The organism is Brevibacterium sp. ACRRH (assembly GCF_022346365.1).
GTDB lineage: Bacteria > Actinomycetota > Actinomycetes > Actinomycetales > Brevibacteriaceae > Brevibacterium > Brevibacterium paucivorans.
In genome coordinates, this window is sequence record NZ_JAKRMN010000005.1 from 57,672 (window position 1) to 115,342 (window position 57,671).

52 protein-coding genes (2 of these 52 cut by a window edge) are annotated in these 57,671 nt (G+C 58.2%); 14 read left to right on the forward strand and 38 right to left on the reverse strand.

Features of this window, described 5'->3' with window-relative positions:
• From recA to MHX53_RS06375, 6 genes are all read right to left on the reverse strand, one after another.
• A protein-coding gene (recA, locus tag MHX53_RS06350; protein ID WP_239271626.1) for a recombinase RecA crosses the window boundary here: on the reverse strand, window positions 1-14 show its beginning. Its footprint begins 1,039 nt before the window's first position; the window shows 14 of its 1,053 coding nt (coding positions 1-14); the start codon lies at window positions 12-14; its stop codon lies beyond the left edge, outside the window.
• Window positions 15-192: 178 nt separating this feature from the next.
• On the reverse strand, window positions 193-423 hold the full coding sequence (locus MHX53_RS06355) for a DUF3046 domain-containing protein (protein WP_239271627.1): 231 nt from the start codon (window positions 421-423) through the stop codon (window positions 193-195).
• 71 nt (window positions 424-494) lie between these two features.
• The gene (locus MHX53_RS06360) at window positions 495-821 is read right to left on the reverse strand and encodes a helix-turn-helix domain-containing protein (RefSeq protein WP_102238789.1); all 327 of its coding nucleotides are present in this window, start codon (window positions 819-821) and stop codon (window positions 495-497) included.
• Window positions 822-921: 100 nt separating this feature from the next.
• On the reverse strand, window positions 922-1,437 hold the full coding sequence (locus MHX53_RS06365) for a CinA family protein (RefSeq protein WP_239271628.1): 516 nt from the start codon (window positions 1,435-1,437) through the stop codon (window positions 922-924).
• Entirely contained in the window at window positions 1,427-2,242 is an 816-nt protein-coding gene (gene pgsA / locus MHX53_RS06370; RefSeq protein ID WP_343212356.1) for a CDP-diacylglycerol--glycerol-3-phosphate 3-phosphatidyltransferase, read from the reverse strand. The genes MHX53_RS06365 and pgsA overlap by 11 nt, the downstream gene beginning before the upstream one ends.
• Window positions 2,243-2,266: 24 nt before the next feature.
• On the reverse strand, window positions 2,267-5,002 hold the full coding sequence (locus MHX53_RS06375) for a DNA translocase FtsK (RefSeq protein ID WP_239271769.1): 2,736 nt from the start codon (window positions 5,000-5,002) through the stop codon (window positions 2,267-2,269).
• A gap of 411 nt (window positions 5,003-5,413) precedes the next feature.
• On the opposite strand from MHX53_RS06375, the gene MHX53_RS06380 reads away from it, so the two are divergent.
• Together MHX53_RS06380 and MHX53_RS06385 are read left to right on the forward strand one after the other, a co-directional pair.
• On the forward strand, window positions 5,414-6,682 hold the full coding sequence (locus MHX53_RS06380) for a hypothetical protein (protein WP_239271629.1): 1,269 nt from the start codon (window positions 5,414-5,416) through the stop codon (window positions 6,680-6,682).
• Window positions 6,683-6,871: 189 nt separating this feature from the next.
• Window positions 6,872-8,359 (forward strand): DUF1846 domain-containing protein, encoded by a 1,488-nt coding sequence (locus tag MHX53_RS06385; protein WP_102238849.1) that lies wholly within the window; start codon window positions 6,872-6,874, stop codon window positions 8,357-8,359.
• Between the two features lie 57 nt (window positions 8,360-8,416).
• Here MHX53_RS06385 and MHX53_RS06390 read toward each other — a convergent pair whose 3' ends face one another.
• The 6 genes from MHX53_RS06390 to MHX53_RS06415 all read right to left on the reverse strand — a co-directional run bounded on the left by MHX53_RS06390 (window position 8,417) and on the right by MHX53_RS06415 (window position 16,490).
• The gene (locus MHX53_RS06390) at window positions 8,417-9,214 is read right to left on the reverse strand and encodes a DUF3152 domain-containing protein (RefSeq protein ID WP_239271630.1); all 798 of its coding nucleotides are present in this window, start codon (window positions 9,212-9,214) and stop codon (window positions 8,417-8,419) included.
• 48 nt (window positions 9,215-9,262) lie between these two features.
• A complete protein-coding gene (locus MHX53_RS06395; RefSeq protein WP_239271631.1) occupies window positions 9,263-12,382 on the reverse strand; it encodes a DEAD/DEAH box helicase in 3,120 nt (1,039 codons plus the stop codon).
• Window positions 12,375-12,782 carry a (deoxy)nucleoside triphosphate pyrophosphohydrolase gene (locus MHX53_RS06400; protein WP_239271632.1) on the reverse strand — a complete coding sequence of 136 codons (408 nt, stop codon included), beginning with the start codon at window positions 12,780-12,782 and terminating at the stop codon, window positions 12,375-12,377. The genes MHX53_RS06395 and MHX53_RS06400 overlap by 8 nt, the downstream gene beginning before the upstream one ends.
• Before the next feature lie 208 nt (window positions 12,783-12,990).
• Complete coding sequence (gene aceB / locus MHX53_RS06405) at window positions 12,991-14,586, reverse strand: malate synthase A (RefSeq protein WP_239271633.1); 1,596 nt, start codon at window positions 14,584-14,586, stop codon at window positions 12,991-12,993.
• 73 nt (window positions 14,587-14,659) lie between these two features.
• Window positions 14,660-15,079 (reverse strand): heme-binding protein, encoded by a 420-nt coding sequence (locus tag MHX53_RS06410; RefSeq protein ID WP_239271634.1) that lies wholly within the window; start codon window positions 15,077-15,079, stop codon window positions 14,660-14,662.
• 46 nt (window positions 15,080-15,125) lie between these two features.
• On the reverse strand, window positions 15,126-16,490 hold the full coding sequence (locus tag MHX53_RS06415; RefSeq protein WP_239271635.1) for an FAD-linked oxidase C-terminal domain-containing protein: 1,365 nt from the start codon (window positions 16,488-16,490) through the stop codon (window positions 15,126-15,128).
• A gap of 294 nt (window positions 16,491-16,784) precedes the next feature.
• Here MHX53_RS06415 and MHX53_RS06420 point away from each other — a divergent pair, with 294 nt between their 5' ends.
• The 3 genes from MHX53_RS06420 to MHX53_RS06430 all read left to right on the forward strand — a co-directional run bounded on the left by MHX53_RS06420 (window position 16,785) and on the right by MHX53_RS06430 (window position 20,055).
• A complete protein-coding gene (locus MHX53_RS06420) occupies window positions 16,785-18,695 on the forward strand; it encodes an L-lactate permease (RefSeq protein WP_239271636.1) in 1,911 nt (636 codons plus the stop codon).
• Window positions 18,696-18,704: 9 nt separating this feature from the next.
• Window positions 18,705-19,433: an IclR family transcriptional regulator gene (locus tag MHX53_RS06425; protein WP_102238779.1), complete on the forward strand. Its 729-nt coding sequence runs from the start codon at window positions 18,705-18,707 to the stop codon at window positions 19,431-19,433.
• Between the two features lie 115 nt (window positions 19,434-19,548).
• Window positions 19,549-20,055, forward strand: coding sequence for a DUF2938 domain-containing protein (locus MHX53_RS06430; protein ID WP_239271637.1), 507 nt, complete (start codon window positions 19,549-19,551; stop codon window positions 20,053-20,055).
• On the opposite strand, the gene MHX53_RS06435 is transcribed toward MHX53_RS06430, so the two are convergent.
• The 3 genes from MHX53_RS06435 to dapA are packed head-to-tail and all read right to left on the reverse strand — an operon-like array spanning window position 20,014 to window position 23,352.
• Window positions 20,014-20,640 (reverse strand): helix-turn-helix transcriptional regulator, encoded by a 627-nt coding sequence (locus MHX53_RS06435; protein ID WP_102238777.1) that lies wholly within the window; start codon window positions 20,638-20,640, stop codon window positions 20,014-20,016. The genes MHX53_RS06430 and MHX53_RS06435 overlap by 42 nt on opposite strands.
• A gap of 52 nt (window positions 20,641-20,692) precedes the next feature.
• On the reverse strand, window positions 20,693-22,378 hold the full coding sequence (locus tag MHX53_RS06440) for a ribonuclease J (protein WP_102238776.1): 1,686 nt from the start codon (window positions 22,376-22,378) through the stop codon (window positions 20,693-20,695).
• A gap of 56 nt (window positions 22,379-22,434) precedes the next feature.
• Entirely contained in the window at window positions 22,435-23,352 is a 918-nt protein-coding gene (dapA, locus tag MHX53_RS06445) for a 4-hydroxy-tetrahydrodipicolinate synthase (protein ID WP_102238775.1), read from the reverse strand.
• A gap of 92 nt (window positions 23,353-23,444) precedes the next feature.
• Between dapA and MHX53_RS06450 the strand changes: the two genes are divergently transcribed.
• Window positions 23,445-24,731 (forward strand): heparan-alpha-glucosaminide N-acetyltransferase domain-containing protein, encoded by a 1,287-nt coding sequence (locus tag MHX53_RS06450; protein WP_239271638.1) that lies wholly within the window; start codon window positions 23,445-23,447, stop codon window positions 24,729-24,731.
• A 36-nt stretch (window positions 24,732-24,767) separates the two neighbouring features.
• Here the strand turns inward: MHX53_RS06450 and MHX53_RS06455 are convergent, their stop codons facing one another.
• Both MHX53_RS06455 and dapB read right to left on the reverse strand, forming a co-directional pair.
• Window positions 24,768-25,220 (reverse strand): tetratricopeptide repeat protein, encoded by a 453-nt coding sequence (locus MHX53_RS06455; RefSeq protein ID WP_239271639.1) that lies wholly within the window; start codon window positions 25,218-25,220, stop codon window positions 24,768-24,770.
• Entirely contained in the window at window positions 25,220-25,963 is a 744-nt protein-coding gene (gene dapB / locus MHX53_RS06460; protein WP_239271640.1) for a 4-hydroxy-tetrahydrodipicolinate reductase, read from the reverse strand. Before dapB ends, MHX53_RS06455 begins: the two co-directional genes overlap by 1 nt.
• Window positions 25,964-26,005: 42 nt before the next feature.
• On the opposite strand from dapB, the gene MHX53_RS06465 reads away from it, so the two are divergent.
• Window positions 26,006-27,289, forward strand: coding sequence for an MFS transporter (locus MHX53_RS06465; protein WP_239271641.1), 1,284 nt, complete (start codon window positions 26,006-26,008; stop codon window positions 27,287-27,289).
• Between the two features lie 55 nt (window positions 27,290-27,344).
• Here MHX53_RS06465 and MHX53_RS06470 read toward each other — a convergent pair whose 3' ends face one another.
• The 13 genes from MHX53_RS06470 to MHX53_RS06530 form a co-directional block, all read right to left on the reverse strand.
• Entirely contained in the window at window positions 27,345-27,971 is a 627-nt protein-coding gene (locus MHX53_RS06470; RefSeq protein ID WP_102238770.1) for a superoxide dismutase, read from the reverse strand.
• Window positions 27,972-28,075: 104 nt separating this feature from the next.
• A complete protein-coding gene (locus tag MHX53_RS06475) occupies window positions 28,076-29,365 on the reverse strand; it encodes a pitrilysin family protein (protein WP_239271642.1) in 1,290 nt (429 codons plus the stop codon).
• Between the two features lie 16 nt (window positions 29,366-29,381).
• Window positions 29,382-31,634 carry a polyribonucleotide nucleotidyltransferase gene (locus MHX53_RS06480; protein ID WP_239271643.1) on the reverse strand — a complete coding sequence of 751 codons (2,253 nt, stop codon included), beginning with the start codon at window positions 31,632-31,634 and terminating at the stop codon, window positions 29,382-29,384.
• Between the two features lie 257 nt (window positions 31,635-31,891).
• Complete coding sequence (gene rpsO, locus MHX53_RS06485; protein WP_239271644.1) at window positions 31,892-32,161, reverse strand: 30S ribosomal protein S15; 270 nt, start codon at window positions 32,159-32,161, stop codon at window positions 31,892-31,894.
• A gap of 155 nt (window positions 32,162-32,316) precedes the next feature.
• Window positions 32,317-33,267, reverse strand: coding sequence for a bifunctional riboflavin kinase/FAD synthetase (locus MHX53_RS06490; RefSeq protein ID WP_239271645.1), 951 nt, complete (start codon window positions 33,265-33,267; stop codon window positions 32,317-32,319).
• A 61-nt stretch (window positions 33,268-33,328) separates the two neighbouring features.
• A complete protein-coding gene (locus MHX53_RS06495; protein ID WP_204515738.1) occupies window positions 33,329-33,781 on the reverse strand; it encodes a hypothetical protein in 453 nt (150 codons plus the stop codon).
• Window positions 33,771-34,394 (reverse strand): MarR family transcriptional regulator, encoded by a 624-nt coding sequence (locus tag MHX53_RS06500; RefSeq protein ID WP_239271646.1) that lies wholly within the window; start codon window positions 34,392-34,394, stop codon window positions 33,771-33,773. The genes MHX53_RS06495 and MHX53_RS06500 overlap by 11 nt, the downstream gene beginning before the upstream one ends.
• Before the next feature lie 65 nt (window positions 34,395-34,459).
• Window positions 34,460-35,422, reverse strand: coding sequence for a tRNA pseudouridine(55) synthase TruB (truB, locus tag MHX53_RS06505; protein WP_239271647.1), 963 nt, complete (start codon window positions 35,420-35,422; stop codon window positions 34,460-34,462).
• Between the two features lie 3 nt (window positions 35,423-35,425).
• Complete coding sequence (locus MHX53_RS06510) at window positions 35,426-36,256, reverse strand: hypothetical protein (protein WP_239271648.1); 831 nt, start codon at window positions 36,254-36,256, stop codon at window positions 35,426-35,428.
• Window positions 36,257-36,363: 107 nt separating this feature from the next.
• Window positions 36,364-36,801, reverse strand: a complete 438-nt coding sequence (gene rbfA / locus MHX53_RS06515) for a 30S ribosome-binding factor RbfA (RefSeq protein ID WP_102238762.1) — start codon at window positions 36,799-36,801, stop codon at window positions 36,364-36,366.
• A gap of 17 nt (window positions 36,802-36,818) precedes the next feature.
• A complete protein-coding gene (gene infB, locus MHX53_RS06520) occupies window positions 36,819-39,824 on the reverse strand; it encodes a translation initiation factor IF-2 (RefSeq protein WP_204515735.1) in 3,006 nt (1,001 codons plus the stop codon).
• 408 nt (window positions 39,825-40,232) lie between these two features.
• The gene (nusA, locus tag MHX53_RS06525; RefSeq protein WP_204515733.1) at window positions 40,233-41,195 is read right to left on the reverse strand and encodes a transcription termination factor NusA; all 963 of its coding nucleotides are present in this window, start codon (window positions 41,193-41,195) and stop codon (window positions 40,233-40,235) included.
• Window positions 41,196-41,289: 94 nt separating this feature from the next.
• Window positions 41,290-41,751, reverse strand: a complete 462-nt coding sequence (locus MHX53_RS06530) for a ribosome assembly cofactor RimP (RefSeq protein WP_204515732.1) — start codon at window positions 41,749-41,751, stop codon at window positions 41,290-41,292.
• 107 nt (window positions 41,752-41,858) lie between these two features.
• Between MHX53_RS06530 and MHX53_RS06535 the strand changes: the two genes are divergently transcribed.
• The 3 genes from MHX53_RS06535 to MHX53_RS06545 all read left to right on the forward strand — a co-directional run bounded on the left by MHX53_RS06535 (window position 41,859) and on the right by MHX53_RS06545 (window position 44,882).
• Window positions 41,859-42,791, forward strand: a complete 933-nt coding sequence (locus tag MHX53_RS06535; protein WP_204515731.1) for a hypothetical protein — start codon at window positions 41,859-41,861, stop codon at window positions 42,789-42,791.
• Between the two features lie 8 nt (window positions 42,792-42,799).
• Window positions 42,800-43,819 carry an aminoglycoside phosphotransferase family protein gene (locus MHX53_RS06540; RefSeq protein WP_204515730.1) on the forward strand — a complete coding sequence of 340 codons (1,020 nt, stop codon included), beginning with the start codon at window positions 42,800-42,802 and terminating at the stop codon, window positions 43,817-43,819.
• 811 nt (window positions 43,820-44,630) lie between these two features.
• Window positions 44,631-44,882, forward strand: coding sequence for a hypothetical protein (locus MHX53_RS06545; RefSeq protein WP_204515729.1), 252 nt, complete (start codon window positions 44,631-44,633; stop codon window positions 44,880-44,882).
• 668 nt (window positions 44,883-45,550) lie between these two features.
• On the opposite strand, the gene MHX53_RS06550 is transcribed toward MHX53_RS06545, so the two are convergent.
• The gene (locus tag MHX53_RS06550; RefSeq protein ID WP_204515728.1) at window positions 45,551-45,913 is read right to left on the reverse strand and encodes a VOC family protein; all 363 of its coding nucleotides are present in this window, start codon (window positions 45,911-45,913) and stop codon (window positions 45,551-45,553) included.
• Window positions 45,914-46,483: 570 nt separating this feature from the next.
• Between MHX53_RS06550 and MHX53_RS06555 the strand changes: the two genes are divergently transcribed.
• The 3 genes from MHX53_RS06555 to MHX53_RS06560 are packed head-to-tail and all read left to right on the forward strand — an operon-like array spanning window position 46,484 to window position 49,095.
• Window positions 46,484-47,683, forward strand: coding sequence for an IS110 family transposase (locus MHX53_RS06555; RefSeq protein WP_239271649.1), 1,200 nt, complete (start codon window positions 46,484-46,486; stop codon window positions 47,681-47,683).
• Window positions 47,684-47,729: 46 nt separating this feature from the next.
• Entirely contained in the window at window positions 47,730-47,915 is a 186-nt protein-coding gene (locus tag MHX53_RS11790) for a carboxymuconolactone decarboxylase family protein (protein ID WP_204515727.1), read from the forward strand.
• On the forward strand, window positions 47,902-49,095 hold the full coding sequence (locus tag MHX53_RS06560; protein WP_204515726.1) for a YbfB/YjiJ family MFS transporter: 1,194 nt from the start codon (window positions 47,902-47,904) through the stop codon (window positions 49,093-49,095). The genes MHX53_RS11790 and MHX53_RS06560 overlap by 14 nt, the downstream gene beginning before the upstream one ends.
• A 541-nt stretch (window positions 49,096-49,636) precedes the next feature.
• Here MHX53_RS06560 and MHX53_RS06565 read toward each other — a convergent pair.
• Both MHX53_RS06565 and MHX53_RS06570 read right to left on the reverse strand, forming a co-directional pair.
• Entirely contained in the window at window positions 49,637-50,467 is an 831-nt protein-coding gene (locus MHX53_RS06565) for a TSUP family transporter (protein ID WP_204515725.1), read from the reverse strand.
• A gap of 2 nt (window positions 50,468-50,469) precedes the next feature.
• Window positions 50,470-52,299 carry a proline--tRNA ligase gene (locus MHX53_RS06570; protein WP_204515724.1) on the reverse strand — a complete coding sequence of 610 codons (1,830 nt, stop codon included), beginning with the start codon at window positions 52,297-52,299 and terminating at the stop codon, window positions 50,470-50,472.
• Window positions 52,300-52,383: 84 nt separating this feature from the next.
• Here MHX53_RS06570 and MHX53_RS06575 point away from each other — a divergent pair, with 84 nt between their 5' ends.
• Window positions 52,384-52,776 carry an RNA-binding S4 domain-containing protein gene (locus MHX53_RS06575; protein WP_239271650.1) on the forward strand — a complete coding sequence of 131 codons (393 nt, stop codon included), beginning with the start codon at window positions 52,384-52,386 and terminating at the stop codon, window positions 52,774-52,776.
• Window positions 52,777-52,791: 15 nt separating this feature from the next.
• Here the strand turns inward: MHX53_RS06575 and MHX53_RS06580 are convergent, their stop codons facing one another.
• From MHX53_RS06580 to dxr, 5 genes are all read right to left on the reverse strand, one after another.
• Complete coding sequence (locus MHX53_RS06580) at window positions 52,792-53,784, reverse strand: cytochrome b/b6 domain-containing protein (protein WP_180965335.1); 993 nt, start codon at window positions 53,782-53,784, stop codon at window positions 52,792-52,794.
• Window positions 53,785-53,965: 181 nt separating this feature from the next.
• Complete coding sequence (locus tag MHX53_RS06585) at window positions 53,966-54,757, reverse strand: GNAT family N-acetyltransferase (protein ID WP_239271651.1); 792 nt, start codon at window positions 54,755-54,757, stop codon at window positions 53,966-53,968.
• Between the two features lie 38 nt (window positions 54,758-54,795).
• A complete protein-coding gene (gene ispG, locus MHX53_RS06590; protein ID WP_204515720.1) occupies window positions 54,796-55,941 on the reverse strand; it encodes a flavodoxin-dependent (E)-4-hydroxy-3-methylbut-2-enyl-diphosphate synthase in 1,146 nt (381 codons plus the stop codon).
• Between the two features lie 81 nt (window positions 55,942-56,022).
• Entirely contained in the window at window positions 56,023-57,510 is a 1,488-nt protein-coding gene (locus MHX53_RS06595; protein ID WP_239271652.1) for a site-2 protease family protein, read from the reverse strand.
• On the reverse strand, window positions 57,507-57,671 hold the final stretch of the coding sequence (gene dxr / locus MHX53_RS06600; protein ID WP_239271653.1) for a 1-deoxy-D-xylulose-5-phosphate reductoisomerase. 1,035 nt of this gene lie beyond the right edge of the window; the window shows 165 of its 1,200 coding nt (coding positions 1,036-1,200); its start codon lies off the right edge, out of view; its stop codon occupies window positions 57,507-57,509. The genes MHX53_RS06595 and dxr overlap by 4 nt, the downstream gene beginning before the upstream one ends.

Here is a 57,671-nt window from a genome sequence, read left to right on the forward strand (position 1 = left end):
GACTTTGTCGCCATGGTTCCTCCTCGTGATGGTCTAGTTGCACTCTATGAGGAGGCACTGACACAGAAATTCCTCACAAAGAAAAATGTGGAAAACTCTCCCGTTTGCCACACTTAATGTCACAGAACCATCGTACGCGAAAATTGAACACACATTCGAACATTGCGTGCAAAACCACCCGCGTGTCGCGAATCAAAAGGGATTCGACCGTGGCTTTTTATCTGTCCCCAGACGACGACTTTGTGGCACACCTGTTGCGTCACACACAGCGAGCCACACAGTTTTAGGGTCCTCTCCTCGCTCAAGTGCTTCATGAGCGGTGAGGGACCCTAATGAACTCAGCGCCAAATCAGTGTGGAGTGACGCCGCACGAACCGAGCCGAACTCGTCGTTCATCAGCTCCCAATAAACACTGTGGCGCACAGAAGACCTTTCCGTTACATGCGACTACCTGCGACCGGGGCACACAACACCCCGGCCCACTGTCATCACTACTATCGCTGTTGTGCGAAAGCTCGCTTCGCTACCCCACCGGGCACATCGATCTGTTCGAAGTTGTCTGGCACCGTGTCGGGAACGAGAACGCCTTCCGACAGGGCAATCTTGTCGGCAACTTCGCGAAGAAGAACCGATACGGGCATGTCCAGGGCTTCACAAATGGACGCGAGCAGTTCAGACGATGCTTCTTTTTGCCCGCGTTCAATTTCACTCAAGTACCCCAGCGACACACGTGCGTCCATCGAGACATCGCGAAGAGTTCGGTTCTGACGACGTCGCGCAACGCGCAGGGTGTCGCCGATCTCGGTACGGAGCAGGGTCAAAATAGCCTCCTCAGGCGACGTGGTACGTGTAGAGGTGTAACCGTACCGGTACGTGGTTTATTCCAACAACCCTACAGTGCGTTCGGTTTCGCGCTAAACCTCAGAGGTCGTCTTCCACAGGATTTAAAGAAACTCCGCAGGAAGTGATGCGCAACAACGCTTCACAACACGCGTCAACAGTCTTCTGTCGAATCGCCGCTCGGTCCCCTTCAAACGCATGCTCACACACGCTTTCGTCATCCCCAGTCACCACGGCGATGAACACGGTACCAACCGGTTTGCCATCTTGTGCGTCAGGTCCGGCGACACCCGTGCAGGCCACCGCAACATCCGCCTCGCACGCCCGCTGAGCGCCGCGCGCCATCTGGAGGGCCACCTCGGCGTCCACGGCCCCGACCGTTTCCAAAAGCCCAGCATCAACGCCAGCCAGCGCAGATTTCACATCGCTGGCGTACGTTACCAGACCGCCACGCAGAACCTTCGACGCGCCCGGCACGGTGGCCAGCGTCCCCGCGACCAGCCCGGCCGTCAAGGATTCGCACGTTGCAACCGTGAGCCCGCGCTGCGTGTACGTGTGAACAACGCGCGTGGCCAGGTACCCGGTGTCAGTGGCCATTCGGCGCCTTGCCCGAGGTGTTAGTTGAGTTTGCGTCCGGGTTTACGTCAGGCTTCGCGTCCGTGCTGGTCGCTCCCGAGGTGTTAGTTGAGTTTGCGTCCGACTTCACGTCCTTGCTTTGGCCCGCTTCCTTCTTGATCTTCTGGGCCTGCAAAACGTAGTCGACACCGGTGAGTACGGTGATAACAACGGTGAGCGTGAGCGCGAATCCGGCGATGATCGCGTAGACGAACATGAAACCGGCGGGGGTCACCACGGCCAGTGGCAAGGCGGCGATATACAGCGCCACGGTCACCGTCTGGAGCACGGTCTTGATCTTTCCGCCACGCGAAGCCGGCATGACCTCGTACTTGAGCATGAACATGCGCATGACGGTGATACCGATTTCGCGCACCAGAATCACCACGGGAACCCACCATGGCAGAGCCCCCACGATCGCCAACCCAATGAATGCGGCGGCCATGAGGGCTTTATCGGCGATGGGGTCGGCGAGCTTCCCAAAGTTGGACACAATGTTGTACTTGCGGGCGATGTCACCGTCGAGTTTGTCGGTAAACATTGCCACAAGGAACACGCCCAGTGCCCACCAGCGCAGGGTTGGATCCTGCCCGCCGTGCATGAGCAAGAGCACGGCGAACACCGGCACCATGATGATGCGCAACACCGTCAACGCGTTGGGCACGTGCTGCATGCGTGTGCGCGTAGCGGCAGCGCGGTTGCGTTCTTTACGCGTCACCGAGGTGGTTTCCGGCTGACCCGCCGAGGTGGTTTCCAGCTGACCCTGTTTGTGGTCTGGGGTACTCATATCTCTTAGCTTATCGACCGATCACTAGCGCCCGGTCAGGCCCCATGCGTCTTCGCTGGAAGCCTCCACGACTTCCAGCCCGGTTTCGGGGTCGATGTCGCCGGCTTTCAACTCGCCAGCTCCCCCGTCACCAGCGGAGTTTCCGTCGGAAGGGTTAACGACCTCGGCGGCCTGCGCGTAAGGCGCGTTGCCCTGAGAGTCATCGACACCGTCAGCGCCCTCAGCAGACGAATCCTCAGGTGGAGCATCGCCCCGGATGAACGCCAAGGTGCTTGCCAGGTCTTCGGGCTTGACCAGCACGTCGCGGGCCTTGGACCCTTCGGACGGCCCAACAATTCCGCGGGACTCCATGAGGTCCATGAGGCGACCGGCCTTGGCGAACCCAACGCGCAGCTTGCGTTGCAGCATCGAGGTCGAACCGAACTGCGTGGTGATGACCAGCTCGGCGGCCTGGAGCAGCACGTCCATGTCGTCGCCGATCTCTTCATCAATCTGCTTCTTAGGCGCGCTGGTCTGCACGTCTTCGCGGTAGTTAGGCGCGAGCTGGGTCTTGACGTGCTTGACCACTTCTTCAATTTCGGACTCGTTGACCCAGGAACCCTGCACACGCATTGGCTTGGACTTACCCATGGGCAGGAACAGTGCGTCACCTTGACCAATGAGCTTCTCGGCACCGGGCATGTCCAAGATCACTCGGGAGTCGGCAAGCGACGAGGTTGCGAAGGCCAGGCGCGAAGGCACGTTGGCCTTGATCAGACCGGTAACAACGTCCACGGATGGGCGCTGAGTCGCAAGCACCAAGTGGATTCCGGCGGCACGAGCCAGCTGCGTGATGCGCTGAATCGAGGCTTCGACGTCGCGAGGCGCAACCATCATGAGGTCAGCCAACTCGTCGACCACGACGAGCAAGTACGGGTACGGCTGCAAAACACGTTCGGAGCCGGGAGGTGGCGTGAGGCGACCCTCGCGCACGGCCTGGTTGAACTCGCGCACGTGCTTGAACCCAAAGTGAGCGAGGTCGTCGTAGCGGGCATCCATTTCACGCACCACCCATTCGAGGGCTTCAGCAGCCTTTTTGGGGTTGGTGATGATGGGCGTAATCAGGTGCGGAATGCCTTCGTAAATGGTCAGTTCCACACGCTTGGGGTCAACCAGGATCATGCGCACTTCATCAGGCGTTGCACGCATCATGATGGACGTAATCATGGAGTTGACGAACGACGACTTACCGGAACCGGTCGCACCGGCCACCAGCAGGTGTGGCATCTTCGCAAGGTCAGCAACAACGAAGCCACCTTCAACGTCTTTACCAACACCCACGACCATCGGCTTGTCTGTTCCACGTGCGGCCTGGGAGCGCAGAACGTCGCCCAGAGCCACGGTTTCGCGGTCGGCGTTGGGGATCTCAATACCAATGGCCTTCTTGCCTGGGATTGGCGACAGGATGCGCACGTCGGCGCTGGCAACCGCGTAGGCGATGTTCTTTTCGAGTGCGGTGACCTTTTCGACCTTGGTGCCGGGTTCCAACTCAACTTCATACCTGGTCACGGTCGGACCACGCGAGAAGCCAGTGACGGCAGCGTTGATCTTGAACTGCTCAAATACTTCGCGAAGCGCTTCGACCACGCGATCGTTGACTTCCGAGCGCTCCTTTGGCGGTGGCCCCGCTGTGAGCATGTCCGAGGCAGGCAGCGTGTAAGTGACATCGCCAGCGAGCTCCAGCTGTTCGACGCGCTGCGGCAACTCCCCTGTGGCCACGGGTGCCGGCGTGTTGACGGTGGGCACCGTGTTTGCTGGGTCGGGCTTGCGGTCGATCGCGCGGGTGGCTTCTTCTGCCTGAGCATCTGCGGTTTCACCGGGCAGTGAGGCGTCCAGACCCTGGTCGCGTTTGAGTTTCGCGGTTTCGCGTTCGGCCTTGGTGGGGCGTCGCTGGCCGGGTTTGTACTTTGGTTCGTCTACGTCTTGATCGACGTCGTAGATCTCGCTGTTGAGCACCCGGGTAGGCGCGTCTTCAGCGGCAGGTGGGGCGACCTCGGCGTCCTTACCTGAGGTGTCATCAATAGTTGCCTTGTCATAGGCACGGGTAACTTCTTCGCCTTCTTGCTTCTTTGAGCGACGCTTGCGCCCCATAGGTTTGAGGGCCGAGGTGCGCTGGTTGGTGGCGACAAGATCGACGTTGGCGTTGTCACCCTGGGCGTCGCCGCTGGCTCCTGAGGTGCTGCCGGTGAGACGGTGGTAGAGGCCCACGAGTCGTTCGGGAACTTTAGCAACTGGCGTCGCGGTGATTACCAGGACGCTGAAGAGCGCGATGAGCACCAGAATTGGTACGGCAACATACACGGTCGCTGCGGTGACCAGAGGGCTGGACACGATGTAGCCCAGCGCTCCCCCGCCGTTGGCCATGGCTTCGCGCGAGTTGACGAAGCTGGGGTTACCAGCGGCGATGTGCGCAAGTCCAGCAGCGGAGACCAGAAGCGCGATAGTTCCCACCAGGATGCGGTTGTTTTGGCGGGTTTCGTTTCCGCGCATGAAGAGTCGAACGGCGTAGAGAACGAACACAGCAGGAAGGACCAGGGCTACTCGCCCAAAGGTCCCTTCAAATACTCCGCGCACCGCGTTGCCAAAGACGCCTGGTATGTTCCACCACTCGAAGGCCGCGACAACGACTGCCAGGCCAATGAGAAAGAAGCCTGTGCCGTCGCGACGGGTAGGAGTTTCTACGTCTTCACTAAATGCTTTGCGTGCGCGGTCTCCGGCCATGCGTGACATGCCCATCCATGCTCCGGTTACGGGGTTGGTTTTCTGCTGTTCGCCCGCGGGTTCAGTAGCCTGCGTGGGGGCTCCACGCTTCCGGCGTCCTGTACCAGTAGCGGGGGAAGTCGTACTGGTCGCCATGGTATTTACCTTAAATCTTTGCGTGGCAAACTCCGGGATTTCGCGTTGTGTGGGCGCGTCTTTTGTGACGGTTGGCATGGTTGTGGGGATGGGTTCGCCGAGGTGGTAGCAGCTGTGTTTCTGAGTGCTTTTTAAATGTTTTCTGAGTTTTGTTCATATTGTTACTCACAGGTTTACTCACTTGTAAACCTGTGAGTAACATATTTCGCGTCACTGAAAAGTGAATCAGCATTCGCTTAACGAACGATCAACATCTCACTCACAAAGGACTCCGCAATGAACATTCGTCGCACTGCTTCAGCTGCGCTGGCCGGTACCGCGGTCTTTGCAGCACTGTTCGGCGCCAGCCCTGCATTCGCTGGCGGAACCCACGAAGAAACCTACCCAGAAACCCCTGCCCTGAACCCTGACCTGCCGATCGTGCACACCAAGCACGGTTCGGACCACATCAAGGCCAACGTCCTCAACCCCAACCCAGTCTGCAACTCAGCAGAGGACTACCGCACCGTTGTGTACAAGGTGAAGGACTCGTGGGCTCCAGTTGGAACCATCTCCACCACCAACAAGACCAAGTCCCCTATTCCACTGACGCAGTCGACGAGCCGTTCGCAGACCATCTCGCTGACGGTTAACGGAAGCAAGTCGGAATCCACCGAATTCAACATGGGTGGAACCGGAAACGCCAAAAAGGGAAGCGTCAACGCTGGAATCGCAATGTCGCTTGCTAAGACCATCGGTGGCGAAGCTTCCTACTCACTGTCGTGGGAAGTTGGACAGCAGATTGGTCCTTACGACGTTCCAGCTGGCCACACCGGTGAAGCAACCTACGGTTTCCGCACCATCACCATGACCGGTACCCAGCAGCACTGCAAGCCAAACGGAACCTGGTCCACCCCAACCGCATGGACCGCATTCGCACCTATTAAGAACGAAGTTCGCGTGCGCATGTACGACAAGGCTTCCGGCGCTGAAGGTGGCAAGGGAACTGGCAAGCCAGTTAACCGCGTCATTGAGACCAAAGAACCTTCGGTGCCTAAGGTTGACACCACCAAGCCTTCCAAGAAAGCAAAGCACGACCTCGAGCCACGCCTGACCGTTGCTGCAGGTAAGGTTCCTGGCTACGCCGGAAACGTTGCTCTGCGCGTGAAGAACGTCGGTTCGGACTCCTACTACCAGGAGTTCCCACAGACCTCGTTCCTGCTGAAGGTCAAGACTAACAAGGGACCAAAGGGTGTTGACCGCCTCATCACCTCAGGTCAGTTCAACGGTGCGTACACCCGCGACCTCGGATTCGACAAGAAGACTTCGACCCGCACCTTCCAGGTGACCCTGTCGAACGCTATTGAGCCAGGCGACGAAGCACTGGTTGCGAACCTGAAGTTCGGTGACGGAAAGACCAAGCTGGGCCGTATCGAGAACTACATCGAGGTTAGCCAGGTTGGCCGCCTCAAGGACGACAAGACCGGCTACAACGACTACAAGAAGGACTCCCGAAAGGGTGTAACTCTGACCGACGGTGGCAAGAAGAACGCTGGACTGTTCTAAGCAGCCTTCTCACTACCGTAGGCGTTAGCCTCACGTGCACGCGCGGAGAGACATTGTGTCTCTCCGCGCGTTTTTTCTTAGGGGGCGTTGGACGGCGCGGGAAACGCTTACGAAACCTTGGTAACGCGCACGAAACATTTCACCGGTTTAGACTTATCAGCGGTGAAAAACTACACAGAAGGGGTCGGGATGAAAGCCGGTTTTGATCGCGAACGGTACGTCGAATTGCAGTCGGAGCACATTCGGCAAAGGCGAGACCAGATCGGCGGGAAGCTCTACCTCGAGATGGGCGGGAAGCTCTTTGACGATAACCACGCTTCACGTGTCCTCCCCGGTTTCACCCCAGACAACAAGATAGAGATGCTGCAACGCATCGCCGATCACATCGAGATTGTGATCGCCATGAATGCCCAGGACCTGCACCGCCACAAGGTGAGAGCAGACCTGGGCATCTCTTATGAAGACGATGTTTTGCGCCTGGTGGACGTGTTCCGCGAGCGCGGGTTCTTGGTCAACTGGGTGGTTGTCACTCAGATGGATGAAGAGAACACGCTGGCTCAGGCGTTTATCGACCGGTTAAAGCGTTTGGGGCTGAAAGTTGCTAAGCACCGAACGATTCCGGGGTATCCCACGAACGTGAGCAGGATCGTCAGTGACGATGGTTTTGGTCAAAACGAGTATGTGGAAACGGAGCGCGACGTTGTTGTGCTCACCGCCCCTGGGCCGGGGTCAGGAAAGTTGGCTACGTGCCTGTCGCAGATTTATCACGACTTTAAGCGTGGCATCCAGTCTGGGTACGCCAAGTTTGAGACCTTCCCCATTTGGAATCTGCCATTGGAGCACCCGGTGAACCTGGCGTACGAGTCTGCCACCGTGGACTTGGATGACATTAACGTCATTGACCCGTATCACCTGCAGGCGTATGGCGAGCGTGTGACCAGTTATAACCGCGATGTAGAAGTGTTTCCTCTGCTGAAGTCGTTGCTTGAGACGCTGGCTGGATCTTCGCCGTACCAGTCCCCCACTGATATGGGTGTGAACATGGTGGGCTCGTGCATCACGGATGACGGGGTATGTCGCAAGGCTGCCAAGCAGGAAATCGTGCGCCGTTATTACAAGGCTTTGGTAGATGAGGCGCGCAATGACTGGGATAACACGCTTTCGGAACGCGCCGCCATTGTGATGAGTAAGGCTGGCGCCACGGTTGATGACCTACGTGTGATTGAGCCTGCAGTGCAATTGGAAGCCCAGACGGGCGGTCCTGCTTCGTGTATGGAGTTGGCGGATGGGACGTTGGTTACGGGTAAGACGTCTGACTTGTTGGGGTGTTCCGCGGCGATGTTGCTGAATGCGCTCAAGCACCTGGCGGGTATTGACCCGGATGTTCACTTGTTGTCACCGGAGTCGATTAAGCCGATTCAGACGGTGAAGACCAAGCATCTGGGTAGCCAGAATCCGCGTTTGCACACGGATGAGGTGCTGATCGCGTTGTCTGTTTCAGCTGAGACAAGCGAGGATTCACGGCGGGCGATTGAGCAGTTGTCGCAGTTGCGTGGGTGCGATGTACACACGACGACCATTTTGGGGTCAGTGGACGAGGGGATTTTCCGCAGTTTGGGTATGCAGGTGACGAGTGAACCTAAGTACCAGCGGAAGAGTTTGTTCCACCGCCGCTAGGGTAAGGGCCTTGCGCCCGAGGTGAGCGCTGGCCCGAGTGATCACCCTGACGCGAGGTCACGCTACGGATGGCCAGCCGTTTGGTTTGCACCCTTGTAGGCCTTTGGTTTGTTGTTGCATGAGGGGCGCGGGCTTACCTTTTCCGGCGCACGACTTGTGACCGTGGCCTAGTGCGTGTCCAACTTCGTGGTTAATCAGGTAGTCGCGGTACTGTTCGGGGTCGTCGAAGCCGTCGGTGGCGTCTACCCAACGGTCGGCGTTGAGCATGACGTTGTTGCCGTTGTGGCATGAGACCTTGCCGAGTGTTCGAAGTGGCGCACACATTTTGTCGACTGTGCTTGGGGTGGCCAGGTTGATGGTGACGTTGGCGCGTTTGGGGCTGGTGACTTGGATGAATCTGACGTTGTCGACTTTTTGCCATCCGCGTTCGTCTTGCAGGGTTTTCATGATGCGCGCGGTGGTCGAGTCGACGTCAAAGGGGAGGTCTTTTTCGATGCGGATGTAGACCCGGAACGCCCTCCCGTCGTGGTTGATGGGGGAAAGTTTCTCGCTAACGTTCCACTTTTGCGATCCCTTGCGTGGGATGTCTTCTGTGGTGAACTCCCCGTCTTTCGCCTGGGTTGGTTCTGGGGTGGGGCTGGGTTTTTGGGTCGCCGAGGTCGTCGCTGTTTGCGTTGGTTCGTCAGTGGTGGCGGGTGTGGGGTTGTTTTGGGTGGCTTGTGCTTGAGGTTGGGTTGAGACGGTGCCCACGTTGGGTCGTGTGAGGTCCCACGCGATGATCGCTGAGGCGACAAAGCACACGACGATTAGTGATGCGAGCACAATTTTGTACGCGCGAGAGTTCGGCTCAAACACAACTCATCCAACCTTCAACTGCCAAGACAGTTAAAAGGATATCGGTGGCTAGCTCGCAACGGCTTGTGCCACGCTGAGGAGCTGCGCAGGCATGGGGCGCTGGAGCTTCCACAACACCTGCATTGGTTTCGCCCCGGAATGACTGATGTAGTCGGCGTTGCCCACACAGGTAAAAGCCTGGGTCCCGTTTTCCGAGTCTTTGGTTTCACGCACAAAAAGAACGATGCTCACTCCGTTAGACCGCTGATTGACGTAACGCTGTCCGGCATTGCTTTCTACACTTGTACGGTTCTGAGACTCCCAGTGGAACATACTGTCGTTGAGCGCATAGTCCTTGTACATGGTTTCCGGTGAAAAGTGGTTGGACGACTTGTTTAACGTGATGAACAAAGCTTCGGTTTGGTGTTCTTCCATCCAAGCCACACCTTCGACGAATGATCCGGGCGTTTGCTTTCGCTTCCACCCCATACCCATTGCCGCCAGAACTTCCTCACGCTTGTACTTTGCGTGTGACTTCAGAACTGTGGATCCTGCGTGTCCAGACAGTTGCTCCGGCACGACGCGGGTTTCGTTCCGGAGGACGTCAAAGAGCTGTTGCAGTTCTTTGTGCAGTTCGCCCTTCTCACGAATGAGCCGAATACCTTCTTCGATACCTCCTACACGGCCAGACGGCCATAAGGAGTAGTACAGCATCCACAAGTACGGGTCGTTCTGATCCGGAACTCTTCCGTGAGGGTCAGCGATTGAAAGGTATGCCGACATCCGTTCAGGATCGTCGACATGGGTTAAAACTTGCGCACGCATAACTGCGGGGCTGTTTGCGACGTTTGTTGTGTCGCCTGCGGCCCAGCGTTGCAGTTGAAGCCAGCTAGGAGAGCTTTTGATTGTTTTATAGCTGCGGCTGGATCTTCCACCGTAAATTGCAGACAGAGGGCGCATTGAAGAGTCCATGTACTCACGCATAGTGAGTTCGAGGGGGCTACGGTCTCCAGCAATTTCTTGTATTTCTGCGAGTAGCTGTGGAACGGTACGGCCTATCTGCTGTTTCACATTTTTAAGCACCGCTTCTTGGACTACTCGGTCGAAAACAATCTGTGTGCCTGGAGGTAGGAATGGAAAGCCCTCTTCGACAGCGTTGAGGAGGCGTTTGCGAGTCAGCCCAGTCATGGCTCTGAGCTTGGTGTCGAATCGGAACTCTTGATTCTGAAGACCTACGAAGTCCAGGACTGTGAGAACGGATTTACCAACTGCGTGCCTGAGACCGCGACCTAACTGTTGCAGGAAAACTGTCGCTGACTGCGTTGGTCGAAGCATGAGGAGCGTGTCCACCGACGGAATGTCTACGCCTTCGTTGAACATGTCTACAGTGAAAATGCAGTTGATACGCCCTGCGTTCAAATCTGCTATGGCCCGGGCTCGTTCTTCTCGTGATATTCCCGTTGCTACCCAGGCCGATTTCAGTCCGGCCGCATTAAAACGCTGTGACATAAATTGCGCGTGCGACACTGACACACAGAACCCAATGGCTTTCATCTTCGCAGAGTTTTCGACCTTATCCTCGAGCTCCTTGAGAATGATTCGCACGCGTGAATCGTTCGACGTGTACACGTTTTCGAGTTGACGAACATCGTAGTCTCCACGAACGAAACGGATCTGAGACAGGTCGGTGCCGTCGTTGACGCCGAAATAGTGGAACGGAACCAAAAGTTGAGCTTCGAGTGCGTCCCACAATCGAATTTCGCTGGCGTAACGACCGTCGAAAAATTCTTGGGCGATGTTAATGCCATCGGTGCGTTCTGGTGTTGCGGTTAAGGCTAGGAGCTCTTTTGGTTTGAAATAGTCGAAAATGCTTCTGTAGGTGCGCGCGGCACCGTGATGGAATTCATCGATGACAACAATGTCGAAGTGGTCTGCCGGCCAGTTGTTAAAACTCCTGCTGAGAGATTGGACCGACGCGAACACGTGGTCTCCTCTTCTGGGGGTTTCACCACCCACGAAAAGCTCGCCGAAGTCTGTCGATTTCAATACGGCTCGATACGTCGCCATAGCCTGGCGCAGAATCTCTTCACGGTGTGCAACGAAAAGCAAACGCGGCCTGCTCGTACCCGCCAAGTTGCGGTAGTCAAGAGCGGCGACAACAGTCTTGCCGGTACCGGTCGCAGCCACAACGAGGTTGCGGTGGCGGTCGTTAATGATGCGTTCGGCATGGAGGTCTTGAAGAATTCCCAACTGATGTGGGTGCGGGGTGATGTCAAAGAACGTTGTGTTGACCGTCGAACGACTCAGCGAACTAATCTCAAGGGCCTGCTCGAGCTTTTCGCGATCACGATCAGGCACATATTCCTCGAAGTGCGGTGACTCCCAGTATGTGTCGAAAGTTGCCTCAAATTTTCCTAGAACGCTGCCCGCTTGGTTGCGGGAAACGCGAACGTTCCATTCCAGACCTTCGAGTTGAGCAGCCTTACTCAGGTTAGAGCTTCCGACATACCCAGTGTCGAAGCCAGTGTTTCTGAAAAACATCCACGCCTTCGCGTGTAGACGAGTAGTGCTTGAGTCGTAATTGACTCGTACCTGAGCACCGCATTGGTTGATCAAGAAGTCGAGGGCTTTAGGTTCTGTTACCCCCATATAGGAGGTGGTGATGACTCGAAATGGCACTCCGCGCAGTTTGAGGTCTTTCAACTCACTCTCGAGAACGCGGATTCCGCTCCACTTTACGAACGAGCAAATGAGGTCCACCCGGTCAGCGCTTGCGAGTTCACGACGCACTTCCGAACCAATCTGCGGGTCGCCTTTTGCGTTCGTCAGTAGCGCGAGATCAGATAAAGGCGTTGTGGGTGCAGGTGGCGGCTCTTTTATATATGTGGGGTAGACGGAAAGCAGTTGTTGTGGCCCTGCTTCAAGCGGGTCAGTGTGAGCAGGCTCAGATAGGAGGTTCAGGATCCGGTTTGCCTCATCAACAAGCTCATCTTCTTTGAGAGCAGAAAGATGGGCATGAACCTGTTGAGCTACATAGCGTGACACCGCGGTGGCACTGTCGACGTGTGGAACCTTTGAATGCCGATATCTCAGCTCCCCGTCCTCGGCTTTGGCATTCACGTATTCCATTTGTTGAACGGTCAGAAGCTGCTCACGCAGCCCTGGCACATCAAGATACTCATTACCCATGAGAACCACCCGTCGCGTTCATAAGTTTGTGCACAGAAGGTAGGTCCGGCTCTGCCCAGTCGAGCGAGGATAGTGATTCACGCTCGACCCACCGAATCATGTCGTGGTCACTGCTCGAGGTTGGAAAAATGTGGGTGTCTACCTCATAACAAGCAAGGTCAATAGAAACGTCTCCTACGGGCGTGGTAGAGCGGTCGAGGCATTCGCCAACGGTGACGTTTGTGAGCCCAAGCTCTTCTTCGAGCTCTCGGGCCAAGGCGTGTTCTGGTGACTCGTGAGGTTCAACTTTCCCACCTGGGAATTCCCATTTACCGGCGGCCGATTTCCCGGCTTTACGTCGAAAAGCCAAAACTTTAGTGCCGTCGATAAAAATAGCGCCCACCACTTGAATTGTGCTCATGTGTGTACTCTAACCGCAGGCACTGACACAGTCCGCAAAACCAGCAACGACCTCGGCGGAGGTAACCTACCCAACCCACCCCTTAGCCGGGCATGAACGCGCCACACATGAAAGCGGGCCCCGCGACACATGTCACGGAGCCCGCTCTCTCAACCCGGGCCACTCCCACCGGAGCGACTCCCCTACCGCCTACAGCGGCAGCTTCTCCTTACGGCAGAAGTTCGTACGCAGGGAGGGTGAGGAAGTCGTGGTAAGTGTCGTCGGTGGCCATGTCCACGAACAGCTTGGTCGCAGCCTCCCAGTCACCAGCAGGCAACTTCGCCACTTCCTCGTCCACCAGCGAGCGCACCAATTCCTTGGTCACAACCTCACCCGTGTCAGACACGGTCGAGCCTGCCTGGATCCACTGCCACACCTGGGTGCGGGAAATCTCGGCGGTCGCGGCGTCTTCCATGAGCCCGTTGATCGCTGCCGCACCGTTACCGTTAAGCCACGACTGCACGTACTGGATACCAACCGAAATGTTGGCGCGCAGACCAGCATCCGTGATGTCGCCAGGGGTGTCCTTAACAGCCAACAGGTCGGCCGCAGTCACGTTGACGTCTTCACGCTTCTTATCGATCTGGTTAGGCTTCTCCCCCAGCACCTTAGTGAACGCTTCCTTACACGTGTCGACCATTCCTGGGTGCGCGACCCACGAACCGTCGAACCCGTCGTTCGCCTCACGAGTCTTGTCGTTGGTGACCTGCTCGTACGCCTTCTTGTTCGCAGCCTCATCCTTTGACGGGATGAACGCCGACATACCACCAATCGCGTGTGCTCCACGCTTGTGGCACGTACGCACCAACAGTTCCGTGTACGCACGCATGAACGGCACCGTCATGGTCACGGCAGCCCGGTCAGGGGTCACAAAGTCCTCACCCTTGTTCCGGTGGGTCTTGATAACCGAGAAGATGTAGTCCCAACGTCCCGCGTTGAGCCCTGACGAGTGCTCACGCAGTTCATACAGGATCTCTTCCATCTGGAACGCAGCCGGGTACGTTTCAATCAGGCAGGTCGCACGGATCGTTCCCTGTGCAACACCCAGCTTGTTCTGTGCGTACACAAACACGTCGTTCCACAAGCGTGCTTCCAGGTACGACTCCATCTTGGGCAGGTAGAAGTATGGCCCCAGACCCTTTTCAATCTGCCTACGCCCAGCAGTCGCAAAGTACAGCGCGAAGTCCACCAGCGAACCCGAAACCGGTTCGCCATCCACCAGAATGTGCTTTTCAGTCATGTGCCAACCACGTGGACGCACAATGATCGTGGGCAGTTCCTCATCTGGACGCAGCTTGTATTCCTTGCCCGTTTCCTCTGCCACAAAGTCGATCTCACGGTTGATCGCATCAAGCAGGTTCACCTGCCCACCCAGCACTGATTCCCATGCTGGAGTGTTCGCGTCTTCCTGGTCAGCCAGCCACGCCTTCGCACCGGAGTTCAACGCGTTAATCGTCATCTTGCGGTACGTAGGACCAGTAACTTCAACGCGGCGGTCCTCCAACCCAGGAGCAGGAGCAGCGACCTGCCACTCAGCGTCCTCGCGGATGTGCGCAGTCTCTTCCAAGAAGTCCAGCTCGCCACCCTCATCGAGGAACTTCTGCACCTCTTTACGCGCAGCCAACCTGGCCTGACGCTGGGACTCAAACTTGCGGTGCAGATCAGCGATCAACTCCAACGCATCTGCGGTGAGGACCTTCAGATGCTCATCTGCCACCTCGGCGGTAAATTCCATTCCCTGTGGAAGATCAAGCTTCGTTGCCATGGGTTTTCCCTTCAGTTAAATGAGTTTTGACGGTTGTGTTATCAGCGGATTGTTGACTGGATATTTGACTGGACTATTCACTGTCAGCGCCCAGACGGGCGATGACTGCTTGGGCGACCTGAGCGTCTTCGGCCGGTTTACCACCTGCCACTCCAAGTCCACCTACGTGCACGCCATCAAACGACAACGGCACACCACCTGCGATCGACGTGAGAATCCCACCCGACCCGAGCTCCAATTTGGTTGCCAGCTCCGGCAGGATCGCCGCGCTGGGTTTGCGCGTTGAGGCGGCAGTTTGTGCCTTCCTCTTCGACGTTTCAACGCTGTGTGGCGTCATCCCGTCGGCACGTCCATACGCAACCAGCCCCAAGGTCGGGTCAACCACGGTCGCGCACAGCTTCAGACCCAGCTTTTCGCCTTCCTCCAATGTCAGTGCGACGGCTCGTGCAGCCGTTTCATATGTCACGACATTGACAGTTGTGTAAGCACTCATGTGCGCCTTTCCTAAGTAAGTCGCCGAGGTGGTTTCCGGCTGGCCGTTAACCCATCACGAAGCACGAACCGGGGTTCATGATTCCTTGCGGGTCGATCGCTTTCTTGATTCGGTGGTTGAGATCCAGCACGTCGTCACCCAGGTAATCGGTGAGCCACGGCTGCTTGAGTTTCCCGACCCCGTGTTCACCAGTGATCGTTCCACCCAGCCTCATCGCCAGATCCATGATTTCGCCGTACGCGATGTGAGCGCGTTCCTCTTGATCCTTATCGGTTGGATCAAAAACTACGAGCGGGTGGGTGTTGCCGTCACCCGCGTGTGCCATGACAGCCACTGTGACGTCACGGTTCTTCGAAATTTCCTCAATCCCCACAACCAGGTCTCCCAGTCGTGGAATCGGAACTCCCACGTCTTCGAGCAAGATAGTTCCGGTCATTTCAACCGCCGGGATCGCGGCCCTACGGGCTGCCGCGAACATTTCCCCTTCATCTGGGTCTGACGTGTAGTAACACTCGGAAGCACCGTGGCGATTACAGATTCCTTCGACTATCTGGATTTCTTCTGTGGCGTGCTGAGCAGGTTCGTCTGACTGCACCACCAACATGGCCTTCACGCTGCGGTCCAGCCCCATCTTCATCTGGTCTTCAACCGCGTTGATGCACACGTCGTCCATGAACTCCAACATGGATGGGCGCATGTTGCGGGTAATCTCGAGCACCGCGTTCATGGTTCCCTCCAATGTGGGGAACGTAGCAACCAGCGTGGTGGGCTGGCGCTGCGCCGGGATGAGACGCAAGGTGATGGACACGATGATGCCCAAAGTCCCTTCAGATCCCACGAACAGTTTCGTCAGCGACAGACCCGCAACGTCCTTCAAACGGGGGCCGCCCAGCTTCACCAGCCGGCCATCTGGCAACACCACGTCAAGGCCCAACACGTAGTCCGTTGTCACACCGTATTTCACGCAACAGAGACCACCGGCATTTGTTGCGATGTTTCCGCCGATCGAACAGAACTGGAAGCTCGCCGGATCTGGCGGATACCAAAGCCCATGTTCAGCCGCTGCAAGTTTGACCTCATTGTTGATGGCACCAGGTTGCACAACAGCGGTACGCGTCACTGGGTCGATCTCGATGTTGTTCATCTTGTCGACGCAGATGACAATGCATCCGTCTACAGCAGTCGAGCCACCAGATAGCCCTGACCCTGCGCCTCGTGGCACTACCGGAATGTTGTACTTTGCAGCGAACTTCATTGCTGTTTGGACATGCTCAACTTCAGTTGCACGCACAACAACTTGAGGCATCCCCGCGTTTGGGTCATTCGCCCGGTCGCGCCGGTACGCTTCCATGGTGTCTGGGTTCGTGATGAGAACCCCAGCAGGCAAATGCTGCGCAAGTTCGTCTAACATGCGACAACCTTCCATCCGTCGTTGTTTCACGTGAACCCCATCAGGGTTCGCGGAGTCGAGCACTCTTAAAAGTGAACCATATCACCATTATTTTATCCTGCAGAACGCAAATTTCACATAGCGAAACTAGTAGGGGTCACCTCGGCAGAACCCGGCCCCACCCCACCAACACAGCGCGAAAACCCACTTTCACCACGCGAACATTTTTAATAAAAAATCACTCCACAACCTTCACTTCTATGTCACACTTATGTGAATCAGATCACGTAACGTATTTCACAGAAAGTTTTTCGTATGGACAGTCTCGGTGTACAGGCACTACTGGCGATTCTTCCCATTGTGATCGCCGGTACCCTGCTTTTAGGCTTTCGCCTCCCCGCCGTCATTGCGATGCCCATCGGGCTTGTCGCGTCCGCCGCAGTTGCGTTCTTCGCGTGGGGAATCTCCGGGACGACCATCCTGGCCTCAGTCATCCAAGGAGTTCTCGTAGCCATTGGCCTTCTATGGATCGTTTTTGGCGCACTTCTCCTGCTGGCCACCATCACCAAGTCGGGGGCAATCGACACGATCCGCTCTGGCTTCATCGCCATCTCCCCCGACCGTCGCGTACAAGTCGTAATCGTGGCATGGCTCTTCGGTAGCTTCATCGAAGGTGCCGCCGGATTCGGAACACCGGCCGCCGTTGTCGCCCCGCTTCTCCTGGCTCTGGGCTTCCCCGCGATGGCAGCCGTGTTGGCCGGTCTTCTTATCCAGTCAACTCCTGTGAGCTTCGGTGCCGTGGGAACCCCAATGATCACCGGTATCGGAAAAGGTATCTTCGACTCCGGAATTGACGCTACCAACGGACTCTTGGAACGCCTCACTGAACTGGGCATCCCAGTTGATAACGTGACCGTTGCTCAAGACATGTTCGTGGCCCATACCGCTACTCAGGTGGCATTTATCCACGCCACGTGCGGAATCTTCATCCCGCTTCTTCTGGCCTGCTTCATGACCGGGTTCTTTGGTGAAAACAAGAGCTTCGCGGCCGGGCTGAAGGTCGCACCCTTCGCAGTTTTCGCGGCACTGGCGTTCATCCTGCCTTATCTGGCAGTTGCCACCTTCATGGGCCCCGAATTCCCATCGCTCATCGGTGGTCTCATTGGTCTGGCAATCGTGGTGCCGGCCGCCAAAGCAGGTTTCCTCGCCCCACGCGACACGTGGGACTTCGCTAACCGCGCCACCTGGCCTCAGCAGTGGATGGGCACTATGCGCCCACAGGTTGAAGCGGCAAACATTAAGAAGCGCATGCCTCTGATCCAGGCGTGGTTGCCATACCTTCTTGTGGTCGCTCTGCTGCTGATTACGCGCAACGTTCCTGCTATTAAGAAATTCCTCGCTCAAGACGCAGTCCTCACTGTGAAGAATATTCTGGGTCAGGAAGGACTTTCCCAGAAGATGGACCTGCTCTTCTCCCCCGGTGCGATTTTCCTGGTTGTGTGCTTCATGACCTACGCGCTTCACCGCATGTCGGCTAAGCAGATTGCAGAGTCGTGGAAGATTGCCGGTGGCCAGATCGCCGGAGCTGCATTCGCCCTGTTGTGCTCACTGCCAATGGTTCGCGTGTTCATCAACTCCGGCCCGGCGTTCAACGACTCCGGTTTTGATTCCATGCCAGTCACTCTCGCCACTGCAGCAGCATCAGCGATGGGCGAAAACTGGCCACTGATCGCACCGTTCATCGGTGCTCTGGGAGCGTTCGTCGCAGGGTCTAACACGGTTTCAAACAACATGTTCTCGCAGTTCCAGTTCGCAACCGGTGCCGGAATTGGTGCCCCCAGCCCTGAAACCGTTGTTGCCGCTCAGGCTGTTGGTGGTGCCGCAGGAAACATGGTGTCAGTCCACAACGTGGTAGCAGCAGCTGCAACCGTTGGCCTGTTGGGCAAGGAGGGCCACATCATCCGCAAGACCATCATCCCTATGGTTGTCTACTCGCTTCTGGCTGGTTCCGTCGCCTACATGTGGGTGTGGGGACTTGGCTTCAACCTAGGCACGATCGTTTTCGTTCTGTGTCTGACTGGCATCGCCACCGCTATCACGTTGGCGGCTAAGAAGAAGAGCGTGCCTAACGAAAGTCTGGTAAGTCCAGGTAGCGAGCAGGCGGCGTTCCCTGAACTCGCCGAGGTGGCCGCCGGGTCCCGCTCCGAACAGCCAGAAGGGCGCTGAGGACTGACAATGCCTACGATTCAGTCGGTCAACCGCATGCTCGACGTGCTTGAAACAATGCGGTCGATGGGAGGGGTTGCCCGGAGTGTTGACATTGCCAGCGCACTGGACATTCCGGCCCCCACCATTCACCGCATCGTGTCAAACCTCGCTGCCCGCGGGTACGTCACGCAGTTGACTGACAAGCGCTACGCTTTGGGCCCGGCTCTTGTGAGTTTGGGCACCGAGGCGGCTAAACAGTCTGGCCACACGATCCAACCTGTTCTAGACAAGCTCGCGAACACCCTGGGCGAAACGGTGAACCTGGCGTACTTCACGAACGACGTCATGACCTACGTCGCCCAGGCCACGTCCCAACGGTCCATGCGCATGTTCACGCAAGTGGGTGCGCATGTTCCCGTGTGGGGCTCAGGTGTAGGGAAGGCTGTTCTGGCCACCATGTCTGATGAGCACGTGCATTCACTTCTGGACAAGATCCGGCTCCCACGCTTGCTGTCCAGGGACGCACTCATCGAAGACTTAAGCGCATGCAGGGACACCGGGTATGCGCTCGACGACGAAGAGCAGGAAGTGGGCGTGAGGTGCCTGGCCGTTTTTGTTCCAGGCGCGCCTAGCCTCGCGGGGCTTTCCGTCAGCTCCCCCACGTCACGCTTGGGGCCGGAAAAGTACGCAGACGTGGCCAACACTCTGCACACAGCTGCCCAGCAACTCACTCGCCGCTGGGCAGGGTCGCACTGAGACCTCGGCGTCATCACTAGCCACCACATTCGCGGTTTGCTGAAACAGCAAAATGAGTTGCTGGACTTCTTGTAGGCATGGGGTAATGGGTGCCTACCAACAAAAGGAGTCAAGCATGCGCATTGGTTTTGGGGAACTTGTCCAAGCGTCAGCAGTAGGTATTGGTGCAACGATAACGATGGACGCAGTTGCGGAAGTGCTTCGCCGTACCCGAGGTGTGAGATCACTGGACTACGCCATGGTTGGCAGATGGATCGGGCACATGCGCAACGGCAAGTTTGCGCACACTTCAATCATGCATGCTGAGCCGGTCCCCCATGAGAAAGAGATTGGCTGGGTAGCGCACTACGCCATCGGAACCGGTTTCGCCGTGGCTTTAGCCGTGGCTGACCCCGGTTGGCTGAAACGCCCCCGCTTCGACACAGCTGTCGCGTGGGGCGCGGGTACCGTTGCCGCACCCTGGCTAATCATGCAGCCCGGTTTTGGTATGGGTGTCGCTGCTTCAAAAATCCCGAATCCCGCTCAGGCACGCATGGGAAGCCTGCGAGCTCACGCCAGCTACGGAGCCGGGCTTTGGCTTTCAGGGCGCATCGTTCGAACTATCGTTCGTCGCTGTTTGTGACTCAGCGTGTATCGCGCTTGAGAGATGAATCCGCTGCCCTTGCAGACCCAACAAACTGAGGATCTCCACTGGTGACTCTCCGGTGCTGCCGAACCAGTGCAAAGTCGTGGTGTCGAACTCGGCTGCCTGACCTGCCGTCAGCACCACGTCGTGGCTACCAACGATGAGTCGAAGTTCCCCGGAAAGGACATAGAGCCATTCGTACCCCCTGTGCCTGCACAAGTGTGGCACTGACCTGGTTGACGGAATCACCATCTTGAGCGCGTGCTGAGGTCCCGGAAAGTGCGTCAGAGGCACCACCGTTATGCCACCTCGGCTCACTGGCCTTTGATACACGCGGGGGTCTCCTACAGGAGGGGCGCCCACCAAATCATCTAAGGGCAGATCGTACAGACCCGACAGTGCCAGTAGTAGCTCCAGGGTAGGTTTTCGCTCACCTGATTCCAGACGGGACAAGGTTGACACCGAGATGCTGGTCGAATCAGCTACGTCTCCCAATGTGAGTTCACGAGCTTGACGAATGCGTCGCAACCGGGGCCCAACGCCCGCGAGAACGTCTTCTACCGGCCCGTGTTCATCTCGCATGTGGGAGACTTCCTAGCTTCGTACATTCGACCAGCATCCACGGCCCGGTCTTTTAGACGATGACCACCATGGGCACGATCATGGGCTTGCGACGAAGCTTCGAAGAGATCCAACGCCCGATGGTGCGGCGGATAATCTGCTGGAGCTTGTGCTCATCGACAACTCCGTCATCCAAGGCGTCCGCAACGGCCTTTTCAATCTTGGGTTTGATCGTGTCGAACACACGGTCGGACTCTGCGACACCTCGGGTATGGATGACCGGACCTGCCAGCACCTTCTTGTCAGACTTGTCCACCGTCATAAAGATCGACACGAACCCTTCACCAGCCAAAATACGGCGGTCCTGCAGATCCGATTCGGTGACGGTACCCACGGACGATCCGTCGACAAACACGTAGTCACAATCCACAGCACCCACAACGCGCGCCTTGCCGTCCTTAAGGTCGACAACCCAACCGTCGTCGGCAACGACAACGTGATCTTCCGGAACACCCGTGTCGATCGCAAGCTTCGCGTTAGCCAGCATGTGGCGCCATTCGCCGTGGACCGGCATGACACCTCGGGGTTTCACAATGTTGTACGCATACAACAGTTCACCTGCCGATGCGTGACCAGATACGTGCACCTTGGCGTTGCCCTTGTGAATCACCTTGGCGCCCAACTTCATGAGCCCGTTGATGACCCGGAACACCGCGGTTTCGTTTCCAGGGATCAAGGACGAGGCCAGCACCACCATGTCGCCTTCATTCACGGTCACGCGGTGCGAACCGTTAGCCATGCGCGACAACGCGGCCATGGGCTCACCCTGCGATCCCGTACACATGAGCACCACTTGGTCATCAGGCAGCGAGTCCACGTGCTTGATATCGATGAGCACGCCCGGGGGCACGTTCAAGTAGCCAAGCTCCTGGGCGATTTTCATGTTGCGCACCATGGACCGGCCCACCAGCGCGACCTTACGGCCGTGCGCGGATGCTGCTTCTAACACCTGCTGGACGCGGTGGACGTGAGAGGCGAAGGACGCCACAATGATGCGTCGTTCAGCACGACCAAACTGCGCTTCAAGAACAGCCCCGATGTCTTTTTCCATGGAGGTGAAACCGGGGACATCGGCGTTCGTGGAGTCGGTGAGGAACAGGTCCACGCCTTCTTCACCCAAACGCGCGAACGACCGCAAGTCGGTGATACGACCGTCAAGTGGCAGCTGGTCCATCTTGAAGTCACCGGTGTGCAGAATGGTTCCTGCACCCGTGCGCACACACACGGCGAGCGCGTCTGGAATCGAGTGGTTGACGGCCACAAACTCGAGGTCGAACGGGCCCAGCTGGTCCTTGTCGTCTTCTGCAACGATGCGGGTGGTTGCGCGAATCCGGTGCTCCTTGAGCTTCGCTTCCACCAGCGCAAGGGTCAGCGTGGACCCCAGGATCGGCACGTCCCCCAGCTTCTTCAACAGGTACGGTACCGCACCAATGTGGTCTTCGTGCCCGTGGGTGAGCACAATTCCCACGACGTCGTCTTCACGGCCTTCCAGGTACGAAAAGTCCGGCAGAATCAGGTCGATTCCAGGCTGTTCCTCTTCTGGGAACAACACACCGCAGTCGATCACCAGGATCTTTCCGCGGTACTCAAACACGGTCATGTTTCGGCCCACTTCACCAAGACCGCCCAGCGCCACAATGCGCAACGCTTCTGGGTCCGCCTTAGGTGGGTCACTCAATTCGGACAATAAATCAATCACTGTATGTACTTTCTACATGCGTTTTCTCATCAAAAAACAAGCGCATTTCACCCGCGCTACGGGTTTATAAATCCATCCAATTTGGAGCGCAAGAACTCCACCTGCTCTTCTGTTGCAGGCAAAACAGGTAAACGCGTTCCACGGTGCTGAATAATTCCGGCCAGTTCCAGAGCCGCTTTTGCTGCTACGACACCCGGCATGTGGTTCATCACTGCGTCTACGGTGGGCACCAGGTTTGCGGCCACATGGCGGGCCTGCATCAGGTCATTGTTGTGTACCGAGTCAACCATACGTGCAAGGTCCTTTGCGGCCACATGCCCCACAACTGACACGAGTCCAATAGCCCCTGCTGCCATAAGCGGGAGGTTCAGCGCGTCCTCGCCTGAGTAATACACCAGGTCGGAACGCGTCATCACATCCGTGGATGCAGCGATATCGCCCTTTGCGTCTTTCACTGCCAAAACCCTGGGGTGTTCACCCATCCGAATCAGCGTTTCTGACTCCATGGGAATCCCGGAACGTCCGGGAATGTCGTACAGCATGACGGGCAACTCAGTTGAGTCCGCAATCATTTCAACATGTGCACGAATACCGTCCTGTGACGGCTTGGAGTAATACGGGGTAACAACCAAAAGGCCGTTAGCCCCTGCACTTTGTGCCTGCTTTGCCAGTTCAATCGAGTGCGACGTGACGTTGGTACCTACACCGGCAACGATTTTCACGTGGTCGCCTACTGCACTGCGGACAACCTTGAGTAGCTGCTGTTTTTCTTCATCGGTGGTGGTGGGCGATTCGCCCGTAGTACCAGACACCACCAGCATGTCGTTGCCCTGTTGCACCAAATAGTTGGCCACAACCTGCGCAGCGTCATAATCGATTGCCCCATTAGGAGCAAAAGGGGTGATCATCGCGGTACCGACCGTACCGAACGCGTCCTGTGCCACCTGCGCGTACGCACTATGAATCATAGCCATGTCCCCTACTCTACAGCGCTCAACAGTCCAACGCTCAAGGTTTGCGCGCGTGGCACACCCGCGACGGCCAGCTATCAGGTTAATCTCGAGGTGTGGTTTTTCCCGCAGAAGGTTTTGGCACCTCGCGCTCTTCACGTTCCTTCGGGAACGCCATTGTCAACCGTCTAGCGCCAGCCAACCGAAACATCGGGCTCGACACCGCGCGTGGCGTCGCGATCTTCGGCATGATCGCAACCCACATCATCCCGTTGGTCACCATCGCAGGCGAGGCCACCTCGGCCTCCATTTTTGCCGGACGCGCATCCGCCCTCTTCGCAGTCATTGCCGGAATCTCGATAGTCCTCTCCACCCGGCGCACACTTGAAGACGGTGGCTGGGGCCGGGCAGCGGCGGGACTTTTCACGCGCGGACTGTGCATCGTGGTCTTGGGTCTCATCCTTGGTTTATTCACCACGCACGTGGCAGTCATTTTGGTGAACTACGGCATCATGTTCATGATCGCCACTCTGTTCCTACGCGCGGGGCCACGCACGCTGGGAGTGCTCGCGTTTGTGTGGGTCATTGTCACGCCGCTCATCAGCTTTGCGGTTCGAGACCACTTCCAGTTGCCCCAGGCGTTTGAGATCCCCAACCTTTTTATGCTGGCCGAGCCGGGGTACCTGCTCACCGCTATTGGCCTCACCGGCTACTACCCCGTCCTTCAGTGGCTGGGATACATCCTGATAGGTATGTCCCTGGGGCACCTCAACTGGTACCGCTCTGTCACCTGCTGGAGCGCAGTCGCCGTTGGCACAGGTCTGGCCCTGCTTGCGAAAGCCTTCTCATGGCTCCTCATGACGGCGTCACCCGCCGGGTACTTCGACCTCATTGGATCTGCTTACGACAACTATGACAAAGACTTTGAAGAGCTGCTCATCACAGGAACTCACGGGGTGACACCCACCGACACGTGGTGTTGGCTCACAGTTTCAGCACCGCACACAGGAACCACGCTCGACCTCGCCGGGACAATAGGCGTCGCCCTTGTGGTCATTGGGGTGTGTTGCTTGGTTTCGAACGCGTTGGGTTCGTTTGGAACCACGTTTGAGCAGAACCCCACGCACCAGCTGTGTGAAGGCCCGGGTCGTCTGTGGTTGTTCGTTCTATCTGCACCAGGGTCCATGCCACTGACCATCTACTCCGGCCACGTGGTGTTCCTTGAGGTCACGCAACAGTTCCCGCTAGGACCGTGGCCTGAATACGTGCTTCACATTTATGTTGCCGTGTTCGCCGCTGTTTTGTGGAAGGTGTTCATACTCCCCCGAGGCCCACTTGAGCAGGTGCTATCGCTGGCTAGTTCTGGTGTGGCTAAGTTGGTTCCCGCGCGGGCAGGTAGCTGAGGTTCCCGCGCGGGCGGGTAGCTAGCGGGCGCCTGGCTAGCGCTTCTCATCCCCCGCGTGTAGTTTGATCGCCTTGCGCATAGTGGACCGGGCACGTTTGCGATCCCCCGAGGCGTCATAAGCACACGAGAGCCTAAACCAGCTTCGCCAGTTGTCAGGATCTGCTTCTGCTTCTGAGCGGTACTTTTCGAACTCTTGGTCGGCAGCTTCGCGAATGATGCGACCACCGGGTGTGCGGGGAAGGTTGTCAGGCGGCAGCCCGCCTTCCTCTTCCAGGATCTTCGCCAAGCGTTCCATGGAGGCACCAAAGAACAACTCGCGCACAATCGCCCATACCGCGATCACCGGAAGGACAAAAAGCGCGACCCCCATGACCTTGGCGATGGGCTCGGGGTCCGTGAGCAAGATCCACCCACGGTTGACCATCACTACAAGGTACGCGCCCAAGAGCACGACCATGATGATCGCGCCGATTTTCGCTTTCGACATTACAGGTACTTCTCGAGTCCAACCGTGAGCCCAGGACGGTCAGCGACAGTGTTTACTGCTGTGACGATTCCAGGCATGAAGGCCTCGGTCGAATGCGAGTCCGTGCGAATGGTGAGCGCTTCATGCGCCGAACCAAAGTGGATTTCTTCGCTGGCATTCATGCCAAGTTGGCGCACCGCGTGGACGTGGATCCCGTCGATGACCGCGCCGCGCGCGCCGTGCGGGTCAGTTTCGGTTGCGTCTGGCACTGGCGGTAGGCCCGCCTGCGCGCGCCGCGCGGCGATGCGCTTAGCCGTTGACACGGCCGTTCCACTGGGCGCGTCGAGCTTGCGCGTGTGGTGGATTTCAATCACTTCAGCCGAGTCAAAGTACGGTGCTGCCATTTCCGCGAACTGCATGGCCAGGACCGCGCCAATCGAGAAGTTTGGCGCAATGAGCACGCCAACCTTGGGGTGTTCGGCGCACAGGTCTTCGAGCCTGCTCAAACGGTCGTCGTCCCACCCGGTGGTTCCAACGACGGTGTGAATGCCGTGGCTGACCAGGAAGCGCACGTTGTCTTCAGTTGCGCGCGGAACGGTCAGTTCCACTGCGATCTGAGCGCCGGATTCCACCACCTGCTCCAGGGAGTCGGAGCTCCCCAGGGTAGCCACCACGTCGATCCCGTCTGCTGCTTCCAGGGCACGCACCGCGTGTGACCCCATACGACCTTGTGCTCCCAGCACTGCGACTCGAATGTTAGACACCGACACTCCTCAGATTTGATTCGGTTCTATGCTAACCCCTACATGTATAAGCAACTTTTCTGGCCGGTTTACGCGCCTTCGCTCTTGTTTCACACTGGGCTGGGCGCCACGTTACCTGTGTACGTGTTGGGTGCGCTGAACGTGGGTGCGTCCCCGTCGTTTGCGTCGCTGATTGTGGCGATCATGGGTATCATCCAGCTGACGTTCGCTGTTCCGGCCGGCGTGCTGATCGACCGGTTTGGCGACCGATCAACCATGCTCATCGCCACCGCCTTGGTCACCGTGGTTTCGGGTGTGACTGTGCTTTCGCTGGCGGCCGGGCCTGGCGTTTTGGGCGCCCCCGTCGCCGTCACATTGTATGCAGCCAGCCTGTTCCTGCGCGCACCCAGCGAAGCAGTGTGGACGCTAGCCCGTCAGTCGTTCATCACCCGCAACGTCCCCACCCATTTCATCGGCCGAGCCATGACCGCTTTGGGCGGCACCATCCGCGTGGGTAACTTGGCGGGTCCGCTCGCCGGCGCTGTGCTGGTCATGGTGTTCCCGCTGTGGTCGGTGTTTGTGTTTGCCACGGTGTGCGCGGCAGTTGCGGTTGCGTTGTTGTATTCGCCCATGGGTGCGGGGTTGCGTCTTAATTCCGCCGAGGTGGCACGCACCAGCGCTTCCAAGGCACCGGACGCTTCCAAGGAGTCAGACGCGGCCGAGGTGGCGGACACCTCGGGCGGGGCATCACCCGGGTTGCGCGGCGTCAACTGGACGGCGGTCATCTTAGCCGGGCTACCGGTCATGGTCTTGATGGGGCTGCGGATTGTGCAACCGGTGATCGTGCAGTTGTGGGGGCACTCGATTGGGCTGAGCGAATCCGTGGTGTCGTTGCTGATCGCGTTAGGCGCGGCCATCGAGCTGGTCATCATGTTCCCCGGCGGCTATGCGAAGGACAGTCTGGGGCGTGCACCCACGCTGATCGCGTGCGTGAGCATTTTTGGCGCCGGGTTCTTAGCGCTGGTGATCTGGCCGAACGTGACCGGCGCGTTCGTGGCCGTTGGGATCATGGCGTTGGGCAACGGGCTGGGCGCCGGGATCAACATGACTATAGGGGCCGACCTGTGCCCCAGCGAGAACCGCGGCCGGTTCTTAGGCATCTGGTCGCTGTTCTCCAACACGGGCCGAGTAGGCGGACCGGCAGTGGTTTCCGCGTTTGTCACGTTTGCCACCCTGGGCGCTGGGATCGTTGCAATTGGTGTAGCCGGAATTGCCGGGGCCGTGTGGATGGCCGTTTTCGCCAACAAGATTGGCCTTCCCAGCCGAGTGCGCCGTCCTGTCGACTGAAAAACAACGTGCCGGGAGCCCCGCAGGGTTCCCGGCACGTGTAGCGCGTGAGCTCTTAGCCCAGCAAAACGTCCTTGGTCTGGTTGCGTGCGCGGTCGAAACGAGCCGCGACGTCTTCCCAGTTCACAACGTTCCACCATGCCTTGACGTAGTCAGGCTTGACGTTCTGGTAGTCGAGGTAGAACGCGTGCTCCCACATGTCCAGCTGCAACAGTGGCACATATCCAACCTGAACGTTGCCCTGCTGGTCGTACAGCTGCTCGATGGTGAGGCGCTGGCCCAGCATGTCCCAACCCAGGATTGCCCAACCGGACCCCTGGATCGAGGTAGCAACACCAGTGAACTGTCCCTGGAACTTTTCGAAGCCACCGAACTGGTCGTCGATTGCCGCTGCGAGTTCGCCTTCTGGCTTGTCGCCACCGTCTGGGCTCATGTTGTTCCAGAAGATGGAGTGGTTCACGTGTCCACCCAGGTTGAAGGACAGGTCCTTCGACAGCTTGCCGATTGTGGAGAAGTCGCCTTTTTCGCGAGCTTCAGCCATCTGCTCAAGAGCGGTGTTTGCGCCCTTGACATAGGTGGCGTGGTGCTTGTCGTGGTGAAGTTCCATGATCTTGGCCGAAATGTGTGGCTCAAGTGCTGCGTAGTCGTAGGGCAGGTCCGGGAGCGTGTACTGCTCAACCATGTTATTCCTCCTCAAAAAACGTGCTGGTAGTCGTCTGACCACCACTAATTTGAGCCTATCGCGCAAACGTGGACGTTACAACGTTTGCGCAACTGAGACTATCGTCAGAGTTTAGAGTTCAACCGCACGTTGTCCGCAGGCCCCAGCGAGCACAGCGCCCACGGCCCACTGAACAACCTCTGCGCAAGCGTCTGCACGTCCTCGGCCGTCACGCCACGCACCCGCTCAACCAGCTCAGTCGCATCGACCAAGGGCCGGTTGGACAACTCACTCTTGGCTAGCCGGTTCATCCGAACCGCAGTCGACTCCATCCCCAACACAGTGGCAGCCGACACTTGCGCGGCGGTGTCTGCCACCTCGGTGGTCATGGGGCCATCACTTGCCAACCGCTGACACTGCTCAACGCACAAGTCCACTACCTGCTGGGCAACCGCGGGCGCGCACCCGGCGTAGATCCCAAAGTCCCCCACGTCCGAATACTGCGACCCCGTCGTGTGGACCGCATACGCCAGGCCGCGCTCCTCACGCACGGTCTGGAACAAACGGCTGGACATGCCACCACCCAACAGTGACGCCAGGACGGTGAGCGTGAACCGGTCGTCGTGGCCGTCGTGCAACCCCGCGACTCCCATGATGAGCCCCTGCTGCTCGGTGGGGCGGGCAATGTGCCGCTCCCCCGGTGAAAAGACGGGGGTCACCCGGGCCGAGGTGGTCGCTGCGTGATTTGCAACCTCCGGCAGGTGCTGGGTCGCGCGCCAGACAAGGTCAACCAGGTCTTCGTGGTCGGCCCCGCCAGCGGCTGAAAAGATCAACCTGGGCCCCACGTACGCATCCCGGTAGTGGTGCAGAAGTTCATCGTGAACCAGCGCCTGGATTCGTTCTTTTGTGGCGCCCACCGGCCGGCCCAAAGGTGACCCAGCGTAGATCAGTTCGTCATACGATTCGAACAGGACGTCTTCCGGGTCATCAGCACCCATGGCCAGTTCGTCGAGGATCACGGTGCGTTCGCGCTCAAACTCGTCGATGTCCAACGTGGATGAGAGCACCATGTCCCACAGGGTTGCGCACACGTTTGGCAGGTCAGTGACTAAACACCGCGAATAGTAGGCCGTGCATTCCTTGGCCGTCATCGCATTCGCTTCGCCACCCGTGCGGTCGAATGTGCGCGCAATGTCCTTTGCACTGCGTGTGGCCGTTCCTTTAAACAGCATGTGTTCAAGGAAGTGCGTCGAGCCTGCGTTGTCGTCAGTTTCGTCGCGCGAACCTGAACCGACCCACACCCCTACGGTCTCGGACTGGATCCCGGGGATTGTTTCTGAAATAACGCGAATACCGTTGGGGAGGGTAGTGCGATAGATCCCACTACCCTCCCCAAGGAGAGATTCTGTTAGCAATAGTCAACCAGCAGATTTAGTCTTCGTTAGCTTCTTCTTTTGCTTCTTCTTCAGCAGATTCAGCGTCTTCTTCGATGACAGGCTGCAGGCTGAGCTTGCCGCGGTCGTCGATCTTGGTGATTTCCACCTGAATCTTCTGACCCACGCCCAGGACGTCTTCTGCGTCTTCGACGCGCTTGCCACCGTTGAGCTTCTTGAGCTCAGAGATATGCAGCAGGCCGTCCTTTCCTGGTGTGAGCGAGACGAACGCACCAAAGCTCATGAGCTTCACAACGGTACCCAAGTAACGTTCACCAACTTCTGGAACCTGCGGGTTAGCAATCGCGTTGATTGCTGAACGTGCAGCCTCAGCAGCTGGACCGTCAGTGGCACCAATAAACACGGTTCCGTCATCTTCGATCGAGATGTCAGCGCCGGTGTCTTCCTGGATCTGGTTGATCATCTTACCCTTAGGCCCAATGACCTCACCGATCTTGTCCACTGGAATGTTAACGGTGATGATGCGTGGTGCCGTTGGGGCCATTTCGCCAGGTTCAGCGATCGCTTCCGTGAGCACATCCAGGATCGCCAGGCGGGCTTCGCGAGCCTGCTTGAGCGCTGCGGCCAGCACGGATGCTGGGATTCCGTCGAGCTTGGTGTCCAGCTGGATCGCTGTGATGAAGTCCTTGGTTCCGGCGACCTTGAAGTCCATGTCACCAAAGGCATCTTCTGCACCCAGGATGTCGGTCAGTGCAGCGTATGCGGTCTGCTTACCCTGGTCGGTGTCGATGACGTCGGACACGAGACCCATAGCAATACCGGCGACGGGTGCGCGCAGTGGAACACCTGCCGAAAGCAGGGACATGGTTGACGCACACACCGAACCCATGGATGTAGATCCGTTCGATCCCAAGGCCTCCGACACCTGGCGGATTGCGTATGGGAAGTCTTCACGCGACGGAATAACAGGGACAAGAGCGCGTTCTGCAAGCGCACCGTGTCCGATTTCGCGACGCTTAGGGCTTCCCACACGTCCGGTTTCACCAGTGGAGTATGGCGGGAAGTTGTAGTGGTGGATGTAACGCTTGGACGTCACTGGTGTCAGTGAGTCGATCTGCTGTTCCATCTTGAGCATGTCCAAGGTGGTGACACCCATGATCTGGGTTTCGCCACGTTCGAACAGTGCCGAACCGTGAACGCGAGGCAGAATGTTGGTCTCAGCCGACAACGGGCGGATGTCCTTGAGGCCACGGCCGTCGATGCGCACGCGTTCGGTCAGAATGCGCTTGCGCACGATCTCCTTGGTCATGGAGTTCAGCGCGCCAACGATTTCGGATTCGCGGCCTTCGAATTTCTCGCCGAGGTCGTTGAGCAGTGAGTCGAGCAACTGGTCTCCCGCTGCTTCGCGTTCCTGTTTGTCAGCGATCTGGAAGTTCTGAGTCTGCTTGTCCCACGCCAGTTCGCGCACAGCTTCGTAGACATCGTCTTCGTAGTCTTTGAAGAGTTCGAATTCTGCTGTTGGCTTGGCTACGCGGTCGGCGAGTTCCTGCTGAGCTCGCACCAGCTCACGGATGAACGGCTTAGCAGCTTCGAGACCTTCGGCAACAACCTCTTCCGTAGGCTTCTGCGCGCCACCCTGGATGAGGTCCCAGGAGTTTTCGCTGGCTTCTGCTTCGACCATCATGATGGCGACGTCGTCACCCACAACGCGACCGGCAACTGCCATGTCGAATACGGCGTTTTCCAGCTGCGAGTAGTTGGGGAACGCAACCCACTGACCGTCGATGAGGGCGATGCGCACACCACCAATTGGGCCCGAGAACGGCAGTCCACCCAGCTGCGTCGACATGGATGCTGCGTTGATTGCGAGCGTGTCGTACAGGTGGTCCGGGTGCATGGACAGCACCGTGACTACGATCTGAACTTCGTTGCGCAGTCCCTTGACGAAGGACGGGCGCAAAGGACGGTCAATCAGGCGGCAAGCCAGAATGGCGTCGGTGGTTGGGCGTCCTTCACGGCGGAAGAACGAGCCAGGAATCTTCCCGGCTGCGTACATGCGTTCTTCCACGTCAACGGTGAGCGGGAAGAAGTCGAACCCTTCACGTGGGTTCTTGCTGACGGCAGTTGCTGAGAGCAACGTGGTTTCGCCGTCCAGAGTTGCGGTGGCGCATCCGGCGGCCTGCTGGGCCAAACGTCCGGTGCCAAATTCGATTTCGTGCTTTCCAAATTTGCCGTTGTCAATAACTGCAACAGCTGTTTCGGGATTGATTCCCAAGATGTCTCCGTTCATTGATGGACCGCGGGGCGCCTTTTCTTCTATGCGCGTCTACCCGGTCATCGATCGAGACCCACGCGATGTTTACACCGCGGAGGCCACTGTCGACCACCGGATCATGCTCCCGCGACATGGACGTGGTCAGTCTATCAAGAGGGCACGTCACGTATTCCATTGTGCGCGCATCGGGAACAAAAAATCCCCCACCCGAACAGGTGAGGGATTTCAGCAGTTCGTTCACCTATGTATTCACATACGCAAACGATGAAATCTTAGCGACGCAGACCCAGGCGTGCGATCAGCGCACGGTAGCGTTCAATGTCAGTGTCGGCCAGGTACTTGAGCAGGCGACGACGCTGACCAACCAGAAGCAGCAGACCACGGCGTGAGTGATGGTCGTGCTTGTGAGTCTTGAAGTGTTCGGTCAGGTCGGAGATACGACGCGACAGAACAGCGATCTGAACCTCAGGAGAGCCGGTGTCGCCCTCGTGGGTTGCGTATTCTTTGATGATTTCCTGCTTGACCTTAGGATCAAGGGCCATTGGCTACTCCTTGCATGTTCGTTGCGCGGCGCCCGAGTCTTCTACATCGAGCACTATGGAACCGCGGCCGGAAAAACGGCAAAGACTACCTTAACACGATTCACACCACCACTGCGAACTCAGCGGTCGCCCGGCTTACGCCGCCCTACGCCTTCCTACGGCTTCTGGCGTTCCGCTTCCAGGACCGCCGACACATTCTTCACATCGTCACGCATCTGTTCAATGAGCGTGTCCATGCCAGAAAACTCGATTTGCCCACGAATGTGCGCTATAAACTCCACGCGCGCCGGCTCACCGTACACGTCCATATCGGGGAACTCAACGCCCACAACATTGACCTCGACACGACGATCGTCACCGTCGAACGTGGGATTCGACCCCACCGAAATCGCCCCAGGCTGTTGCCGGCCATCAGCGAAGTACACCCACCCCGCATACACGCCGTCAGACGGAATCAAACCAGCCACGTCGCCACCGATGTTGGCCGTGGGGAATCCCATTTCACGACCTCGGGCGTTGCCATTGACCACCGTGCCGGTCACCACATGGGGCCGGCCCAACATGCGCGCAGCATCTTCCACATTGCCGTCCAGCAACAGGGAGCGGATGTGGGTGGAGGACACTCGGGAAAGGCCCTCACCGTCGCCGAGGTCGTCGACCGCCACCACGGTTTCGACTCCGTGGCGCTGCCCCAGGTTTTGCAAGGTGGCCAAGTCGCCTTCGTTTCCACGACCAAACCGCACATCGCGTCCCACCACGATTGCACGCACGCCCACGTCACGAGCCAAGAACTCGATGAACTCTTCAGCACTCTGATCGGCAAACTCAAGCGAATACGGTTGCACCAAGGTGGCATCAACACCGGTTGCCGCGATGCGCGCCAGCTTTTCATCCAGCCCCGTAATGAGCTGGGGTTTGTGATCGGGACGATGTACGGCCGCTGGGTGCGGATCGAATGTCATGGCCAGGCTGGAAAGACCACGCTCATCAGCCACGCGCACCAACGTGCGCAAGACCGCCTGGTGGCCGATGTGTACGCCGTCGAAGTTGCCCAAGGTCAGCGCGCATAGATCGGTGGCCTCGTCAGCGGACCGAAGAACCTCCACACGCACTCCTTAACTTCTGCGCACACATAAGACGGCTACCTAGCGCTAGCCAGGAATTACTTTACACAACCTGGGTCAGCCAGAATGCGACCGCCCCAACAGCGCACCCCACGCCCAGCGACGCGAAGGTGCCAATGATGAACCGCTCCCCCGCGGCCCGCGAATTCTTCAGTTCAGGAATGCGGCCCAGACCTTTAACCGCGATGATGACGGCTAACACCTCACCTCGCCCCAGCGCCACGGCGGCCGCCGCAAGCGCACGTTCCAACACCCCAATCATGAGGCCACCGCGCATCACACCCGTGCTGGCGGTTGGGGTTGGGTCCGGAACGTTGGGTTCTGCGCTTTCTTCAGTGCTTTCTTCAGTGCTGTCCTCGCCTTCTAGCTCGCCGAGGTCGTTCTCACCCGCCCCATCCTCGCGGGCTGCCAGCCGCAAGACTCCAGAAGTCACAGGTAAACCCGCAACTGCCGCAAGAAGCGCGGCGCCAGCAGCGATGAGTAGATCAATGAGCATGTGGTTCCCAGGGTTGGTGAGCACGGTCGAGTAACCGTTCAGCGCAGTCAATCGCTTCCATGATGCCTTCAGCTCGCCCGGCTCGCAAAGATTTGGACACTGCTTGTTGAGAGATGTTGAGGTCTTCAGCGATCTGCGTTTGAGAGGCTCCAGGCGTATTCCGCAGCGCGTCGATCACTTGCCATTGCGCGTCGGTGGCACGTGCAGTCAGGTCGAACATGAGTCGCAGAACTGTTTGTGCGTCTTGGGCGTCCTTGACATGGTCTTCACTGGTGGTAACCGTTTCCACGCACAGTGGTGACCACGAGTTCTTTGCCGTCTCAACGGCGGTGCGCGCTGCAATAAACGCCTCACCTCGAGCTTGATCCGAACTGTCCGGAAGGGGGTACTCCACCTCACCTAGGCCAATTCCAATTGACCACTGACCTGCTCGCGCAATCGCAATGCACGCGCGAACAACTTGTGGCGCAGAATCTAAAACCGCTTGAGCTTCATCGCCCACGGTTCGCACAAATGGAAGGACTGTCGACACGTCCTCAACGGCTCTGAGAAGCTCAGGAACGCGATCAGGTTGAGTGCGCGAGCTCTGCTGGTCGACGGTCAAAACGTACATAGTAGAAGTGTATCGCACAACAGCGCACCTACAACCCTTTACGGTTGTTAATTGAAATACAACCTCTAATGGTTGTTAAGTTCTGCGGGTTGAGCAAAACCAGTAGCCACTTTCAGAGCACGCCCTCCAGCTCGTGGCTCCAGCACTGCGACCAAGATGCCGTTGTACAACCCCGCGCACACACGCTCCCCGCTACCAGCCGGCGCATCAATGAACTTACCGTGAGCCACATCGACTGCCTGCTCGCGACACAACTCAACGGTGGGCAGGACAGCGCTTGCCACCTCGGCCAGAGAAATCAACGGCGCCGGCTCCACGCGCTCCCCCAACGCCTCGTACGACGGCAGCTCCACGGCCCGGTCAAGGGTAAACGGCCCTACCCGGTCACGGCGCAACTGCGTCAGGTGCCCGTACACACCCAAGGAGTCGCCGAGGTCGCGCGCAAGAGCACGGATATACGTACCCGAAGAGCAGTCCACGCTGGCTTCAAGGTCTACACATTCGCACCCAGGTGAAGCGTCGTACTCACAAGCCCTGAGTTCAGGCGCGGAAACCTCGAACCGCGACACCGTGACCGTGCGCGCCTTGAGCTGCACATCTTCTCCGGCGCGCACCAGGTCATAGGCCCGCTTGCCATCCACTTTGATCGCAGAAACTGCGCTGGGGACTTGCTCAATGTGCCCCGTCAGGCGCTCAACGCCACGCGCAATCGACGCCTGATCCACGTTACGAATAGCGTCCGCGGGGGCGAATCTGTCGGGCGCAGAGTCAGCATCGTCGGTAGGAGTGCCAACGCCCAAACGGATGGTGGCCGAATACGTTTTATCGGCACCCACCAAATACGTCAGAAGCTTAGTTCCTTTTCCCAAGCCCAGAACCAAAACGCCTGTGGCCATGGGGTCGAGCGTTCCCGCGTGCCCAACTTTGGATGTGCCAAACCATTTACGGACGCGCGAAACAACGGCGTGGCTCGACATGCCACCGGGCTTGTCGACAACGAGAATACCGGTGGGAGCTGACGCGCCCACGAATTAGTTCACCGAAATGTGAACGTGGTCAAAGTGGTTAGCAGTGTCGCCTCCACGGTTCTCCATGGGGCGGCCCTTCCAACCGGTGTAAGGTGCGTAAATCTTCTGCTCCCAAATCACATACTTGATGTTGAGTTCTTTGCGGTTCTTGATGAGGAACGCCGTGATCTCGTCGCCCACCTGGCCACGAATCATCGCGTCAATAGCCTGACCAGTGTTGTGGTCCGAGCCTGGGTCGTTACGGCGTCCGCCGTAGGACTTGACCTGCGGGAAGTTCGCACACACTGCACGGTAGGCGGAAATCGCGTTTGGCGTGAGTCCGCCTTCAATGGATGCGGAGACGCTACATGGAGCACCGCTCACTGGCTTGTCAGAGCTTCCAGGATCTACCGAGTCACCAGAACCCGAGCTTGCGGCCGATCCAGACGAGCCGGATGACGATGCGGACTTCGTTTCTTCTGGAGCCGACTTTGCTCCAACGTTAGACAGACCGGACGCAAAAGCAGACATGTCCTGGTCCTTACCGTCGACCGAAATTCCTTCCGACGCGGTGAAGTCTTGATTCTCAGGTGCGTGCGACTCTGCTACTACCTGTGAGTCTTTGTTGTCGTTACCGCCGGCCACCATGGTGGCAGTGGTCACCAGAGCAGCACCTGCTGCCACTGGAACTACAACAGCAGCGAGCATGGGGCGACGGCGGACGCTACGCATCACGCCGGTTGCGGTTGTCGCTTTGTCACCTGCTCGGCGACCACGAGGCTTGGTGCCAACGACTGCCGACATAAAGTCGCTAACCGAGGTCTTCGACTTCTTCGGTGCTGAGTGCTTACCCATCGCTACAGTCCCTTAACATGCTCGTGATCATTTTGTTACCAATGAAAAGTTTAACGAGCAGAGGCCCCCTGTCAAACAACAAGGGGCCTCTGCGTGAAAGATTTCTCTTAGAAATCCTCTTCACCCTCGCGAGGCTTCCGATACGGATCAGCCTCACCAGCGTGTTTAGCATTCTTTGCGAGTTCCGCCACACGAGCGTCGGATTCCTGTGCTTTTGCTAACAGCGTGTCGAGTTCAGCCGCAGCTGCAGGAACCGAGTCAGCAACGAACTCCAGACTTGGCGTCAGACGAATCTGCAAACCCTTCCCCACCTCGGAACGGATGAGTCCCTTAGCGGAGTTGAGAGCAGCCTTAGTAGCCGCCAATTGCTCGTCATCCCCGAACACCGTGTAGAACACGGTGGCGTTCTGCAGATCACCCGTGACACGAACATCAGTCACCGTAATGAAGCCCAGACGCGGGTCTTTGACACGCTTTTCCAGCGTCTGCGCAACGATCACCTTGATGCGATCCGCAATTTTGCGGGCACGTGTGGAGTCAGCCATGAGAAACGTCCTTCCAACTAGTCACGTGGCTTTTCGCGCATTTCGAACGTCTCGATCATGTCACCTTCACGAATGTCGTTGAAGCTTCCAAGACCGATACCACATTCGAAGCCTTCGCGAACTTCGGTTGCGTCGTCCTTGAAGCGACGCAGGGATTCGACTGTGAGCTTGTCGCCCACAACAACCCCGTCGCGAGTCACGCGAGCACCAGCGTTGCGCTTGATGACACCGTCCTTGACCATACAACCTGCGATGTTTCCGAACTTGGACGAACGGAACACTTCGCGGATTTCGGCGGATCCGGTGTGGACTTCTTCGAACTCTGGCTTGAGCATGCCCTTCAGCGAGGACTCGATGTCGTTGATCGCGTCGTAAATCACCGAGTAGTAACGCACGTCCACGCCTTCCGAATCCGCGAGGTCGCGGGCCTTGGCTTCAGGGCGCACGTTGAAACCAATCACAATCGCGTTGTCCACGGTTGCCAGGTTGATGTCGTTTTCGGTGATCGCACCCACGCCACGGTGGATGATGCGCAGGTCCACTTCGTCGCCCACGTCGATCTTGAGCAACGAGTCTTCCAGAGCTTCGACCGCACCGGAGACGTCACCCTTAAGAATGAGGTTGAGCATGTCAACCTTGCCTTCTTCAAGGGCCTTGGTGAAGTCTTCGAGGCTAATGCGCTTACGGCTGCGAGCCTGTGCGGCGTTACGTTCGATCGCGTCACGCTTTTCAGCGATCTGGCGCGCCGTACGGTCGTCGTCCGTGACCAAGAAGCTGTCACCAGCCCGAGGCACACTCGACAGACCCAGCACCTGCACCGGACGTGAAGGTCCGGCTTCTTCCAGCTGCTGGCCGTTTTCGTCAAACATGGCACGCACGCGACCAAAGCTGGTGCCACACACGATCGCGTCACCCTGGCGCAGGGTTCCGGACTCCACCAGAACCGTTGCCACTGCACCACGACCCTTGTCCAGCTTGGCTTCAATCGCGATACCTCGCGCAGCCTTGTCTGGGTTGGCCTGCAGGTCAAGAGCTGCATCCGTGGTGAGCAGAACAGCTTCGAGAAGGTCGTCGATACCCTTGCGCTGAAGCGCCGAAATAGGCACGAACATGGTGTCACCACCATAGTCTTCAGCAACCAGGTTGTATTCCGTGAGTTGCTGCATGACCTTGGATGGGTTCGCCGATTCCTTATCGATCTTGTTCACTGCCACCACGATCGGAACATTTGCTGCCTGAGCGTGGTTGAGCGCTTCAATCGTCTGAGGCATCACACCGTCGTCGGCTGCGACCACAAGGATCGCAACGTCAGTGGACTTGGCACCACGGGCACGCATCGCGGTAAACGCTTCGTGACCTGGGGTGTCAAGGAACGTGATGGGGCGCTTGTCGCCTTCGTGGTCCACACTCACCTGGTACGCACCGATGTGCTGGGTAATTCCACCGGCTTCACGCGACACCACGTTCGACGAACGGATCGCGTCCAAAAGCTTGGTCTTACCGTGGTCAACGTGACCCATAACGGTAACGACCGGTGGACGTGGAACCATGTCTTCTTCATCTTCTTCTGCTTCCGCATCGAGGTCGATGTCGAAGGCTTCAAGAAGCTCACGGTCTTCGTCTTCTGGGGACACGATCTGGATCTTGTAGCCCAGCTCTTCACCCAGAATCTGGAACGTGTCTTCGTCCAGCGACTGAGTGATGGTTGCCATCTCGCCCAGGTGGAACAGCACGGTCACCAGGTTGGTTGGGTCGGTGTTGATCTTTTCTGCGAAGTCAGCCAGTGAGGATCCGCGACGCAGACGCAGTGGTGTTTCGCCGTCGCCGCGGGGCACCTTGACACCGCCGACGACGGGAGCCTGCATCTCTTCGAGCTCCTGGCGCTTTGCCCTCTTGGACTTGCGTCCCTTCGAGCGTCCGGTTCCGCGACCGAATGCACCCTGGGTGCCACCTCGGCCGCCACGACCTCCGCGACCACCGGGACGGCCACCGCCACCCGGACGACCGCCACCTGGGCCACCTGGCCCGCCAGGTCCACCTGGGCCTCCAGGGCCGCCGGGACCTCCTGGTCCACCGGGGCCACCACCGCGTGACGGTGCTGGCTTAGCGATAGCGGAATTCTTGAGCATCGCCGGGTTGGGGCGTGGTGCGCCTGAACGTTGTCCTGGCTTGGGACCGCCACCTGGGCGTGGTCCGCGGCCGGGGCGTGGCGCACGGTCGTCGCCTCCGCGTGGTCCGGGCTTGGCGCCTGGTTTTGGCATACCCTGCGAGGAAGCGAACGGGTTGTTGCCCGGGCGCGATCCTGGGCGTCCCGGCTTAGGTCCGGGCTTGGCGCCTGGTTTTGGCATACCCTGCGAGGAAGCGAACGGGTTGTTGCCCGGGCGTGACCCTGGGCGTCCCGGCTTAGGTCCGGGCTTAGCTCCCGAGGCAGGCGCACCTGGCTTTGGAGCGCCCGGCTTGGGTGCGGGTTTAGGTACGGCAGCACCTGGCTTAGGTGCCGAGGTGGGAGCAGCTGGCTTGGGTGCGTCCGACTTTTCGGCGCCAGGCTTGCCAGCGGCTGGAGCGGGCTTAGGAGCCGGGGTCTTCTTTGCAGTTGTTTCTTTAGGCGCAGTGTCCTTTTTAGCTGCTTCCTTAGGCGCACCCGGCTTAGGTGCCGCTGATTTAGATGCCGAGGTCTTTGAAGCCGCGGTCTTAGAGTCGCCACTCTTAGTAGCGGCAGGCTTGGTCGCTCCGGGCTTTGCAGCCGTGGTTTTTGTTGCCGAAGTCTTGGCAGCTGCGCTCTTCGATGCAGCGGTCTTGGTCGCTGTCTTCTTAGCACCGGTCTTGGCGCCACTTCCGGGCTTGTCGCCAGCGGAGTCTGCACTGTTCGACGCGTACAGTTCTTTCAAACGCCGAACGACAGGCGCTTCAACTGTCGAAGATGCTGAACGAACAAATTCGCCCATTGATTCAAGTTTTGCCAGCACATCTTTGCTGGTAGTGCCGAGCTGTTTTGCCAGCTCATGGACACGGGGCTTAGCCACATTTCTCCTGTCCGGGCTCCTTCCGGACAGGAAGGAACCTCATCGTAAGTGAACAGATCTCATTTCACTGCTCACAACCAATAATTCTGGGTGTCATTTCTGAGCACTCACTACGTGGTTTCCATTTCGCTAACTACTTTCCGTAATCGGTAGATCGGGAACTTCTAGGTTGCGCACCCGAAGAGCCCGTGCGAACGCGTTCTTTTTCCGCGCTGTTTTCCAACACGCTTGTGTAGGGTGAATCCACATTCCCCTTCCGGGAAGTGTGCGTTGGGTATCTGCAGTCAACGAACCCTGTACAGAGACAAACCGTGAAAGTTTGCTTATGGGTTCTACTTTTCTGCACCCCACACACATGCGGATAGGTTCACAAGACACCCACCTATTCTACACACTCGGCAAATTCGACTATGCGGTGCCTACGATGTCGATCTTCCAGCCGGTGAGCTTCGCTGCCAAGCGAGCGTTCTGACCTTCTTTGCCGATGGCCAGCGACAACTGATCGTTTGGCACATACGCGCGGGCCATCTTCGCGGACTCGTCGAGTACTTCCACCTTGGCGGCCTTAGCAGGAGAAAGCGCGTTAGCCACGAACTTGGCAGGGTTTTCGCTGTAGTCGACGATATCGATCTTTTCTTCGCCCAGTTCCCCCATCACGGCGCGCACACGGGAACCGTATTCACCAATGCAGGCTCCCTTAGCGTTGAGGCCGGGAACCTTGGGTGTCACTGCGATCTTGGTGCGGTGACCAGCTTCGCGAGCAAGTGACACGAGCTCCACCTGACCGTCCGCGATTTCTGGGACTTCGTGTGCAAATAGTTTGCGCACCAGGTTGGGGTGGGAACGCGAAACAGTAACGGACGGACCCTTCTGCCCCTTGTGGACATCGGTAACGTACACGCGGAGACGACGACCGTGTTCATACGTCTCCCCCGGCACCTGTTCGTGCGGAGGCAGCAAGGCTTCAATGTCACCCAGGTTCACTTGAACCATGTCTTCTTGCTTGCCCTGCTGGATCACGCCAGAGACGATCTCACCCTCGTGGTTCTTGAAGGAACCCAAGACCGATTCGTCTTCGACGTCGCGCAGACGCTGGTGGATGACATTGCGGGCGGTCTGTGCGGCGATGCGCCCAAAACCTTCCGGAGTGTCATCGAATTCCCCAATGGGGTTGTCGTCGTCATCGAATTCGACTGCCCAGATAGTGGCTTTACCGGTTTTCGTGTCGAGTTCAGCGCGTGCGTCCGGGTAGTAGCCTTCTGTGCGCTGGTACGCGATAAGCAGGGCCTGTTCGATCAGATCCACGAGCACTTTCAAAGGAATTTCGCGCTCTCGCTCGATCATTCTTAGCGCGCTCAGGTCGATGTCCACGTATCTGGCCTTCCGTTTTGCCGCCTACCCGGCTATTGAAATTTCAGTTGTTCACAAATGAACGTGTAGGTGTAACCCTAATGGATTCACCTGATTAGCGGAATCGCAAAACGACCTTTGCTTTCGTAATGTCCGAAAAAGGAATCACATAGTCCACTTTCTTGGAGTCTACGAGCGTGATGCCGTGATCGGTCACATCGACAAGTTCGCCCGTGTACGCGGGGCCGTTGGTGCGCACATCCAGGTTGCGACCTCGGTTCCGTAGGAAGTGACGTTTCTCAGTAAGTTCTCGGGTTGCCCCGGGCGATGTCACTTCCAGGTCGTAGGGCTTGTCGTTAAACAGTTCCACGCCGTCGATGAGTTCGGACACAATCTTTGTGGCCTGGGCAATCGTGTCTAAAGAGACCGGGTCCGAGGTGTCGGTATCCAAATCGATCACGACAGTGACCTTGCGGTACTGTCCCGCCGCGTGGGCCTTCACGTCTTCGACGATGAGGCCCTCTTGTGACAGTGGGGTGCGGATCAGGTCGGTGACCTGTTGAGCTTCATTCTTCATGTGGACTCCTTCCAGAACCGTTACACGAGACTCTACTGGCAGTCTGCACACCAAGCGACCTTTTGGGTTCACTTCACTGGGACTGTCCCTTCGCTAAGATTGCCATTATGCAAGGAAAAGGGACGCTGGGCCGCCGGAGTTTTTTGGCCCTCACAGCCGCTGTAGCGCTGACAAGTGGTTGCGGAATCCGCGTTGATTCCGACCCCGAACTTCCCACCCTCAGCCCAACCGACAAAGTGCGCAACCGGATTGCCCGGATCCTTGAGAACACGCAAGCAACCGGCGGCCAGACATCGGTTCGCGACAGGTTGAGCAAAGCTATCGGCCCGGTGTGGGCCCCGCCCAGCGAACTTGCGACCGAATCACCCTCCCCTGAACCACAACGCGACTTCAAAGACGCACTGACCGAAATCCATTCCGCAATCACCGGTGTCTTTCCCAACCTCGCAGGGGCCACCTCGGCGACCCTTGCTGACGTAGCAGTGGGCACAGCCCTAGTTCTTCTGCGCGACTTCAAAGCCGATGCACGTAAACTCACCGACTCCTTCTCCCCCGTCATCAACCCTGCGCCCGGGAACAACTCAGGCGACGCCGGCGGTGACGGAAAAGACGACGAAGAGGGACAGAAGACAGATGGTTTGGCTGGGTTCATTGCCGCCTGCCACAAGAGCTCGTATGCCTACCAGCGCTTGGCGGTCTTTGAGGACGAGAAGTCGCCCTACGGCATGTTCGTCCGCGACCGCCACGACCTCCTGGCCCACGCGGCCGAGGAGGCCAGGTCGTTTGCCACCTCGGTGGGAGTTGAGAACCTGCCCGCAAACAAACCCGCGTGGCAGTTGCCCAGCGACCCCCACGACACTAAGAAACTCGCGGTCGAAGCCGAAAGCCTCCTCACCGCGACTCTCCCAAACGTCTTCACCTTCGCATACCCCAAAGATCCGCAGACTGAAAAGGAAGTACACGCGTTTGCCCTGCGCCACCTGTACGAATCCGCCCGCGCCACCCAAAAGGCGGGTAAGTTTGAACTGTTGAGGTTTTAGGAGACGAAGTGCAGGTTCCGAAGTCACTACTAGGTGCGGTTGGCGAGCTCATTGGGCCCGAACGCGCCGACGCATGGGCTAAAGCACTCCCCTTCATGTTCAACGAGCTGTGTGACCGGTGGTCGCTCACACCCGATCCCGTGCCCGGATCGCCGTGGGCCGGGGCCGAAAGTCTGGTGGTTCCAGTCCTCACAAAGGAGAACTACCAAGCGATTGTGCGTTTCGCCTCTCCCAACTCCGCGAACCCGCACGTCCACGCTCAGGTGCTGGAGGCCCTGCGTGCGTGGAATGGTCGCGGTGCGGTGCGGATTATTGAAGAGGACTCGTCTTTCCGTGCCACCTTGCAGGAGCGGTTAGTCACTGCCGAAAACCTGTCCACGGTTCCGCTTGACCAGGTTCCGCCCATTTGGGGTCAGCTGGTGCGGGTGCTCACCGTCCACGGAGGGCGCGGATTTGTGCGCGTGCAGGACATTGCGCAAGGGTGGCTCAACAAGTTCAACAGCAACGTGCAGGCGCTTGCCGACTACCGCAGCTTCCGCCCCGAAGACCGCCAAGTCATTGACCAGGCACACATGTGGACCACGCGGTTGGCGCAGTCGCAGCAGTCGTACTTGCTTCACGCCGACCTGCACTACTACAACATTCTGGCCGGCCACCCCGACTCCAACGGGATCTCCACGTGGAAGGCCATTGACCCACAACCGCTTCTGGGGCCTGTCGCCTACATGGTGGCTCCCATGCTGTGGAACCGGCTCTACGAAATCCCCACACCCGACCCCGCGCAGCAAGCCAAGTGGCTCTATGACTTCGCGGTTTCGCTGTGTCAGCACGCCGGGATTGACCCGCAGTTTGGGTTGGGCGCGTCGATCGCCCGCGAAGTTGCCAACATGTTTTGGTACCTCAAATCCGCCCGAGGTGGCACCCAGAAAGCCTACGGCGACGCCGACCGCAGTTTGTGGGTTGCCCGCGCGCTAGCCGGCATGGGGTCTTATGGCGTCAATGCGCACAACCTGAAGAAACTAGGGTGAGGCCGTTACAGGGTTTCACGGATCATGTCGAAACCCAGTTTGAGCACCAGGGCGCTGACCACAACCACGAACACCACGATTGCCGATGCTCCTTCGCACCAAGCCATGCATGCAACGTAACTTTCTGACACCTCGGGACGGGCTGGCTTTCGATTCGTTTAGCTACAGCCGAGCCCCAACTCGCACGTCGACTGTAGCCAAAAGTCGCCTAAATGGTGATGCAGGTCACTAAATGGAGGTAATCCTGAGAAGTTTAGCTACAGTCCACAGATTCGACTGTAGCCAAACGGCTTTTCGACCCGAGGCGCATGCCACGGGGCACACACCCGTTAGTGCATTTGTTCACCCTCGATGAGTCGTTTAGCTCTGAACAGCAGGACCGCCTGGTGGAGTTGCTCAAGATCGCGGGTCTCGCTGCCTGCGTTGACTTTCCCCCCGTCTACCGGACCAAGACCTTTCCAGTCCGGACCGAGGCCGGATTTGAATGTTGACGAAATGGCCCGCATGTGCCCGAAGTCCGAGAATGTTGCCGCCCGGGAGCTGTGGATAGCACACAAGACTCTGCTGGCGGAGCTCCCAACCATCCAGCTCGTGGGGGAGCTCGTGGGAGACCTTGTGTCTCGAGTGCGCAGGTGAGCTCTCCACTCCCCCTGCGTGTTGGCCTGCTGGGATATGGCTGGGTGAATCGAGAGGTCTGGGAACCCCGTCTCGCTCAGCATCCGGCGGCCCGAGTAGTGGCGCGCTACGCCCCGGCCGGGGTGGCCGGGGCGCTGGACCGCCTGTCCAGCATTGAGGATTTCTGGGCCCCCCTATGGACATCGTGATCGTTGGAACCCCAAGCCATACCCCCTGCCATCTCGCCAGAGAGGCGGCGCGCCGCGGCTGCTCTGATTTACTAGAGAAGCCCTCCTGTCTCGCCATTGCGGAGTATGACTCCGCAATAGAGCAGATGTCCTCCGACGCCGTGCTCATGACCGCGATGTCGGCTGTGTTTCGCGCCGATGTGCGCCTGCTGGTGGACAGCATCGGACCTGGCCCATTCGACATCGGAGCTAGCTGGTAGCGCCGAGAGGGCGTGCCCGGTGTAAATAGCTGGTTCACCGACCGGAAATTTGCTGGTGGAGGAGCACTACTAGATCTGGGCTGGCACCTTGCTGATGTCGCGTACGCAATGTTTACTGCTTCAATGACCGGAGTGACATGCGAGCTGACGCCAATGGCAAATCTCAGCGCCTCGGCGCGGTGGCGTCGCAGTACAGACATGGCGACGGCGTCGTCCGCGCGTGATGTCGAGGTGGCGGGTAGGCTGACAGTCCACTTTGCCGATGGAAGCGTTCTTCGCATCTCGACGGCCTGGGCTTCCGAAGTAACTTATGACTGCACCCGCTTCCGAATCGCAACACCGCAACGGTCCGCGGACCTACAAACCACCTTCGGATTCAGTCCAAACAGAGAATCAGCACCACGACTGGTTCTCGCAGATGGGACCGCTTCGACGGTCCACTCTTTCGAGAACCAAACCGGTTCCGAGTACACCGAGCAGGTCAACGCCATGATCACAGCGGTCTATCAAGCGCGACAAGGGGTGCCCCGGCCGTTCGGCTGGACCCACAACGCGAGGGCAGTAATGAACCTCAGGAGCAAGCCTATGTTGCAGCGGGAGCCCCGCTGCAACATAGGAACGGAGAACATCTCCTTAATGGGCGGGCAGCCTGCTCCTAGTCCATAACTTCAGGAAACCTTAAAATGAGGGTTCTCAATGAGTCCAAGCTTGGAACCGTCCGGCAAGCCGACCACAGCAACACGGATCCCGTCGCCAACCTCCGAAACGTCATCCACCGACGAAACGCCGCTGGCGATGAGGCGCTCGTGGCAGTCTTCAATATCATCCACGCCCCAGTAAACAACAGGACCACCGTTCACATCACCATCGGGGTCCAACGCCAACTCATAGCCTCCCACCTCGAAGCCGACATAGAACGGCTGGTCAAAGTAGGGATCCATGCCAAGCAACTCCGACCAGCAAGCTTTACTCGCTGCGAGATCGTCGGTTGGATATACGACTGTGCGGAGTCCGTTGAGAGTGATCGCCATATCCCTAGCATCCCATACACCGCTTGGAATGGTGAGCGGAACGTGACAGGACTCATCATCCAGAACTACCTCATCGCAAGGTATTGCGACCAACCAGGAGGATCGGAGTATGATGTCCAGACAGTCAGTTTTCGACCACTGATAGTACCAACGGGTATTCGGGGGCAGGCATGACGAACCAGAGCACTCGCGCGCTAATTCTCGGCATCGATGGGGGGGGGAAGCCTCGATTTCGTTGAGAGGGGGCGTAGCTGCTGGGCGCCTTCCAAACCTGGCCCGGCTCCTTAGCACTTCCGCGTACGGGGAGAGCGCAACCACGTGGCCAGTGCACACAGCCCGTTACATTCATTTGTAGGTCCTCATCAGAGGATCTGGTCGCTGGTCCTGGTATGGCTTTTTTGCCCTGTCATCGATGATCCGGGGGGTGTTGCCGCCAGGAGTCCAGGACGCGCGTTGACTGCTGATAGGGACGTGGCCCGGCTTTGTTCGAGGTCTCTTCGTAACGTGGGTGCCAGCATCGGGTGTCGTGACATCAGCGACCCGGGTATTACAGGACGAGGGGGACCTGTCATGACAACCGAATACTCCATCACACTAGGACTCGATGTCGGTAAGACCGCCCATCATGGATGCGCGCTCACACCCGAGGGGCAACGTGTGTATGACCAAGAGTTGCCTCAAGATGAGACCGCGCTACGGAAGGTCATCACCGATTTGCAGCAACACGGTCCGGTGCTGGTTGTGGTCGACCAGCCGAACACGATCGGAGCACTGCCAATCACTGTCGCCCGTGATCTTGGCGCGGACGTCGCCTACCTGCCCGGACTGGCAATGCGTAAGGCCGCAGACCTGTATCCGGGACGGTCAAAGACCGACGCAAGGGACGCGTTCATCATCGCTGATACCGCCCGGACAATGCCACACACGCTACGAGCCGTGGACCGTAATTCCGAGGTCTTGTCAGCACTGAAGGTGCTCTCAGGGTTTGATGAAGACCTCGCTCGTGAATCAACGCGCGCGATCAATCGGCTACGGTCTCTCTTGGTCCAGATCTACCCATCACTGGAACGTGTATTCCCCGGTGTCGTTCTCACTCGGGCGATCGTGTTGGATCTCTTGATCCGCTACCACGGTCCCGCCGGACTCAAAGCTGCAGGCAAAGCCGGAGTGAAACGGTGGGCACGTCACCACAGCCGCAAAGACCCAGGTCCGCTCATCGACCAGGTCTTCGCAGCACTGTCAGAGCAGACCGTCACAGTGCCAGGTGCTGACGCTGTTGAACTCATCATCCCGAGGGTCGCAGCTCAGATCAAAGAGCTTAAGCATCAACGGGACATCGTCGCTGAAGAGGTAGAGAAGCTGGTCGATGACTTCCCTCTTTCCACGGTCTTGACATCAATGCCAGGAGTCGGAGTCAAGACCGCAGCCCAGATCCTCCTGGCCGCTGGCGACCTGTCCGCGTTCCCCACTCCAGGACACCTGGCCGCCTATGCCGGAATCGCTCCAGTAACCCGACGATCCGGAACGTCAATCCGAGGCGAGTACCCTGCCCGTGCCGGGAACAAGAAATTGAAGAACGCGTTATTTCGGTCCGCATGGGTTGCGTCTTGCCACGACCCGATATCAAAGGCGTACTACGAACGGAAAAGAGCCGAAGGGAAGCGCCATAACGCAGCGATCATGTGCCTAGCCCGGCGCCGACTAAACGTCATGTACGCGATGATGAAAACAGGCACCCTATACGAGCCCCGCACCCCGACCGCGGCTTGACAAACACCATAGGGACACCCCCCCAGCAAAGAATTCAGTTCAGCCGTTGCCGCTGCTAGGCCGGCGGTACCACGCAACACACATTAGAGGAGCGCGCCGCAACGGGTGCTCATTTGAAGAAATTATCGAAGCTATTCTCCATGCTGGGGTATACGCTGGAATGCCAGCTGCAGTAGAAGGAGCAAACATCGCCCAGGGCATTGCACAGGAGGAAAACAATGGGGAAGCCTGAAGGAGACGCTCACTCCGCCGCGACAGAAACTACCCACCGGGATGCTCTTTTGGTGTCGCGTGGTACCGCCGGCCTAGCAGTAGCCATGGGCTTGGGTAGATTCTTTTATACCCCCATTTTGCCTTTGATGGTAGGTTCCCTGGGCTGGTCGGGACAGTCCAGCGCGTGGATCGCCACCTCAAACTACGCCGGGTATTTTGTGGGTTCTTTGGCGGCCTCCCGAGGGTGGTTGCCGATTTCTAGAAGGTTACACAGGGCAGCCCTTGTGTTGACGACAGTGCTTCTGGCGGCGGTTGCTTTCTCCGGCTCACCGTGGTGGCAAATAGCGGTCCGTTTTTGGGCTGGTGCCATCTCAGCTTTAGTCTTCGTCTCGGTGACGCAGAATATTCCCGTGGTCAAACGCCGAGCCCATGATGGTGGAATAATTTACGCAGGAGTCGGGCTAGGCATCCTCATCTCCGGAGGAATTGTCCTCATGGGGGGAAGCGCCATCTCATGGCGGGCACTGTGGCTTATCTGCGCAGCAGTGAGTGCAGTACTTTCGCTTCTTGCATGGAATTGGCCAATACGTGAGAATCGCTCCGATTCTTCTACTCGGCCACGAAGTGACCAAGGACAGGAATCTTCGCTTGAACCATTGCGGTGGCTATCTGCTGGATATCTCTTCCAAGGCGCAGGCTACATCATCATCGGTACATATCTGGTGGTTCTAGCGCAGCCGGTTTTCGGGCAAACAGCCGCTGCCTCGACGTGGCTGGTGGCTGGATGCGCCACCGCTCCATCCCCGTTGTTTTGGTCGTATGCGGCAAACCGAGTGGGAACCTTCAAAGCGCTTGCTGGATGCTATTTCCTGCAGGTTACTGGTGCTATCGTGGCAGTCTTCAGCTCTGGGCCCGGTCTCTTGTTTGTGTCGGCGTCTTTGTTCGGAGCTACCTTCATGGGGGTAACGATGCTGACTATTGAAGCGGGTCTCAAAGCGGGGAGCCCAGTTGCGGCGGCTTCCCTGACGACGTGGTACAGCTTGGGGCAAATTATGGGCCCTGCGGTTATCGCCATGGTGTTTAGTAACTCAACTACCTTGAGTTTCGTAGTGGCGGCTGGTTCATTGATTGTCGGGATGTTTTTCACGCTGCGCGGCGCCCACCTTACTGTTTCCAGCACCGGTAGAAAGCAGGGGTGAAAATGGAAAGCACAGAGCATGCCGATTTTCTTCACGTGAGATTTTATCTAACTGCCTAACGGCAGGGGAACCGTATATTGCTTACGGTGTGAGCCCCCCGGTTGGGCATCCTTCATGACCGCTCGCCAGCCCGGAGGCATGGCATTTATCAGTTCTTCGACACGCAAGACCCCGGTTACGGTGACCGTCTTCTGGAAACACCCGACTTCGGCTACGACACGATCTGGGAGTGGTTGAACGCACAAGGCTTAACAGTCGGTCTCATCAATGTTCCGATGTCTCACCCACCTCGCGGCCTCGATGGCTATGAGCTGACCTGGCCACTACGTAAGACCCTCCGTTTTTCGCACCCCCAACCATGCCGGGCGATGAATGTGCTCGTCACTTCCAACGTCAAGTCCAAACTGGGCAGGCAACTTCTTGGCACCAACACATTTCGGCTAGTGAGTTCAAGACCAGACGGCGCAAAGCGAGCGAAACTGCGCATTATATTGCGCAGTTTCGCTCGCTTTGCGCCGTTTCGCCCGGACGTTTGAAGCCGTTACAGGGTTTCGCGGATCATGTCGAAACCCAGCTTGAGCACCAGGGCGCTCACCACCACCACGAACACCACGCGTACAAACTTGGAACCTTTAGAAATCGCGAGTTTGGCGCCAAAGAACCCGCCAATCACGTTCCCCACAGCCACTGCGAGCCCGGCCTTCCACACCACGAAACCAGCTGGAATAAAGAACAACAGCGACCCAAAGTTGGTGGCCCAGTTCATCACCTTTGCGCTCGCTGAAGCCTGCAAGAAACTGAACCCCACAACCGCGACCAGGCCAATCACTAAGAACGAACCCGTCCCAGGACCCAGCGCGCCGTCGTACATGCCCACTAGCAGACCAATCAACCACGACACCCCGTGATGCATGCGGGGCCGTCCACTAAATCGCAAACGCGCTTCGGCTCCCAACGACGGTTTCGCCAGCGTAAAAACACCCACCCCAATGAGCACAACCAGAATGATGGGCGTAAACGCTTTCTCCGGAATCTGGGAAGCAACCAGCGCACCCATCACGGCACCTATCAACGCGAAAATCGCGCCCGGCACCGTGACCGATTTATCGACCTTCACCTTGGTCAAGTATGTGGTGGCAGAAACAGTGGTGCCACAGATCGAACCAATCTTATTGGTGGCGACAGCCTGAATCGGAGTCATCCCCGGCACTAACAAAAGCGCCGGTAGCTGAATCAGGCCACCGCCACCCACAACAGCATCGATCCAACCAGCCAACGCGCTGGCGAACACCAAAAGCAGAATTGTCGTGATGTCTAGGTCGACATGTGCGACGGCCAAAGCTCCTGGCTGGCTGAGGATCGCCGTCAGCATGTCTACTGTCCGAGCAGTTCGATGCTGTTGATCGCATCCAGTTTCTGCGCGATTGCGTCAATGATCTTCTGACCGGCCGTTTCAACGGGCAGGTTGGTGGCTTCTCCGGTGGCGCGGTCACGCAATTCGACCACGCCGTCTTTGAGTCCACGTCCCACGACGACGACCGTGGGCATACCCAAGAGTTCAGCGTCACCGAATTTCATACCTGGGCTGACCTTTGGACGGTCGTCAAGAAGAACCGTGTAACCGGCCTTTTCAACTTGGGCCGTCAGCTCTTCAGCCACGTCAAAGACCTGGGCGTCTTTTCCGGTCGCAACAATGTGGACATCGGCAGGCGCCAAGTTAGCTGGCCACACAAGTCCCTTGTCATCCGCGTGCTCTTCAGCAATGCAAGCCATAACACGCGACACACCAATTCCATATGAACCCATCGTGACCACGCGGGCTTTTCCGTTTTCATCTAAAACAGAAAGTCCCAGGGCCTCGGCGTACCGCGTACCAAGCTTGAAGATCTGACCTACTTCAACACCGCGTGCCAGCTGAAGCTCACCAGAACCGTCGGGGGCAGGGTCACCGGCGACGACCTCGGCGGCCTCAATAAACTCATCACCCACAAAGTCACGGCCGGCAACCAAGTCAAACACGTGCTTGTCCGGTTCGTTCGCACCCGTGATCCAGCGGGTGCCGCTAACCACGCGCGGGTCCAGCAAGTAGCGGATCTTCGTGGAGCCTTCGAGACCCAGGACGGCCTGATCCAGGCTGTTACCTGGCCCGATGAAGCCCTTCACCAGTCCAGGGTGGTTCTCCAGGTCCTCATCGGTTGCAGCCACCAGATCGACTTCGCCGGACCCCAACATGCCAGTTCCGGCGGCGCGACCCAGGTCAACTTCGCGGTCACCAGGCAAACCGATGACAACGACTTCGCGCTTCCCATCTGGGTGAACGACTGTACACACGACGTTCTTCAGCGTGTCGGCAGCGGTCCACGGACGGTCCTCACGTGGGTGGTGCGTGTTAGCGAATTCCACCAGAGTAGCGATCGTGGTGGTCCCGGGGCTGTCCTCGACGTGAGCAGCTGGGGCGTCGCTGTAGTCGATATCTTCCGGCACGACCGTGGTGACAGCTTCGACGTTTGCCGCATATCCGCCGTCGGTACGCACGTAGGTGTCTTCACCCACCTCGGACGGGTACAGGAACTCGTGGGTACCGGAACCACCCATAGCGCCAGGGGTCGCTTCAACCATGACGAACGGCAACTGAAGCCGGTTGTACACGTTGATGTAAGCCTTACGCATTTTTTCGTACGCAACGTCCAAGCCCGCGTCGTCAATGTCGAACGAATACGCGTCCTTCATGATGAACTCACGCCCGCGCAACAGCCCCGCGCGTGGCCGGGCTTCATCACGGTACTTTGTCTGGATCTGGTACAGGTTAGCCGGCAGATCCTTGTACGACGAGTACAGGTCCTTGACCAGAAGCGTGAAGGCTTCTTCGTGCGTGGGAGCCAGAAGGTAATCAGCCTTTTTGCGGTCTTGGAGGCGGAAAATACCTTCACCAAAAGCTTCCCAGCGACCGGACTTTTCATACGGCTCAGCAGGCAACAGCGCAGGGAAGTGAACTTCCTGCGACCCTGCCTTGTTCATTTCATCGCGAACAATAGCTTCGATCTTGTCCAGCACCCGCAGCCCCAGAGGCAACCACGTGTAGATTCCCGGAGCTGAACGGCGAATGTAGGACGCACGGTGCAACAGCTTGTGGCTCTTGACGTCTGCATCTGCAGGCTCTTCTTTGAGGGTGCGCACAAAAAGCGTGGACATCCGCAAGGGCATAGCTCTAACTCCTGATTTAACTCATTGACAGGCCAAAACCGGACCTGGGCACAGATTACCACCTGGTGTTCTATGCTCGAATGCATGATTGAGCCCACGTTTGACACGCACGGATCGCAGCGCATCGACTCGTGGCTGTGGGCGGTGCGCGTTTTCAAGACCCGCACCCTGTCCGCCTCTGTTATCAAGGGCGGTCACGTGCGGGTTGACGGCGAAAAGGTCAAGGCGTCGTACAAGGTCAAAATCGGCGACGAAGTACACATCCGTCGTCACGGAATCGACCGGATTTTAGTGGTTCAAGGGTTTCTAGCTACCCGAGGTCCCGCCTCAGTTGCGCGCGCATGTTACGTGGACAACTCCCCCGAACCCAGCCCACTGTTGCGCGCTCCCGTACCACGCCGCGACAAGGGCATGGGCCGGCCCACGAAAAAGGACCGCCGCGCACTCGATAAGTTGCGCGGACGGCCCTCCCTCTAGCCGGGAACCGAGCTGCTAGCGGGTTGTCACGTTTCCGAACTTGCCGGCTACTGGTGCTACGAAGATTGGGCGGATGACTACCCACGCAGCTGCCATGACAACCACGGCAACCAGGAACAGGATCAGACCCAGGATTGGTTTGTCCGGTGCGGCCGCAAACATGTGGCTGAGGTTCGCGAACGGTCCCTTGCCTGCCACAATTGCGGTTGCGAATACCAGGAACACGTGAACTGCAGTGAACGCAACGAAGTAGATCATGACTGGGAAGTGGACCTTTGCAGCGTGCTCAACGCGGTACACGTCGTTGAACTTACCCTTAATGGGCCACACCTCTGACATGCGCAGACCAGTGATCATGGCCAGCGGAGTAGCAATGAACACGGTGGTGAAGTAGGCAAGCTGCTGCAGACCGTTGTAGTTGACCCAGCCGTTTTCCACTGGCCAGTTCATGGAAGCGTACTGCAGGGCAGCAGACAGCGCGTTCGGGAAAACTTCCCAGCTGGTGGGGACGATACGCATCCACTGGCCGGTCACGAACAGCAGAATAAAGAAGATCACACCGTTGAGCACCCACAGCGTGTCGAACGAGAAGTGGATGAGGTGGTTCATCGAGATCTTCTTAGGTTCGCCCTTGGTCTTGATGAACTTGGTGTTGTCGCGCGTCCAGAACGAGTCCGGCTTAGGCGTGGAACGGATGAGCCATCCTGAACGAACAATCAGCAACATGAAGAACATGTTGAGGAAGTGTTGCCAGTTCAGCCATGCGGGGAACCCGACCGGCGCACCTTCTGGCAGCTCGTATTCGCCCGGGTACTTCTCAATGAAGGCCGCAACAGCGTCGAGGCTTCGCAGCCAGTTGGCAATGAGCACCACGATGACAATCGCGACAATCGCCACACCCGCCCAGATTGCGGGTTTGATCAGGGACTTGGGATCAAAGGACGCGCCCTTCTTCCCCTTCTTTCCCTTCTTCTTTTTCTTCTTCTTTTTCGAAGTTGCCATCATCATATTTAAACGTCCGTATGTTCAGGGAGGCGCGTGCGCCTCGACCGACAGGTTCCGGCCAAAGGCCGTATTGAAACACCTCAATGCTAGATCATTCTGAGATTTTCATGTGCACAGGGTCACCTTTTACGACTGTGCGAGCCGTCACGTCCCACCTGTTGAGTCGCCACGTCAGGGAGCCGCGTCAGTACATGACTGTGGCGAATTCGCCTATCTGCCGGTAGCCAGCGCGCGCATAAGCGCCCAGCGCCGAGGTGTTAAATGAGTTGACGTACAAACTCACCGTGGGTGCGTACGCCAGGGCGTGTCGCGTCACGGAGACCATGGCTCGGCTGGCGATTCCTTGGCCGCGGTAGGCGGGGTGGACCCACACGCCTTGGACTTGGACTGCTCGACTAGAGATCACGCCCAGGTCGGCTTTGAAGATCAGGGTGTTCCCGTCGCTGAGCACAAGCGTGTGCCCACCGGTCAAGAGTGATCGCACGCGCGCCCGGTATCCGGAGGGGTTGGGCTGTTCAGGTGAGAACCCCACTTCTTCTTTGAACATCGCCACGGAGGCTTCATACACCTGTGTGTATTCGTCGGTCCTGGCGACGCGGACCGGGATCTCGTCAACGTCCGGCCGCTCACATGCGACCAGCAACGGTTGGTGCGGTCGCACTCCCCGAGGTGGCCCCCACACTAGCCGGCGATACACATCCAAAACCGGCTCTCGGTGCCCCACCAGCGAACACGGGTAACGACCTCGGCGGTTGAGAAGCGACGCCACGTCAGCGACCCCGTTGAGAGACGGGGTGAGCGGGGTGACGGAGTACCCAATCCAGAAAACCGACTCTGGTGGCAGGGCGCTCCCCTGTTCGCTGACGGTGCCCCACAGGACACCGGACGGTGCGTCGATTTGAGCGGTACAAGCCCCGTCAACGAGTCGCTGGATGGTGATGGTGCCTGCAGGGTCACCCGCACATACGCCCTGCACCCACGATGTGTGATGGTGAAGCAGGGGCGCTAGCCGGATCAACCGACGACAACCTCTGCTTCGCCGGACGGGTCGCCGTTCTCTTCAGCGATGCGCAGGGCTTCTTCGATCAGGGTTTCCACGATCTTGGACTCGGGCACGGTCTTGATGACTTCACCCTTGACGAAGATCTGGCCTTTGCCGTTGCCAGATGCGACACCCAGGTCGGCTTCGCGTGCTTCACCGGGACCGTTGACAACGCACCCCATGACGGCCACGCGCAACGGCACGTCCAGGCCTTTGAGACCTTCAGTGACTTTATCGGCCAGCTCGTACACGTCCACCTGCGCGCGTCCGCACGACGGGCACGACACAATTTCGAGCTTGCGCTGCTTGAGGTTGAGCGACTGCAGGATCTGGGTTCCCACCTTGACTTCTTCAACCGGCGGCGCAGACAGTGACACACGAATCGTGTCACCAATGCCTTCTGCCAAAAGCGCCCCAAACGCGGTCGCAGATTTGATGGTCCCCTGGAAGGCGGGGCCGGCTTCGGTCACGCCGAGGTGGAGCGGCCAGTCTCCACGTTCGGCAAGTTGGCGGTAGGCCTCGACCATGATGACGGGGTCGTGGTGTTTGACCGAGATTTTGAAGTCGTGGAAGTCGTGCTCTTCGAACAGCGAGGCTTCCCACACGGCCGATTCGACCAGGGCTTCAGGCGTGGCTTTTCCGAACTTCTCCATGATGCGCTTGTCCAGTGACCCGGCGTTGACACCGATGCGGATCGAGGTGCCGTGGTCCTTGGCGGCCTGGGAGATTTCTTTCACCTGGTCGTCGAACTTGCGGATGTTACCGGGGTTCACACGAACCGCTGCGCAGCCGGCCTCGATCGCCGCAAACACGTACTTGGGCTGGAAGTGGATGTCAGCGATCACGGGGATCTGTGATTTCTGGGCGATCGCTGGGAGTGCTTCAGCGTCGTCGGCGCTGGGGCAAGCCACGCGGACGATGTCGCACCCGGACGCGGTGAGTTCGGCGATCTGCTGCAACGTGCCGTTGATGTCCGTGGTTTTGGTGGTGGTCATGGACTGCACGCTCACGGGATAGTCTGACCCCACCCCTACGCTTCCAACTTTGATTTGGCGGGTTTTGCGACGCGGCGCCAAAACAGTGGGAGTCGATGGCATTCCAAGATTTACGGCAGGCATTCTTTCCCTTCCACGCGATGTACGTTCATTCTATGTCTTCGTGTGTTCGGTGTCCTTATTCGACCTAGTCCGCGACTGGCCCTAACCGCCAAACAGATCGCGCAGCGTGATCGGATTGAACAGATCCACGTACAGCAAAAGGAGCGTCATGACCAGCATGACTCCCACGACCCCGTAGGTGAGCGGTAGCAACCGGGCGGTGTCGAACGGACCAACGATGCCACGACCTCGGGCAAGGTTGATTCGCCGGCGAGCGCCTTCATACAGCGCGACTGCGATGTGACCACCGTCCAGGGGCAGCAATGGCACTAGGTTGAAGGCGAACAGGAAGAAGTTCAGCGAGGCCACGAGGCTCAACCCCAGTTGGATTTTGTCCACGACGTCGAACAGATCGGTGGACACGATTTCGCCGGCCACGCGCCCGATTCCCACGACGCCGATTGGTCCGTCAGCTGGCCGGTCTCCCCCATTGATGGCGATCTGCCCAATCTCGACCAGGCGCTGCGGCAAATGGAACAGCGCGCTGAAAGTCTGGGTGATCGAGGACCCGACCGTGGCGGGGAATTCGCTCACAGGGATGGGGGTGAGTTCTTGCGTGGGTGAGACTCCCAGGAACCCGGCTTGTTCGGTTTCGGGGGTGCCGTCGGAGTTGACGATGGGGCTGCCATGTTCGTCGGTTTTGGGGCGTTCCGAGGTGATAATCGGCACGTCCTTTGTGATCACCTGGCCGTCGCGCTCCAGTTTGATGGGGACCGTGGTTCCGGCGGCAGCGCGGATCTGTTCAGTCATGTGGTCCCATGACTCAACTGGGGTGCCCCCGATTTCGAGGATTTTGTCACCTGGTTTGATGCCGGTTTCCCATGCGGGTGTGAGCTGGTCCTTGGGCGTGCAGTCGTCGTTGCCTGCCGCTTGTCGCGCTTGAGCTTCTGACGCGGGGACGGCACATTCGACCACGGTCGCCACGGTGGTGGATGGGCCCGGCACCCCGATTCCTAAGAGCACTAACGCCAGGATCCCGATTCCCAGCAGTAGGTTCATGAACGGCCCGCCGAACATCACGACCAGGCGTTTGGGCAGGTTGAGCGCGTAGAACGTGCGGTGTTCTTCACCGGGTTCGATCCCCCGGTTGGAGAATTCGCGGGCGTCGGCCAGGGTGTTTTCAAACAGACGCCCCTTCCGAGGTGTACCGTCCTGCCGCGTGTCGGTCACCACGGGCTGTTGAGGGTCAGCCAGCTCCTGGTTGGCGTGACGTTTCTTGGCTGCTTCGCGCACGATCCCTTGAACGGTTTTTTCGTTTGGTACGTCTTGAGCGCGTGTGTGCGTGGCTTCTTTGGGCGGGTACATTCCCGGCATCGCGATGAACCCACCCAACGGGAGAAGTTTGATTCCGTACCGTGTTTCCCCACGTTTAAACGACACCAGGGTTGGGCCAAACCCGATCATGTAGTCGGTGACCTTGACGCCGAACTTCTTAGCAGGCACCAAGTGACCGATTTCGTGGAGTCCAATCGACAAGCCAATTGCGGCTAAGAAAAGAATGACTCCCAGAATGTACAGAAGGATTGTCATGCGTTCACCCACTCGTGAGCCCAAGCGCGGGCGTGTGCGTCAGCTTCCAGGACGTGTTCAAGTGTAAGGCCACCAGCTATCGTGTGGTCTGCGTTCAACTGGTCGGCCTTGTCTAGGGCCGCCGCCAGGCCGTCGCTGATTGCGGTGAAACTGATGTGCCC

Excerpts from the sequence above, each read along its gene's own strand:
- MHX53_RS06570 (WP_204515724.1), bottom strand. The coding sequence starts at position 52,299 with ATGCCCTTGCGGATGTCCACGCTTTTTGTGCGCACCCTCAAAGAAGAG.
- rbfA (WP_102238762.1), bottom strand. The coding sequence starts at position 36,801 with ATGGCTGACTCCACACGTGCCCGCAAAATTGCGGATCGCATCAAGGTG.
- MHX53_RS06550 (WP_204515728.1), bottom strand. The coding sequence starts at position 45,913 with ATGGCGATCACTCTCAACGGACTCCGCACAGTCGTATATCCAACCGAC.
- pgsA (WP_343212356.1), bottom strand. The coding sequence starts at position 2,242 with ATGAGTACCCCAGACCACAAACAGGGTCAGCTGGAAACCACCTCGGCG.
- MHX53_RS06565 (WP_204515725.1), bottom strand. The coding sequence starts at position 50,467 with ATGCTGACGGCGATCCTCAGCCAGCCAGGAGCTTTGGCCGTCGCACAT.
- MHX53_RS06500 (WP_239271646.1), bottom strand. The coding sequence starts at position 34,394 with ATGTACGTTTTGACCGTCGACCAGCAGAGCTCGCGCACTCAACCTGAT.
- MHX53_RS06455 (WP_239271639.1), bottom strand. The coding sequence starts at position 25,220 with ATGTCGAAAGCGAAAATCGGCGCGATCATCATGGTCGTGCTCTTGGGC.
- dapA (WP_102238775.1), bottom strand. The coding sequence starts at position 23,352 with ATGGCTATGATTCATAGTGCGTACGCGCAGGTGGCACAGGACGCGTTC.
- MHX53_RS06380 (WP_239271629.1), top strand. The coding sequence starts at position 5,414 with ATGAACATTCGTCGCACTGCTTCAGCTGCGCTGGCCGGTACCGCGGTC.
- MHX53_RS06510 (WP_239271648.1), bottom strand. The coding sequence starts at position 36,256 with ATGGGTAAGCACTCAGCACCGAAGAAGTCGAAGACCTCGGTTAGCGAC.
- MHX53_RS06555 (WP_239271649.1), top strand. The coding sequence starts at position 46,484 with ATGACAACCGAATACTCCATCACACTAGGACTCGATGTCGGTAAGACC.
- MHX53_RS06495 (WP_204515738.1), bottom strand. The coding sequence starts at position 33,781 with ATGCTCATTGATCTACTCATCGCTGCTGGCGCCGCGCTTCTTGCGGCA.
- MHX53_RS06365 (WP_239271628.1), bottom strand. The coding sequence starts at position 1,437 with ATGGCCACTGACACCGGGTACCTGGCCACGCGCGTTGTTCACACGTAC.
- MHX53_RS06595 (WP_239271652.1), bottom strand. The coding sequence starts at position 57,510 with ATGACAATCCTTCTGTACATTCTGGGAGTCATTCTTTTCTTAGCCGCA.
- MHX53_RS06425 (WP_102238779.1), top strand. The coding sequence starts at position 18,705 with ATGCCTACGATTCAGTCGGTCAACCGCATGCTCGACGTGCTTGAAACA.
- MHX53_RS06470 (WP_102238770.1), bottom strand. The coding sequence starts at position 27,971 with ATGGTTGAGCAGTACACGCTCCCGGACCTGCCCTACGACTACGCAGCA.
- MHX53_RS06410 (WP_239271634.1), bottom strand. The coding sequence starts at position 15,079 with ATGAGTGCTTACACAACTGTCAATGTCGTGACATATGAAACGGCTGCA.
- MHX53_RS06545 (WP_204515729.1), top strand. The coding sequence starts at position 44,631 with ATGGACATCGTGATCGTTGGAACCCCAAGCCATACCCCCTGCCATCTC.
- MHX53_RS06465 (WP_239271641.1), top strand. The coding sequence starts at position 26,006 with ATGTATAAGCAACTTTTCTGGCCGGTTTACGCGCCTTCGCTCTTGTTT.
- MHX53_RS06480 (WP_239271643.1), bottom strand. The coding sequence starts at position 31,634 with ATGAACGGAGACATCTTGGGAATCAATCCCGAAACAGCTGTTGCAGTT.
- MHX53_RS06375 (WP_239271769.1), bottom strand. The coding sequence starts at position 5,002 with ATGGCCGGAGACCGCGCACGCAAAGCATTTAGTGAAGACGTAGAAACT.
- MHX53_RS06535 (WP_204515731.1), top strand. The coding sequence starts at position 41,859 with ATGCAAGGAAAAGGGACGCTGGGCCGCCGGAGTTTTTTGGCCCTCACA.
- MHX53_RS06435 (WP_102238777.1), bottom strand. The coding sequence starts at position 20,640 with ATGCGAGATGAACACGGGCCGGTAGAAGACGTTCTCGCGGGCGTTGGG.
- MHX53_RS06400 (WP_239271632.1), bottom strand. The coding sequence starts at position 12,782 with ATGAGCACAATTCAAGTGGTGGGCGCTATTTTTATCGACGGCACTAAA.
- MHX53_RS06430 (WP_239271637.1), top strand. The coding sequence starts at position 19,549 with ATGCGCATTGGTTTTGGGGAACTTGTCCAAGCGTCAGCAGTAGGTATT.
- MHX53_RS06560 (WP_204515726.1), top strand. The coding sequence starts at position 47,902 with ATGGGGAAGCCTGAAGGAGACGCTCACTCCGCCGCGACAGAAACTACC.
- aceB (WP_239271633.1), bottom strand. The coding sequence starts at position 14,586 with ATGGCAACGAAGCTTGATCTTCCACAGGGAATGGAATTTACCGCCGAG.
- MHX53_RS06580 (WP_180965335.1), bottom strand. The coding sequence starts at position 53,784 with ATGATGATGGCAACTTCGAAAAAGAAGAAGAAAAAGAAGAAGGGAAAG.
- MHX53_RS06395 (WP_239271631.1), bottom strand. The coding sequence starts at position 12,382 with ATGGGTAATGAGTATCTTGATGTGCCAGGGCTGCGTGAGCAGCTTCTG.
- ispG (WP_204515720.1), bottom strand. The coding sequence starts at position 55,941 with ATGCCTGCCGTAAATCTTGGAATGCCATCGACTCCCACTGTTTTGGCG.
- MHX53_RS06385 (WP_102238849.1), top strand. The coding sequence starts at position 6,872 with ATGAAAGCCGGTTTTGATCGCGAACGGTACGTCGAATTGCAGTCGGAG.
- MHX53_RS06415 (WP_239271635.1), bottom strand. The coding sequence starts at position 16,490 with ATGTTAGACGAACTTGCGCAGCATTTGCCTGCTGGGGTTCTCATCACG.
- MHX53_RS06575 (WP_239271650.1), top strand. The coding sequence starts at position 52,384 with ATGATTGAGCCCACGTTTGACACGCACGGATCGCAGCGCATCGACTCG.
- rpsO (WP_239271644.1), bottom strand. The coding sequence starts at position 32,161 with ATGGCCCTTGATCCTAAGGTCAAGCAGGAAATCATCAAAGAATACGCA.
- MHX53_RS06530 (WP_204515732.1), bottom strand. The coding sequence starts at position 41,751 with ATGAAGAATGAAGCTCAACAGGTCACCGACCTGATCCGCACCCCACTG.
- MHX53_RS06420 (WP_239271636.1), top strand. The coding sequence starts at position 16,785 with ATGGACAGTCTCGGTGTACAGGCACTACTGGCGATTCTTCCCATTGTG.